The 55,052-nt window shown below is 61.8% G+C and carries 55 protein-coding genes (1 of these 55 running past the window's edge); 28 read left to right on the forward strand and 27 right to left on the reverse strand.

Translation table 11 applies throughout. The features are described 5' to 3' along the window. The 3 genes in view from J2X43_RS03715 to J2X43_RS03725 are tightly spaced (at most 13 nt apart) and all read left to right on the forward strand, a layout consistent with a single transcriptional unit that may run on beyond the window. Positions 1–268, forward strand: the end of a protein-coding gene (locus J2X43_RS03715) for an ABC transporter permease (protein WP_112388552.1). 599 nt of this gene lie to the left of the window's left edge; the window shows 268 of its 867 coding nt (coding positions 600–867); its start codon lies beyond the left edge, outside the window; it ends in the stop codon at positions 266–268. Continuing rightward, complete coding sequence (locus tag J2X43_RS03720; RefSeq protein ID WP_112388551.1) at positions 268–1,080, forward strand: ABC transporter permease; 813 nt, start codon at positions 268–270, stop codon at positions 1,078–1,080. Before J2X43_RS03715 ends, J2X43_RS03720 begins: the two co-directional genes overlap by 1 nt. A 13-nt stretch (positions 1,081–1,093) precedes the next feature. Then, positions 1,094–1,855 (forward strand): SDR family NAD(P)-dependent oxidoreductase, encoded by a 762-nt coding sequence (locus J2X43_RS03725; RefSeq protein WP_112388550.1) that lies wholly within the window; start codon positions 1,094–1,096, stop codon positions 1,853–1,855. Positions 1,856–1,857: 2 nt separating this feature from the next. On the opposite strand, the gene J2X43_RS03730 is transcribed toward J2X43_RS03725, so the two are convergent. Then, positions 1,858–3,288 carry a family 16 glycosylhydrolase gene (locus J2X43_RS03730; RefSeq protein WP_112389013.1) on the reverse strand — a complete coding sequence of 477 codons (1,431 nt, stop codon included), beginning with the start codon at positions 3,286–3,288 and terminating at the stop codon, positions 1,858–1,860. 376 nt (positions 3,289–3,664) lie between these two features. Between J2X43_RS03730 and J2X43_RS03735 the strand changes: the two genes are divergently transcribed. The 3 genes from J2X43_RS03735 to J2X43_RS03745 all read left to right on the forward strand — a co-directional run bounded on the left by J2X43_RS03735 (position 3,665) and on the right by J2X43_RS03745 (position 5,684). After that, on the forward strand, positions 3,665–3,901 hold the full coding sequence (locus J2X43_RS03735) for a hypothetical protein (protein ID WP_112388549.1): 237 nt from the start codon (positions 3,665–3,667) through the stop codon (positions 3,899–3,901). Positions 3,902–4,127: 226 nt separating this feature from the next. After that, entirely contained in the window at positions 4,128–4,898 is a 771-nt protein-coding gene (locus J2X43_RS03740; protein ID WP_112388548.1) for a 2-keto-4-pentenoate hydratase, read from the forward strand. Positions 4,899–4,949: 51 nt separating this feature from the next. After that, positions 4,950–5,684: an SDR family oxidoreductase gene (locus J2X43_RS03745; RefSeq protein WP_112388547.1), complete on the forward strand. Its 735-nt coding sequence runs from the start codon at positions 4,950–4,952 to the stop codon at positions 5,682–5,684. A gap of 46 nt (positions 5,685–5,730) precedes the next feature. On the opposite strand, the gene J2X43_RS03750 is transcribed toward J2X43_RS03745, so the two are convergent. From J2X43_RS03750 to J2X43_RS03765, 4 genes are read right to left on the reverse strand one after another with little or no spacing between them, the layout of a single operon-like run. Next, a complete protein-coding gene (locus J2X43_RS03750) occupies positions 5,731–8,760 on the reverse strand; it encodes an FAD-binding and (Fe-S)-binding domain-containing protein (RefSeq protein ID WP_112388546.1) in 3,030 nt (1,009 codons plus the stop codon). 33 nt (positions 8,761–8,793) lie between these two features. Beyond that, a complete protein-coding gene (locus J2X43_RS03755; protein ID WP_112388545.1) occupies positions 8,794–10,029 on the reverse strand; it encodes a pyridoxal phosphate-dependent aminotransferase in 1,236 nt (411 codons plus the stop codon). A 12-nt stretch (positions 10,030–10,041) separates the two neighbouring features. After that, on the reverse strand, positions 10,042–11,574 hold the full coding sequence (locus J2X43_RS03760; RefSeq protein WP_112388544.1) for an aldehyde dehydrogenase family protein: 1,533 nt from the start codon (positions 11,572–11,574) through the stop codon (positions 10,042–10,044). Between the two features lie 46 nt (positions 11,575–11,620). Then, positions 11,621–13,015, reverse strand: a complete 1,395-nt coding sequence (locus tag J2X43_RS03765) for a VOC family protein (RefSeq protein ID WP_112388543.1) — start codon at positions 13,013–13,015, stop codon at positions 11,621–11,623. A 112-nt stretch (positions 13,016–13,127) separates the two neighbouring features. Here J2X43_RS03765 and J2X43_RS03770 point away from each other — a divergent pair, with 112 nt between their 5' ends. Beyond that, positions 13,128–14,027, forward strand: coding sequence for a LysR family transcriptional regulator (locus tag J2X43_RS03770; RefSeq protein WP_112388542.1), 900 nt, complete (start codon positions 13,128–13,130; stop codon positions 14,025–14,027). A gap of 9 nt (positions 14,028–14,036) precedes the next feature. Here the strand turns inward: J2X43_RS03770 and ssuD are convergent, their stop codons facing one another. From ssuD to J2X43_RS03795, 5 genes are all read right to left on the reverse strand, one after another. Then, entirely contained in the window at positions 14,037–15,188 is a 1,152-nt protein-coding gene (ssuD, locus tag J2X43_RS03775; protein WP_112388541.1) for an FMNH2-dependent alkanesulfonate monooxygenase, read from the reverse strand. A gap of 16 nt (positions 15,189–15,204) precedes the next feature. Beyond that, positions 15,205–16,047, reverse strand: coding sequence for an ABC transporter permease subunit (locus J2X43_RS03780; RefSeq protein ID WP_112388540.1), 843 nt, complete (start codon positions 16,045–16,047; stop codon positions 15,205–15,207). Between the two features lie 44 nt (positions 16,048–16,091). Continuing rightward, the gene (locus tag J2X43_RS03785) at positions 16,092–16,880 is read right to left on the reverse strand and encodes a taurine ABC transporter ATP-binding protein (protein WP_112388539.1); all 789 of its coding nucleotides are present in this window, start codon (positions 16,878–16,880) and stop codon (positions 16,092–16,094) included. Between the two features lie 64 nt (positions 16,881–16,944). Further along, a complete protein-coding gene (gene tauA, locus J2X43_RS03790) occupies positions 16,945–17,952 on the reverse strand; it encodes a taurine ABC transporter substrate-binding protein (protein ID WP_112388538.1) in 1,008 nt (335 codons plus the stop codon). Positions 17,953–18,214: 262 nt separating this feature from the next. Further along, the gene (locus J2X43_RS03795; RefSeq protein WP_112388537.1) at positions 18,215–19,231 is read right to left on the reverse strand and encodes a substrate-binding domain-containing protein; all 1,017 of its coding nucleotides are present in this window, start codon (positions 19,229–19,231) and stop codon (positions 18,215–18,217) included. 272 nt (positions 19,232–19,503) lie between these two features. Between J2X43_RS03795 and J2X43_RS03800 the strand changes: the two genes are divergently transcribed. The 6 genes from J2X43_RS03800 (at position 19,504) to J2X43_RS03825 (ending at position 25,704) form a co-directional block, all read left to right on the forward strand. Continuing rightward, entirely contained in the window at positions 19,504–20,550 is a 1,047-nt protein-coding gene (locus J2X43_RS03800) for a sugar ABC transporter substrate-binding protein (RefSeq protein WP_112388536.1), read from the forward strand. Positions 20,551–20,617: 67 nt separating this feature from the next. Beyond that, positions 20,618–21,436: an ATP-binding cassette domain-containing protein gene (locus J2X43_RS03805; protein ID WP_310290944.1), complete on the forward strand. Its 819-nt coding sequence runs from the start codon at positions 20,618–20,620 to the stop codon at positions 21,434–21,436. Then, positions 21,433–22,692: a sugar ABC transporter permease gene (locus J2X43_RS03810; RefSeq protein ID WP_112388535.1), complete on the forward strand. Its 1,260-nt coding sequence runs from the start codon at positions 21,433–21,435 to the stop codon at positions 22,690–22,692. The genes J2X43_RS03805 and J2X43_RS03810 overlap by 4 nt, the downstream gene beginning before the upstream one ends. A gap of 26 nt (positions 22,693–22,718) precedes the next feature. Beyond that, positions 22,719–23,447 (forward strand): SDR family oxidoreductase, encoded by a 729-nt coding sequence (locus tag J2X43_RS03815; protein WP_112388534.1) that lies wholly within the window; start codon positions 22,719–22,721, stop codon positions 23,445–23,447. A gap of 55 nt (positions 23,448–23,502) precedes the next feature. After that, complete coding sequence (locus J2X43_RS03820) at positions 23,503–25,137, forward strand: FGGY-family carbohydrate kinase (protein WP_112388533.1); 1,635 nt, start codon at positions 23,503–23,505, stop codon at positions 25,135–25,137. A 123-nt stretch (positions 25,138–25,260) separates the two neighbouring features. Beyond that, entirely contained in the window at positions 25,261–25,704 is a 444-nt protein-coding gene (locus J2X43_RS03825) for an SRPBCC family protein (protein ID WP_112388532.1), read from the forward strand. An 18-nt stretch (positions 25,705–25,722) separates the two neighbouring features. On the opposite strand, the gene J2X43_RS03830 is transcribed toward J2X43_RS03825, so the two are convergent. The 3 genes from J2X43_RS03830 to J2X43_RS03840 are packed head-to-tail and all read right to left on the reverse strand — an operon-like array spanning position 25,723 to position 28,676. Next, positions 25,723–26,484 (reverse strand): ABC transporter ATP-binding protein, encoded by a 762-nt coding sequence (locus J2X43_RS03830; RefSeq protein WP_112388531.1) that lies wholly within the window; start codon positions 26,482–26,484, stop codon positions 25,723–25,725. Then, on the reverse strand, positions 26,478–27,542 hold the full coding sequence (locus J2X43_RS03835) for an iron ABC transporter permease (protein WP_112388530.1): 1,065 nt from the start codon (positions 27,540–27,542) through the stop codon (positions 26,478–26,480). The genes J2X43_RS03830 and J2X43_RS03835 overlap by 7 nt, the downstream gene beginning before the upstream one ends. 3 nt (positions 27,543–27,545) lie before the next feature. Continuing rightward, positions 27,546–28,676 (reverse strand): ABC transporter substrate-binding protein, encoded by a 1,131-nt coding sequence (locus J2X43_RS03840; protein ID WP_112388529.1) that lies wholly within the window; start codon positions 28,674–28,676, stop codon positions 27,546–27,548. Positions 28,677–28,788: 112 nt separating this feature from the next. On the opposite strand from J2X43_RS03840, the gene J2X43_RS03845 reads away from it, so the two are divergent. Further along, on the forward strand, positions 28,789–29,592 hold the full coding sequence (locus J2X43_RS03845) for a class I SAM-dependent methyltransferase (protein WP_112389011.1): 804 nt from the start codon (positions 28,789–28,791) through the stop codon (positions 29,590–29,592). Positions 29,593–29,604: 12 nt separating this feature from the next. On the opposite strand, the gene J2X43_RS03850 is transcribed toward J2X43_RS03845, so the two are convergent. Both J2X43_RS03850 and J2X43_RS03855 read right to left on the reverse strand, forming a co-directional pair. After that, positions 29,605–30,384: a pyrroline-5-carboxylate reductase gene (locus J2X43_RS03850; RefSeq protein WP_112388528.1), complete on the reverse strand. Its 780-nt coding sequence runs from the start codon at positions 30,382–30,384 to the stop codon at positions 29,605–29,607. A 129-nt stretch (positions 30,385–30,513) separates the two neighbouring features. Then, positions 30,514–30,795: a response regulator transcription factor gene (locus J2X43_RS03855; protein WP_405049559.1), complete on the reverse strand. Its 282-nt coding sequence runs from the start codon at positions 30,793–30,795 to the stop codon at positions 30,514–30,516. Between the two features lie 63 nt (positions 30,796–30,858). Here J2X43_RS03855 and J2X43_RS03860 point away from each other — a divergent pair, with 63 nt between their 5' ends. Beyond that, positions 30,859–31,236: a response regulator gene (locus J2X43_RS03860; RefSeq protein WP_112388527.1), complete on the forward strand. Its 378-nt coding sequence runs from the start codon at positions 30,859–30,861 to the stop codon at positions 31,234–31,236. Positions 31,237–31,283: 47 nt separating this feature from the next. Here the strand turns inward: J2X43_RS03860 and J2X43_RS03865 are convergent, their stop codons facing one another. Then, a complete protein-coding gene (locus tag J2X43_RS03865) occupies positions 31,284–32,168 on the reverse strand; it encodes an SDR family oxidoreductase (RefSeq protein ID WP_310290954.1) in 885 nt (294 codons plus the stop codon). Between the two features lie 102 nt (positions 32,169–32,270). On the opposite strand from J2X43_RS03865, the gene J2X43_RS03870 reads away from it, so the two are divergent. The 8 genes from J2X43_RS03870 (at position 32,271) to J2X43_RS03905 (ending at position 40,895) form a co-directional block, all read left to right on the forward strand. Further along, positions 32,271–33,095, forward strand: a complete 825-nt coding sequence (locus J2X43_RS03870) for a helix-turn-helix transcriptional regulator (protein ID WP_162698696.1) — start codon at positions 32,271–32,273, stop codon at positions 33,093–33,095. Between the two features lie 250 nt (positions 33,096–33,345). Continuing rightward, on the forward strand, positions 33,346–34,986 hold the full coding sequence (locus J2X43_RS03875) for a TIGR04028 family ABC transporter substrate-binding protein (RefSeq protein ID WP_112388524.1): 1,641 nt from the start codon (positions 33,346–33,348) through the stop codon (positions 34,984–34,986). A gap of 50 nt (positions 34,987–35,036) precedes the next feature. Next, positions 35,037–35,981: an ABC transporter permease gene (locus J2X43_RS03880; protein WP_112388523.1), complete on the forward strand. Its 945-nt coding sequence runs from the start codon at positions 35,037–35,039 to the stop codon at positions 35,979–35,981. Then, the gene (locus tag J2X43_RS03885; RefSeq protein ID WP_112388522.1) at positions 35,978–36,880 is read left to right on the forward strand and encodes an ABC transporter permease; all 903 of its coding nucleotides are present in this window, start codon (positions 35,978–35,980) and stop codon (positions 36,878–36,880) included. Before J2X43_RS03880 ends, J2X43_RS03885 begins: the two co-directional genes overlap by 4 nt. Then, positions 36,877–38,574: an ABC transporter ATP-binding protein gene (locus J2X43_RS03890; RefSeq protein WP_112388521.1), complete on the forward strand. Its 1,698-nt coding sequence runs from the start codon at positions 36,877–36,879 to the stop codon at positions 38,572–38,574. Before J2X43_RS03885 ends, J2X43_RS03890 begins: the two co-directional genes overlap by 4 nt. Next, positions 38,571–39,617, forward strand: a complete 1,047-nt coding sequence (locus J2X43_RS03895; protein WP_112388520.1) for a putative FMN-dependent luciferase-like monooxygenase — start codon at positions 38,571–38,573, stop codon at positions 39,615–39,617. The genes J2X43_RS03890 and J2X43_RS03895 overlap by 4 nt, the downstream gene beginning before the upstream one ends. Positions 39,618–39,642: 25 nt before the next feature. Beyond that, on the forward strand, positions 39,643–40,275 hold the full coding sequence (locus tag J2X43_RS03900) for a CMD domain protein (protein ID WP_112388519.1): 633 nt from the start codon (positions 39,643–39,645) through the stop codon (positions 40,273–40,275). Between the two features lie 11 nt (positions 40,276–40,286). Beyond that, positions 40,287–40,895, forward strand: coding sequence for an alkylhydroperoxidase domain protein (locus J2X43_RS03905; RefSeq protein ID WP_112388518.1), 609 nt, complete (start codon positions 40,287–40,289; stop codon positions 40,893–40,895). A gap of 37 nt (positions 40,896–40,932) precedes the next feature. Here J2X43_RS03905 and J2X43_RS03910 read toward each other — a convergent pair whose 3' ends face one another. The 8 genes from J2X43_RS03910 to J2X43_RS03945 form a co-directional block, all read right to left on the reverse strand. After that, positions 40,933–41,607: a dimethylsulfonioproprionate lyase family protein gene (locus tag J2X43_RS03910; RefSeq protein ID WP_112388517.1), complete on the reverse strand. Its 675-nt coding sequence runs from the start codon at positions 41,605–41,607 to the stop codon at positions 40,933–40,935. A gap of 175 nt (positions 41,608–41,782) precedes the next feature. After that, positions 41,783–42,115 (reverse strand): cupredoxin domain-containing protein, encoded by a 333-nt coding sequence (locus J2X43_RS03915; RefSeq protein WP_310290963.1) that lies wholly within the window; start codon positions 42,113–42,115, stop codon positions 41,783–41,785. Continuing rightward, positions 42,112–42,633, reverse strand: a complete 522-nt coding sequence (locus J2X43_RS03920) for a DUF4142 domain-containing protein (protein WP_112388516.1) — start codon at positions 42,631–42,633, stop codon at positions 42,112–42,114. The genes J2X43_RS03915 and J2X43_RS03920 overlap by 4 nt, the downstream gene beginning before the upstream one ends. A gap of 84 nt (positions 42,634–42,717) precedes the next feature. After that, entirely contained in the window at positions 42,718–43,407 is a 690-nt protein-coding gene (locus tag J2X43_RS03925) for an RNA polymerase sigma factor (protein WP_310290966.1), read from the reverse strand. Positions 43,408–43,522: 115 nt separating this feature from the next. Next, a complete protein-coding gene (locus J2X43_RS03930) occupies positions 43,523–44,419 on the reverse strand; it encodes a BadF/BadG/BcrA/BcrD ATPase family protein (RefSeq protein WP_112388514.1) in 897 nt (298 codons plus the stop codon). Between the two features lie 2 nt (positions 44,420–44,421). Next, positions 44,422–45,420, reverse strand: coding sequence for an SIS domain-containing protein (locus J2X43_RS03935; protein WP_112388513.1), 999 nt, complete (start codon positions 45,418–45,420; stop codon positions 44,422–44,424). Between the two features lie 75 nt (positions 45,421–45,495). Continuing rightward, positions 45,496–46,263, reverse strand: a complete 768-nt coding sequence (locus J2X43_RS03940; protein WP_112388512.1) for a GntR family transcriptional regulator — start codon at positions 46,261–46,263, stop codon at positions 45,496–45,498. After that, positions 46,263–47,294 carry a Gfo/Idh/MocA family protein gene (locus J2X43_RS03945; RefSeq protein ID WP_112388511.1) on the reverse strand — a complete coding sequence of 344 codons (1,032 nt, stop codon included), beginning with the start codon at positions 47,292–47,294 and terminating at the stop codon, positions 46,263–46,265. The genes J2X43_RS03940 and J2X43_RS03945 overlap by 1 nt, the downstream gene beginning before the upstream one ends. A gap of 196 nt (positions 47,295–47,490) precedes the next feature. Between J2X43_RS03945 and J2X43_RS03950 the strand changes: the two genes are divergently transcribed. From J2X43_RS03950 to J2X43_RS03960, 3 genes are all read left to right on the forward strand, one after another. Further along, positions 47,491–48,756: an ABC transporter substrate-binding protein gene (locus tag J2X43_RS03950; protein ID WP_162698695.1), complete on the forward strand. Its 1,266-nt coding sequence runs from the start codon at positions 47,491–47,493 to the stop codon at positions 48,754–48,756. Positions 48,757–48,841: 85 nt separating this feature from the next. Next, positions 48,842–49,729, forward strand: coding sequence for a carbohydrate ABC transporter permease (locus J2X43_RS03955; RefSeq protein ID WP_112388509.1), 888 nt, complete (start codon positions 48,842–48,844; stop codon positions 49,727–49,729). A gap of 12 nt (positions 49,730–49,741) precedes the next feature. Continuing rightward, a complete protein-coding gene (locus tag J2X43_RS03960) occupies positions 49,742–50,614 on the forward strand; it encodes a carbohydrate ABC transporter permease (protein ID WP_310290981.1) in 873 nt (290 codons plus the stop codon). 59 nt (positions 50,615–50,673) lie between these two features. On the opposite strand, the gene J2X43_RS03965 is transcribed toward J2X43_RS03960, so the two are convergent. From J2X43_RS03965 to J2X43_RS03975, 3 genes are all read right to left on the reverse strand, one after another. Continuing rightward, positions 50,674–51,423, reverse strand: coding sequence for an SDR family NAD(P)-dependent oxidoreductase (locus tag J2X43_RS03965; RefSeq protein ID WP_112388508.1), 750 nt, complete (start codon positions 51,421–51,423; stop codon positions 50,674–50,676). A 118-nt stretch (positions 51,424–51,541) separates the two neighbouring features. Further along, on the reverse strand, positions 51,542–52,177 hold the full coding sequence (locus J2X43_RS03970) for a TetR family transcriptional regulator C-terminal domain-containing protein (RefSeq protein ID WP_310290984.1): 636 nt from the start codon (positions 52,175–52,177) through the stop codon (positions 51,542–51,544). Between the two features lie 90 nt (positions 52,178–52,267). Next, positions 52,268–53,167: a LysR family transcriptional regulator gene (locus J2X43_RS03975; RefSeq protein WP_310290988.1), complete on the reverse strand. Its 900-nt coding sequence runs from the start codon at positions 53,165–53,167 to the stop codon at positions 52,268–52,270. A 146-nt stretch (positions 53,168–53,313) separates the two neighbouring features. On the opposite strand from J2X43_RS03975, the gene J2X43_RS03980 reads away from it, so the two are divergent. Together J2X43_RS03980 and J2X43_RS03985 are read left to right on the forward strand one after the other, a co-directional pair. Then, positions 53,314–53,952, forward strand: a complete 639-nt coding sequence (locus tag J2X43_RS03980) for a glutathione S-transferase family protein (protein WP_112388507.1) — start codon at positions 53,314–53,316, stop codon at positions 53,950–53,952. A gap of 302 nt (positions 53,953–54,254) precedes the next feature. Further along, a complete protein-coding gene (locus tag J2X43_RS03985) occupies positions 54,255–54,992 on the forward strand; it encodes an SDR family oxidoreductase (protein ID WP_112388506.1) in 738 nt (245 codons plus the stop codon). The last annotated feature ends 60 nt before the right edge of the window (positions 54,993–55,052 follow it).

The following is a 55,052-nucleotide window of genomic DNA, read 5'->3' on the forward strand; positions in this document are numbered from 1 at the left end:
CCTGCCGCTGTCTCTTCCGGGTGTGATGACCGGTGTCGCGCTGGTAACGATCCTGCTGCTTGGCGAATACCTGATCCCCCAGCTTCTCGGCGGCGGCAAGGTGTTCTTCATCGGCAATGCGCTTGTCGATCTCTTCCTGCAATCGCGCAACTGGCCGTTCGGCTCGGCGATCGCCGTGACGCTGGTCGCCGTCGTCGTCGTCATTCTGCTGGTCGCCATGCGCATCGCCTGGCGTGTCGCCGGCACCCGTCAGGTGGATCTCGTCTGATGCGCGCGCTCGTCACTTTCGTTTACCTGTTTCTCTACACGCCGATCGCGCTGGTCGTGCTGTTCTCCTTCAACTCCGGCCGCAATGCCAGCGAGTTCGTCGGCTTCTCGACCGAGTGGTATGGCCGGGCGCTCTCCAACACCTTCCTGATGGAAGCGTTGCAAAACAGCCTGATCATCGCCTTCACCAGCGCTGCGCTGGCGGCGATTTTCGGGACGATGGCGGCAATGGGCATGGAGCGGCTCGGGCCGCGGGCGCGCGCTGTCTTCGACGGCCTGTTCGCCGCGGCGATCGTCGTTCCCGGCGTCGTCATCGGCATTGCCACGCTGGTCGCACTGGTCGAGGTCTTCGGCTTCATCAATCCGGTGATCGCGGCAATCTGGCCGGGCGCTCAGCCGCCGAAGCTGGCACTCGGCTACGGCTCGATCATCGCCGCACATGGGCTTTTCACCATGGCGCTGGTGACGATGATCGTGAAGGCGCGCATCGCCAGCCTTGGCCGCGACATTGTCGAGGCATCGAGCGATCTCTACGCAACGCCGCTGACGACCTTCCGGCAGATCGTGCTGCCACAGATCATGCCGTCGGTGCTGGCAGGTTTCCTGCTCGCCTTCACCTTCTCCTTCGACGATTTCATCATCGCCTTCTTCGTCGCCGGCTCGAACACGACGCTGCCGATCTATGTCTTCGCCTCGATCCGCCGTGGCGTGACGCCTGAAATCAATGCGATCGCGACGATTGTATTGATCGCCTCGCTCATTCTCATCCTGATCGCGCGCTTCCTGATGCGCGAAAAGGCAACAACAAACTGACCGGGGAAATGTCATGATACTCAAGGATCGCGTTGCAATCGTCACCGGCGCGGGCTCCGGCATCGGCCGGGCGGGAGCGCTGATCATGGCGCGCGAGGGCGCCCATGTCGTCGTCGCCGACATCGATTTCATCAATGCCGAAGAGACCGTCACCCAGATCGCTGACGCCGGTGGAAGCGCGGAAAGCCTGGTTGTCGACGTTACCGACGACCGGGCGCTGGAAACCGGCATCTCGGCGATCGCCGCCCGTCACGGGCGGATCGACATTCTCCACAATCATGCCGGCGCGCAGGTGGCGGGCGATCTGGAAGAGGTTGCTGTCGAGGGCTTCGACAAATCCTGGAGCCTCAATGTCCGGGCGCATTTCATGGCAGCGCGTTTTGTGATGCCCGTCATGAAACAGGCGGGTAAAGGCGTGATCCTCAACACCTCGTCCTCATCGGGCGTGCTCTACGACCGCGAAATGATCGCCTACACAACCACGAAACACGCCGTCATCGCCATGACCCGGCAGATGGCGGGCGACTACGCCAGATCGGGCGTTCGTGTCAACGCGCTCTGCCCGGGCTGGGTCGATACGCCCTTCAACGAGCCCTTCATCGCCCAGATGGGCGGCCGCGGCGCGATCGAAAGCTACATCGCCGACAAGGTGCCGCTCGGCCGCTGGGCGGATGTCTCCGAAATCGCCGAACCGATCCTCTTTCTGGTCTCCGACCGGTCATCCTACATGACCGGCCAGATCCTCGTCGTCGATGGCGGCGAGACGGTCGTCTAGAGCTACAGCGTCCAGTCGATCGTCCGTTCCTGATCGCTGTCCGGCTGAGCCGAGGCGTCGGCCAGCTGATAGGCTCTGATATAGTCGATCGACATCTGCGATCCGTTCTTGAGGCCGTCCTTGGGCGAACCGGCGGCGCCGCCGATGGCAAGATTGGTCAGCATGTACATCGGGCTGTGCATATCGGCGGGCGTTGCCTTCTGGGCAACGGCAACGTCGTCGAAATACCAGGTGATATGATCCTCGTCCCACTTCATGCCGTAGGTGTGGAAACCTTCCGTGCTGGCGACCTTCACCGGTGTCGTGTCGATCAGGTGGGAGCCGCCGTGATCGCTGTGGACGGTGACATTGACGGTGTTGGGATCCTGTCCGCGCATCTCGACGACATCGAGTTCGGGCGGCCACGAGCCGTCTTCGGGCAGAAGCCAGAATGCCGGCCACGCCCCTTGCTCCGACGGCATGTCGGCGCGGATCTCGAAGTAGCCGTAGGTCTGGGAGAAGGACGAATGCGTGTTGAGCAGGCCCGACGTATAGTCGTAACCGTCGATCTGCTGCTGAAGCGCTGCCGGGGCCGGCTTGGCCGTTATCGTCAGAACCCCATTCTTGACCGAAAACGGATTGGCTGACGCCGTCGGCCCGTAGGACGGGTTGACATACCATTGCTGCTCGCCGTTGCCGGTCAGCGGACTGCCGCGATCAGCCGCCCACCAGAATTTCGCATCCCAGGTTCCCTTATCGCCATTGCGCAGCGACAGCGTGTCGAAATTGTCCTCGAAGGTGAGGGCGAGTTGTGATCGATCGAGGGTCAGCTGGAACTGGTTCGCCTTCAGTGCCGACATCTGGGTATTGGCGAACACCAGGCTCTCACCGCCGCCGATGTCGAGCCGGACATTGCTGCCGTCCTGTGTGGCGTGCGACAGCAGCTGGGCAAACGACGAGAAACTGTCCAGGCGGACGACATCGTCGGAACCGAAGTCGGTGATCAGATCGCTGCCATTGCCGCGATCGATGACGAACGTGTCGGCGCCGCCGCCGCCGATCAGCACATCGTTGCCGGCATCCCCGTTGATCGTCTGGCTGCCGGACGCGCCTGAAATGATGTTGTCCTGATTGTTGCCGAAGGCGTAGCGGCCGTTGCCGGTGACCGTCAGGTTCTCGAAATTATCCGGCAGTGTGTAGTCCATCCAGGTGTTGATGGTGTCGGTGCCGGCATTTGCCCCCTCGGCGGCGCGATTGATGTTCGAATAGAGATAGTAGACATCGTCGCCGGTTCCGCCCTTCATCGTGACGTTGACGGCGCTGTCGCCCCACATCGAGTCGTTTCCGGCAGTCCCCGTCTGCACCGGACCGGACTTGGTGGCGGAAAACCATGCGGTGGAGGTACCACTGTAAGCAAGCGGCCTGCCGACGGCGTTGTTGATCGCGTTTATCATGTCGGTTCCCTTCGACTGGAGGAGGAATGGTTCAATCAGCGCGAGCACAATCTCGGTATCGAAGATGCGGCAATTTCGCGGATGACGCGACCGGAAGATCGCCGGGCAAGATCAGGGCCGCTTTGACTGACCAGCAAGGCGTTAAGCCGCGAGGCGCCGCATGATTGCGCCGGGAACCGACTGTAAGGATCTCAGACAGGCTATGTCTGGTTCTCAATATCGCTGCGGAAAAGGAAGTCTTGCTCTGGAACGTCTGCAGCATTCCGAGACGGGCAGCCGGGTGCAGATGAATTATTCGGTCTGAATCCGATATTATGAGTTGATGCTCAATTAGAGTAGAGTGGAAATATAGCGATATCGGCTTTGGGGAGAGTAGATGTTCAATATTGGTGAAAAGTATTCCTTCGTCCTGATCGAGGGGACGTCTGACGGGTGGGGCGAACTCAGCTTCACGGATAATGTCGTTGATATTGACGGACCGCTCCTGAAGCTTGAAAGCGGGCGGATCATCAATTCGCACTCATCGCTGTTTGTCCGTGCGGCCCCTGCCGTGATGCTGGCTTCGGCCAGCGCCCTGTCTGCTGACGAGGCTGCTGAACCGCTTATCGCATAGAGGCGGCATCGCTTGGCCCATCGGCCTCCGGCAGCGATGCGAATGCATAGGAATGTTCAGAATTCACTCGGCACCATCAGAGCCGGCACGCTAAGCTTGCGGGCCATGGCGAATCGGCGCAGCGAAACGGACAGCTGGGCCGGTCTCCTTCCGGTGTGCCGCGGAAGGCGCGCGCACTGCCTTGGAAATTGTGATTGCCAGTCCGTTCATAACGGGAGGATGACTATTGACAGAGACGATCGCCGATATTGCCGGCCAGCTTGTTGCCGAACATCGCAGCAGCACGAAGTTTCACAGGATCGACGGGATAAACGACCTCGAAGATGCCTATCGGGTGCAGGACGCCTATATCGCGGCGATCCGTGGTGGCGAAGAGACTGCGGGCTACAAGATCGGCCTGACATCGAAGCGCATGCAGGCGATGTGCGGTATCGATCAGCCGATCCAGGGCACCATCTTCTCCAGCCGCGTCAGATCGACGGGAGCGCAGCTGAAGCTTTCCGACTATCACCATCTCGGCCTTGAGTTCGAAATCTGCGTACGGCTCGGCCAGGACTTGCTGCCGGGCGCCACGCCGTTCACGCCCGAGAGCGCCGGCGCTGCTGTCGATGCGGTTGCGGCTGCGATCGAGCTGGTGGAAGACCGCCATGCCGATTATAGCGTGCTGCATTGCGGAACGCTGATCGCTGACAATTCCTGGAACGCCGGGATCGTGGTTGGTACATTCACCCCGCCGCCTGAAGGTCTCGATGGCGCAGAAGGCATCGCCTATCATAACGGCGAAGAGATTGCCCGCGGCATGGGTGCCGATGTTCTCGGACATCCCTATGTGCCCTTGGCGTGGCTCGCCAATCATCTTGCCGCCAGCGGCAGGATCTTGCGCAAGGGTGATCTGGTAATGACCGGCAGCATCGTCACGACGCGGTTCCCGTCGGGACCATTCAGCTACCGGTTCGACGTTTCCGGTATCGGTAGCGTCGAAGTCAGCGGCAGGTGACCCCCGGCAACCGTGCTTCGATTTTGAATGACGTAATAGGAAGGCTGTAAAATGGATTTTGGTTTGAGCGGCAAGTCTGCCCTCGTCATGGGCGCTTCCAAAGGGCTCGGATTTGCGATTGCCAGGGAACTCGTTGCCGAAGGTGCAAAGGTTGCCATCTGCGCCCGCGATGCAGCCCGGCTGGATGACGCAGCAGAGCGTCTCGGGGTCGTCGCCCTGCCCGCCGATCTGCGGCAGCCCGCGGCCGGACGGCAGGTGGTCGAGCAGGCTGCGGCCAAGCTCGGAAAGGTCGATATTCTCGTGGTCAATACCGGCGGTCCGCCGACCATGCCCTTCGAAAACATCGGTTCGGACGACTGGCGCAACGCCTTCGAGGGCTTGTTCGTCAGCGCAACCGACGCCATCGCTGCGGCGATGCCGGGCATGCGCGAGCGCCAATGGGGCCGCATCCTTCTGGTGACATCGATCGCCGCCAAGGAGCCGATCAACAACTTCACGATCTCGAACGCGCTGCGCGCCGGGTTGCATGGTCTGACGAAGACGCTGAGCCGTGAATTCGCCGCAAGCGGCATCACCGTCAATGCGCTGATGCCGGGTTACACGATGACGGAGCGGCTGGCCGAGGCGAAGCTCGACCTTGAAAAGGTCAGCAAGATGATCCCGATGGGCCGCATCGGCCGCCCGGAAGAATTCGCCGCCCTCGCGACCTTCCTCGCCTCCGATCGTGCAAGCTACATCACCGGCCAGGCGGTTGCCTGCGACGGTGGCGCTCTCTGGTCGATCTGAATGAAATGCAGAAGGCCGCAATCCTGCGATTGCGGCCTTCTGCCGTTCAGCCGGTGAGAGCGTCGATAATCGCCAGCGGATGGGGGATCGACTTGGTGTCGATGGCTTTGACCTGGGAGCGGCAGGAATATCCGGTCGCCATCGTCACCGTTTCGGAAGACGTGCCGGCAATGTGGCTGCTCCAGCTCATGGCATAGAGCGCTTCGGACGTGGCACGGTTGCGGACCTCGTGGCCGAATGTGCCGGCCATGCCGCAGCAGCCGGTACTGGCAATTTCAAGGGGGATGCCAAGCGCCTTGAAGACAGTCTTCCACTGAGCCGTCGCCGACGGTGCATTGCTGCGCTCGGTGCAGTGGGGGAGCAGGCTGTAGACGGGTGAGGCCGATTTTTGGGGTTGGGCTGAGAGCCTGTCGAGATTGGCAGCTAACCATTCCTGCGGCAGCAGTACCGTTGCCTCCACGCCGTTGCCCCATAATCCCTTGTATTCGCTGCGATAGACAAGCGTCATCGACGGGTCGAGGCCCACCAGTGTGGCGCCGGCGGCAGCGAGGTCTTGCAGATATCGGGCTGTCTTTGTTGCATTCGCCTCGAAGCGGCCGAGATATCCGTGGACATGCATCGCCTTGCCGTTCTGCTTGCCTTCGGCGAGATAGGGGATCAGCCCCATTTTTCGCGCCAGACTGATTGCCGAAAGCGCAACGCCCGGATCGAAATGGGCTGTGAATGCGTCGGCGACGAAGACCACGGCGCGCTTCTTCTCCTGCTCCGGCAGGCCTTCGATCAGCTCTTGCGTGGCAACGGCTACGCCGAGCCTTCGGGCTTCGGCTTTGAGCGGCCGAGGCGGCAGCAGCGGCAGCGCCGTCAAACCGGAAAGCCGCATCACGTGTCTGCCTGCTTCGGTGCCTGCCATCAGATTGTAGAGCGGCCGCGCCTGCGCCATCCAGGGCAGTGACGTCTCGATCGCGGCCACAAGCAGGTCCTTCAGCGGGCGCGCATACCTGCTGTAGTAGAGTTCGAGGAATTTCGAGCGGAAGGCCGGCACGCTGACCTTGACCGGACACTGCCCGGTGCAGGCCTTGCAGGCGAGGCAGGTATCCATGGCTTCGCGGACTTCGTGCGAAAAGTCGTCGCGGTTGCGCGGATCGAGCGAGTTGAAGATCCGCTTCGGCAGGGTTGCGAGCGAACTGCCGCGGCGCAGACGTTTTGCCTCGGCGCGCGGGTCGATGCTCTTGTCCGCCAGCAGCCTCAGCCACTCGCGCATCAGCGCCGCCCGGCCCTTCGGCGAAAAACGCCGGTCACGCGTCGCCTTGTAGGAGGGGCACATGGGGCTCGTTTCGTCGAAATCGAAACAGGCGCCGTTCCCGTTGCAATAGGCGGCATTGTCGAAGGCGGCTCTGATCTCGTTGCCAATGGCACGATCGACGCCGCCGCGCAGGGGCACGCCGTCGATCTTCAGGAGGGGCTCGACTGACGGCGCGGCGATCTTGCCGGGATTCAGCTTGTTCTGAGGATCGAAGGCCCGCTTGATTTGCTGCAGGCAAGGATAGAGATCGCCGAAGAATTCGGGAACATATTCCGACCGCACGCCCTTGCCGTGCTCGCCCCAGAGAACGCCGCCATATTTCTTCGTCAGGGCGACGACGGCATCGCTGATCTCCCGGACGAGCGGGGTGTGATCATCGCGTGTGAGGTCGAGCGCCGGGCGTACATGCAGAACGCCTGCATCGACATGGCCGAACATCCCGTAGGACAGCCCGGCGCTATCAAGCAGCGCGCGAAATTCGCGGATATAGGCGGCCAGATTCTCCGGCGGAACGGCGGTGTCTTCGACGAACGGAACCGGGCGCACCGGCCCGTCAACATTGCCGAGCAGGCCGACGGCGCGTTTACGCATCGTCCAGATTGCCTCGATGTCGCGATGCTGGCGTGCGATCGTGTGGCCGAGGCGATCCGGGTTGGCGTTGCCGAACGCGGCGGTCACCTCGCCAAGCTTCCGCTCCAGTTCGGTTTCGTCATCCGCCAGGATCTCGACGATGTTGATACCGTTGGCAGGGGAGGCCGCGTCATCGGGAAAGAACTGGCCGATGTCGTTCCAGACGATATCCGTCTTCGCGAGCCCGAGCACCTTCTCGTCGACGGTTTCGACGGACGCGACCTTCAGCGCCGTCAGCGTCCGGGCATCTTCCAGCGCCGCATTGAAATCGTTGTAGCGGATATTGATCAATGCGGCATGGGCGGGGAGCGGCAGCAGATTGAGCTCTGCCTCTGCGATCATCGCCAGCGTGCCTTCGGACCCGCAGAGGATGGCATTCAGATCGAAGCGGCCGTCCGGCTGGCGGATATGGGCCAGATCGTAGCCGGTCATGTAGCGGTTGAGCTTCGGAAAGACAGTCTCGATCCGCTCACGCTTTTCTCGCGCGATGCCATCGACGGTCCGGTGGATCTCGCCGATCCTGTCCTGGCGTTGAAGAATCTCGGCAAGCGCCGTTTCGCTGAGCGCGCGCGACCACCATTCGGAACCGTCGGCCAGCACGATGCGCAGGCCGACAACGTGGTTGGAGGTCTTGCCATAAAGGCAGGAGCCTTGTCCGCAGGCATCGGTAGAGACCATGCCGCCGATCGTTGCCCGGTTGGAGGTTGAGAGTTCCGGAGCGAAGAACAGGCCGTAAGGCTTCAGGGCGCGGTTCAGCTGGTCCTTGACGACACCGGACTGGACACGTGCGATGCGCCTGACCGGGTCGATCTCCAGGATCTTGTTCATGTGCCGTGAGCAATCGACCACGAGGCCCGAGGTAAGCGACTGACCATTGGTGCCGGTGCCGCCGCCGCGCGGGGTGATGGTCATGCCGCTGAAAGCCGGCTCGCTAAGCACCTTCGCGAGGATCTTCAGATCATCGGCACCCCTCGGAAACAGGATGCCCGCCGGTTCCAGCTGGTAGATCGAATTGTCGGTCGCATAGACCGTGCGGGCGCCCGCACGGCTCTCGGCGTCGCCACTGAAACCGGCTTCGACGAGACGCTCGAAGAAGCCGGCTGGAGATGCGGGAGCAAGGTGCGATGTGAGGCGCGGGATCATGCGTGCCGGTCCAAGGTCGCTAGACCGCTTCCATCAGGGCTTCAAAGCCGCGCATGCCCGTTCGATGCGGTCGAGTGCCTCGGCAAGCTCGGCTTCCGATGTCGCATAGGATATCCGGAAGAACGGCGACAGACCGAAGGCCGAACCCGGAACGACTGCGACATGCGCATCCTCGAGGAGGTAGTCGGTGAAGTCGTGATCGGCTTCGATCCGCTTGCCTTTCGGCGTCGTCCTGCCGAGGATGCCTGCACATCCCGAGAAGGTGTAGAAGGCGCCTTCCGGTGTGCGGCATTCCAGGCCATCGATCGTGTTCAGCCGGCCGACGACCAGATCGCGGCGGCGCTGGAAGCTTTCCTGACGTTCTTTCAGAAATGTCTGCGGGCCGTTCAGGGCTTCGACGGCGGCTGCCTGGCTGACGGAGCTTGGGCAGGAGGTTGCTTGGCTCTGGATCACGGCCATGGCCTTGATCAGCGGCTTCGGCCCGCCGGCATAGCCGATGCGCCAGCCAGTCATGGCATAGGCTTTCGACACGCCGTTGATCGTCAGCGTACGTTCCTTGAGGCGCGGCTCAAGGGCAACGGGGGTGACGAAGTCGAAACCGTCATAGACGATGTGTTCGTACATGTCGTCGACCATCAGCCAGACATGCGGATGGCGCAACAGAACGTCGATCAGCGGCCGATAGTCGGCTGCGGCATAGGCCGCGCCCGATGGGTTCGAGGGTGAGTTCAGCAGCACCCAGCGGGTCTTCGGCGTGATCGCCGCTTCCAGCTGCGCCGCCTGAAGGCGGAATCCGGCCGCCGCATCGCAGGGAACCAGAACCGGCACGCCGCCGCAGACTTCGACGATATCCGAATACGAGGTCCAGTAGGGCGTCGGGATGATGACCTCGTCGCCGGGATCGAGTGTCGCCATGAAGGCATTGAAGAGAATCTGCTTGGCGCCGGTGGCCACCGTCACTTCGTCGACGGCGTAATCGACGCCGTTTTCGCGGCGGAATTTTTCGGCGACGGCCTTTTTCAAGGCGGGTGTGCCGTCAAGCGCGGTGTATTTCGTGTCGCCTGCATCGATCGCGGCCTTGGCCGCCTGCTTGACGTTATCTGGCGTGTCGAAATCCGGCTCGCCGGCGCCGAGAATGATGACCGGCAGGCCGTCGCGCTTCATCGCCGCCGCCTTGGCGCCGATCTGCAGGATCTTCGAAACGCCAACGGTGGCGATGCGCGAGGCCGGGCGGAACCCAGCCTCCTTGATCTCGGTGGTGACGGTCATTTTCTCAGAGCCCTATTCGATGTCGAAGGAGACGCCCTGTGCCAGCGGCAGGGCCTTCGAGTAGTTCACCGTGTTGGTGGCGCGGCGCATATAGGCTCTCCAGGCATCCGACCCGGACTCGCGCCCGCCGCCGGTTTCCTTCTCACCGCCGAACGCGCCGCCGATTTCCGCACCGGATGTGCCGATGTTGACATTGGCGATACCACAATCGGAGCCTTCGACAGAAAGGAAACGCTCTGCCTCGCGCATGTCAAGCGTGAAGATCGATGAGGAAAGACCAGCGCCGACAGCGTTGTGATCGGCGATGACGGCGTCGAGATCGCTGTATTTCATCACGTAGAGGATCGGCGCGAAGGTTTCCTCGAGGACCGGTCCCTCATGCTTCGGCATTTCGACCAGCGCCGGCTTCACGTAGTAGGCGTTCTCGCTGCCGGTATCGACCCGCTGGCCGCCATGAACCGCCCCGCCATGCTTGGCAGCTTCGCCGAGCGCCTTCTGCATGCCGTCGAAGGCTGCCTTATCCACCAGCGGGCCGACAAGGGCTGCGCCATCCAGCGGATTGCCGACCGAGACGCTCGCATAGGCCTTCTTGAGGCGCGGCACGAGCTGATCGTAGACGCTGTCGTGGACGAAGAGGCGGCGCAGTGTGGTACAGCGCTGACCGGCCGTGCCCATGGAGCCGAAGGCGATGGCGCGCAGCGCCATGTCGAGATCGGCCGACGGGCAGACAATGCCGCCATTGTTGCCGCCGAGTTCGAGGATGGAGCGCGCGAAGCGCTTGGCAAGGCGCGGTCCGACTTCGCGACCCATGCGGGTCGAGCCGGTTGCGGAGACGAGAGCGACCTTCGAATGGTCGACCAGCGCTTCGCCGATCGTGCGGTCGCCAATGAGCACCTGCGACAGGTCCTCAGGCGCATCGCCGAAGCGCTTCAGGGCCCGTTCCAGGATTGCCTGCGATGCCAGCGCCGTCAGCGGCGTCTTTTCGGACGGCTTCCAGACGATGCTGTTGCCGCAGACGAGCGCCAACGCAGCATTCCAGGCCCAGACGGCGACCGGGAAATTGAAGGCGGAGATGATGCCGATAACGCCGAGCGGATGCCAGGTTTCCATCATCCGGTGGCCGGGACGCTCGGTAGCGATGGTGAGACCATAGAGCTGGCGGGAAAGACCGACGGCGAAATCGCAGATGTCGATCATTTCCTGCACTTCGCCGAGGCCTTCGGACGGGATCTTGCCGGCTTCGATTGAAACCAGACGGCCGAGATCGGCCTTGGCTGCGCGCAGTTCCTCACCGAGCAGACGAACGAGTTCCCCACGCTTCGGCGCCGGAACGAGGCGCCACTTCTGGAATGCCACATGGGCGCGGTCGATGGCCTCGACGGCCTTCGCCGGTGAGACTGTTTTCAGCTGGCCGGTGCGCTCGCCGGTGACGGGCGAGAAGGCGTCCATGTCGCCGCCTGTGTAGGCGGACTTGGCGACACCCAGGCGATCGAGGATGGTCACGGCTTCTTCGGCGACGGACACGGATTTGACGGCAATATTCATCTGATGGAACTCCAGTTCGGAAACGTCTCGGATCGGTGGCCGGAATTTACTCGGCGGCCGGGCGTCTGGTCAGTGCATTGAGGCAGGCGTCGAGGGACGACTGTTCGATGCCTGCATAATGGTCGAATTCGTTGAGCACCTTGGCGCCGAGATTGCTTTCGAAGCGCTGCTGGTTCGGGCTCGCCACGAAGTCCTGCTGTGCACCATCGCCGAGGTTCGACTGGAAGATGCCGGCGGCGCTGACGGGCAGGAAGTCCTCATAGACGATCGGATCGAACTGGATCAGGCCGTCGGCGATAAGCGCATCGACATCGGAACCAGCAGGGATGGACGTCTTGCTTCCCTTTTCGGTCAGCGAATAGCTGAAATAGCCGAGACCTTCGGCGCGGATCGTCTTCCAGTCATCCGGGAACGCCTGGAAGGTTTCGATCAGTGCTGTCTCGTAGGCCTTGGCGTTGGATCCGTCGGCGGCCGGGCGAACCACCTTGCGGGAAGCGTCGAGAAGCGTGTCGTAGAGGCCGCGGCCCTTCGGCGTCAGCGCGATGCCGCGCTGTTCGATCTCGCCGAAGCGGGCCGTATGCGATCCGGTCTGCCAGCCGCCCTTGCCGTCTTCGAAGGCGACTGCTTCCTCCAATGCCTTGAACGACGTCTGGCGCAGCAGGATCGCGCATCTACGGGCCGGGGGGCCCTCGACGATTGCCTTGGGCGCGATGTCGTAGTCAGGCATCAGGGCCTGGACACGGTCGATATCGAGCGTGCGCGGCGTCAGGTGGTTGATATGCGGGCCCTTGAAGGAGACGACATCGGCAATGAGCCGGTGGGCGTCGTGCAGGCGGTGATACATCTCGCCATCGACGATCGCCTTGTCGTGCCAGCGGAAGGTTTCCAACACTTCGGCGACGAAGCGATCGGCATCGTCTTTCGACAGGCCGCCGTCTTTTTCGGCCTTCTCTGTCAGTTCGACCGCGCCCGCCGTGAAAATCCGGCGCGTTTCGAGAATGCGGGCGGCGTCTTTGCGCAGTTCCTGATCGGCGATCAGATCGAGGCGCAGCAGCGAGGTGAAAACGCGGAACGGATTGCGCTTCAGCGCTTCATCGCCGACCGGGCGGAAGGCGGTGGAGTGAACCGGAACGCCCGCGGTCGACAGATCGTAATAGCCGACCGGATACATGCCCATGACGGCGAAGACGCGCCGCATCATCGCCAGTTCGCCGGCAGTGCCGAGACGGATGGCGCCGTGGCGCTCTTCGGAAATGCGATCGAGATTGTCGGTTGCTTCCAGGCGTGCCTTGAGATCGGGCTCGTTTGCGAGCGCCTCTGCGTTGACGCGGGCAACGAGGTCCATCAGCGTGCCATAGGCCGGCACTTCGTTGCGATACATGGCTGACATGGCGGCGGAAAAGGCTGACCGGATGTCGCTCGATGTGACGTGTTTTGTCATGTGCGTGGCCCTAAATGGATTTGTCACTTGATGCTGAAAGTGGGATATACTCCTCCCATCGATGTCAATGTTGTGACTTATGCGTTTAACTTGATGCGGAAACGGAATAGCCATGCGCCGAAGCCTCGTTCCTGACATCGTCACGCTGCAGGCCTTCGAATGCGCCGCGCGTCACGAGAATTTCTCGCGCGCGGCCGAAGAGCTCAGTCTGACGCAAAGCGCCATCAGCCGGCAGATCGCCGATCTGGAGCTGCAGACTGGTCTTAAGCTTTTCGAGCGCGTCCGCCAGCGGGTCATCCTCTCGGAGGCCGGGCAGCGGTTACTTCCAGAGGTGAGAGACCTGCTGTTGCGCTCCGAACGGCTGATGATCGAAGCGGCGGCGGCCGGGCGGATGCGCGCGTCATTGAAGATCGCGACGCTTCCGACCTTCGGCGCCAGATGGCTGGTGCCACGCCTTGGGCGATTTCTCGCCGATCATCAGGATGTGGCGCTGACCATCGAATCGCGCTCGAAGCCCTTTAGTTTCAGCGAGGACAGTTTCGATCTCGCGATTCACTTCGGCCAGCCGGTCTGGGCAGGCGGCGTTCCCACCTTCCTGTGCCATGAAACGGTGTTGCCGGTGGCGAGCCGAAGCCTTGCCGGACAATTGAAGATCAGTGCGGCGAAAGACCTGTCGCAAGCGCCATTGCTGCATCTGACCACCAGGCCGAAGCTCTGGGCAGACTGGTTTCAGATGCAGCAGGCGTCGGTCGAGAATGCCTATCTCGGCCTTCGTCTCGACCAGTTCTCGATGATCGTTACGGCTGTGGCGGCAGGCCTCGGCGTCGCGCTTCTGCCAACCTACCTGATCGAAGACGAGCTCAAGTCGGGAGCGCTCGTCACGCTGCTGGATATCACGATGCCGACGGAGAACGCCTATTACGTCGTTCGCCCCGAAAACAAGCAAAGCCACCCGGCCGCCGACCAGTTTCAGACATGGCTGCTATCGGAGGTGTCGCCAACACTGTCGTGACGCCCGGTCCTATGCCGGGCGCTTGGAGCGCAGTCCGCTTTCGAAAGTCTGGTTGTCTTCGCCGACGCCATAGGACCGTTCGCCCTTGACGCCGATGAGCGGAAACAGCAGCTCGGCAACATTGAAGGCTTCCTCGAGATGCGGATAGCCGGAGCCGATGATCGTCTCGATACCGATCTCCTGATATTCACGCAGCCGCACTGCGATGTTTTCCGGGCTGCCGACGAGAGCCGTGCCGGCGCCGCCACGCACCAGCCCGTGGCCGGCCCAGAGGTTTGGTCCAACGACAAGCTTGTCGCGGCGCCCCTGATGCAGCGCGGACATACGCTTCTGGCCGACGGACTGCGAGACGTTGAGGAATTCATTCTGCGCGGCGGCGACCTGTTCGTCGGTCACCCTGCTGATCAGATCGTCGGCTGCCGCCCAGGCCTTCTCCTCGGTCTCGCGAACGATGAAATGGATGCGCAGACCGAAGCGGATTTTGCGCCCTTCGGCCAGTGCCCGCTCCTTGACCCTGATGATTTTCTCGGTGAGCAGATCGGCGGGCTCTCCCCAGCTCAGATAGACGTCCGCATGTTTGGCGGCGACGGCGATACCTGAGTCTGATGATCCGCCGAACCAGATCGGCGGATGCGGCGTCTGGACCGGCGGGAATGACAGGCCGCGGCCGTGGGAGGACAGGTACTTGCCTTCGAAATCGGCGTCCTCACCGGATAGGATCCGTCGCCAGATCGTCAGGAACTCGTCGGTCTGTTCATAGCGTTCGCCATGGCCGAGCTTGTTGCCGTCGCCCGCCAGATCGGCGGGGTCGGCGCCCGTCACGACGTTGAACAACGCTCTGCCGCCCGAGACGCGGTCGAGCGCTGCGGCATGGCGGGCAAACATCGCCGGCGTCCCGCTACCCGGGCGAAGCGCGACCAGAAAGCGCAGGCGCTCGGTCAGGGGTACCAGCGCGGCGGCGGTGATCCAGGCATCCTCGCAATAGGTGCCGGTCGGCAGCAGCACGCCCTCGAAGCCGAGCCGGTCTGCGGCTTGGGCGATATCGCGCATGTAGCCAAATGTCGGCGGACGGTGGCGTTCCTCGCTTCCGAGATAGGGGCCGTCGCCATGCGTCGGCAGGTACCAGAACATCTTCAGAGGCGGGTTTGCATTCTTGCTCATATCGATCGGTCCGGTGTCAGAGTTTGCCCTTCCAGGGCACAAGCTGCTTTTCGAGAAAGCGCATTGCGGCCGTGAAGGCGAAGGCGAAGATGGCGATGACGATCAGGCCCACGAAGACGACGTCCGTCGCCAGGAAGTTGGCAGCCGACATGATCATGTAACCGACGCCCGACTGCGCAGCGATCAGTTCGGCCGCCACCAGTGTCGACAGCGTGGCGCCGATTGCGATGCGCAGGCCGGTCAGGATTTCCGGAAGGGCCGAAGGAAGCACGATCGTCGTGAACAGCTGGAAGGTGTTGGCGCCGAGCGACTGCGCGGCATTGATGCGCTCCTGCGGGACCGAGCGGACACCGGCCTGTGCGGCGTAACAGATCGGGGCGAAGGCTGAGAGGCTGAGGAGCAGGATCTTCGAGGACTCGCCGATGCCGAGCCAGATGATCAACAGCGGCAGATAGGCAAGCGGCGGCAGGCCCCAGTAGATGTCGATCGGAACGCTGAGCACGCCCTTGGCCCAGCGGTTAAGCCCCATGATCAGACCGATCGGGACGCCAAGGACAATGCCGAAGGCGAGCGATACGCTGATGCGTCCAAGGCTTGCCAGAATGTGTTCCGTCAGCGTGCCGTTCGCATAGCCGTCAGAGGCGATTGCCTGAAACTGCACGAGGACTTCGCTTGGCGACGGTAGGAAGAGCGGCGAGGCGAGATGATAGCGGGTGGCGATCACCCAGCCGAGGACGAGCGCCAGCAGGGTGCCGGCGCTGATGGCGAATGTGCCGGTCGCGGGAGTGCGGCTGCGCGGTTTGCGCGGCGAGGCGACTTCACCCTCTATTGCCGTCGAGTGCTCTGCCAATACGCTCATGGGGTAATTCCTTGGTGCCTGTCTTCGCTGTCATGCGCCAGCCGTCAGGCGGCGCGGCGGTCATGTGCGGGTTTGTGAATGATCGAGCGGATCTCTTCGCGGAGCGTCACGAACCGGGGATCGGCGAGGATCGGGCCGATGTCACCGGTGCTGGCAAACTGGCGAACGAAGCCGGCTTCATAACGTGCCACGACGCGGCCGGGGCGCGGCGACATGACGAGGATATGGGTTCCGAGCGTCAGGGCCTCTTCGATCGAATGGGTGATGAAGAACACCTGCTTCCTGGTTTCCGACCAGACCGAAGCCAGCAATTGCTGCATGGTTTCGCGGGTCAGGCTGTCGAGCGCGCCAAACGGTTCGTCCATCAGAAGCACCTTCGGATCAGTCGCCAGTGCCCGGGCGATGCCGACGCGCTGGCGCATGCCGCCGGAGAGCTCGTAGGGAGGCTTGGATTCGAAGTCAGAGAGACCGACCAGCTTGAGAAGTTCACGCGCGCGTTGATATCGCTCTCTCTTTCCCACGCCCTGATAGCGCAGCCCGAGAGCCACATTGTCGAGAACGCTCGACCAGGGAAGCAGGGTGTCCTTCTGGAACACCACGCCGCGGTCGCCGCCTGGGCGCGACACGGGCGCGCCGTCGATCAGGATCTCGCCTTCCGTCAGCGGCTGGAAGCCGGCAATGGCGTTTAGCAGGGTGGATTTTCCGCAGCCGGATGCGCCGAGCGCGACAACGATGGAGTCCTGCGGGATATTGAAGGAGACGTTGTCGAGCGCATGGACGGAGGTTCCGTCGGCTGCGTCGAACTTCACGGTCGCGTTTCTGACTTCGAGCATGGGGAGAGTCCTGACAAGGAGATATGGCGGCCCATCGGGCCGCCATTTGTGTCTGAGAATGATCTCAGTTCGAAGCGAGAGCCGCTGCCGCGAACTGCGGATCCACGAAGCCGGCGTAGCTGTCCTTCACCGCCGTGATCTTCTTCTGCTCCTTGAGGAACTGCGCGGTGTCCTTCAGCGTCTTGGCGACGCTGCCCTTGTCGCCTTCGCCGAGCCAGGCCGCTGTGACCTGTTCCTGGAGGGGGACGACCACGGTCGTGTTCAGCCAGCCGGCATTTTCTTCAGGCGTGCCACCCTGAAGCTTGGCAATCGCCTTGATGTTCTCGGAGGACGGACCCCAGTTTTTCGGGTTCTTTGCGAAGTCGACATAGTACTTGTCGAGCTGGCCGACATACTTCGTCAGAAACTCGGGGTTCTTCTTGGCGAACTCGCCGGTGACAACGAGGGCGCTGAACACAGGCGCGCCGCGCTTGGAAACTTCACCCGAGGTCACCAGAACCTTGCCGTCCTTCTTCAGTTCGCTCAGAGCCGGGTCCCAGACGAAGGCGCCGTCAATATCGCCGCGCTTCCAGGCGGCAACGATCTGCGGCTGCGGCATTGCGATAACCTGCGAATCCTTCTCGGTGAGGCCTTCCTGCTTCAGGTAGGCGAGCAGCTGGTAGTGATCGGTCGAAACCGGGGCTGCGGAGAACTTCTTGCCCTTGAGATCGGCAGAGGACTTGATGTCGTTGCGCACGACCAGGGCTTCGCTGTCGCCAGCGCCAGCGGTGATGTAGATGCCCTTGACGTCGAGATCCTTGCTGACCGAGGCAGCATAGGGGCTCGAGCCGACGTCGCCGAGCTGGACGTCGCCGGATGCGATCGCCGCGAAGATGTCGGCGCCGGAGTTGAAGCGACGGAATTCTATATCCCAGCCGGTCTGCTTGGCGAGTTCGCCATTGGCGATGCCGACCAGATACGGCACAGCGCCGGTCTGATAGGCGATAACAACCTTCTTGGCTTCATCCGCATGTGCGGCGGTCATAAAGGACGCGACCAGACCGATCGTTCCAAGCAATGTTTTGATGCGCATGTGCCACCCTCAATGTTCATCGTCGGCCACAGCGGCGACGTCCAAATCAGATTTCCACAATGTATATTTATTTTATAGATTATATTTTCTAAGTTTTCGGAGGAAGGGAGAAGACTAGTCCGCGCAGGGCACAGGCAGGCAGCAGAGACTTACCTTGAGAGCGGCGGGTGTCTGTCCGGTGCAGCTGGAAGCCGGTGCTAGCGCTGACAAGCTCGCCTGCGGCAGAAGGCGCGGGACGGCCACCCCGCACAGGATTGCGCCGTTACATTTGCGGAATGAGCGGCGGCACCTGAATGACGACAGGCTTGCTGACGCCCGATTCGATGACTTCGAACACCTTTTTCAGCATCTCAGGCACATCCTGCCGCACCATCTCTATCTCGTTTCCGAGCAGCGAGACGAAGGGATCCCAGTCGAAACAGCCGAGAACGAGACTGTCGTCGTTGAGGTGCCCGGACCGCCGCACCCAGCGCATGACGCCTTCGAGCGAAATGGTCGAGTTGACGAACATGCCGCCGACATTGGCATCGCCCTTGAGCGCTAGATCGTCCAGCGCCTTCTCGGCTTTCTCCGGTGCGTAGCCGCAGGCAAGGATATGTTCCTCGGCAACGGCGAGGCCGAGATCGGAGTGGGCAGCACGAAAGCCCCGGATGCGTTCTGCCGTATTGTGATCGCTGCCGCGGCCGCCGATGAAGAGCAGCGGGCCCTTCTTTCCGAGCCGCCGTTCGCAGTTCACCAGAATGCGCCGGGTCAGTTCGCGGGCGCCGGCAAAATTGTCAGAAATAATCGAGGGGGCGAGCGCCCCGGGCAGGTCGAGGTTGAGGCTGCGGACGCCGGCTGCGGCGCACATCTCCGTGATCCTGTCCGGGTCGGTGGCGCCCGTCGCGATCAGGCATTCGACCTGGTAGGAAAGCATCGTGCGGGCGGCCTCGATCTCAAGTTCGGGGTCGCGGCGGGTACAGGTGATGATCGGAAAAAGCCCGCGCGCGCGGGCCATGTCCTCGAAAAGCTCGACGATCGAGCCGAAGTAGCGGTTGTCATATTTCGGAACGATCATGCCGATGATGTGGGACTTTTCGCGCCTCAGCAGGCTCGCCTGCATATTGAGCGCATAGCCCTGTTCCTCGGCTATCTTCATGATCTTTTCGGCGAGCTGGCTGCTGATCCTGCGCTTCTTCCAATTGCCGTTGAGGACGGCGCTGACGGCGCTGGCGGATGTGCCGGCAAGCTCCGCCAGATCGTAAATCGTTGTCCTCTTGGCCTGCTTTACGTGATTCAAAATTGGTTTCTCCATTTTCGCTAACTTGACATCAAACTGAAGAAGTGGCAATTCTTGCTTCATCGATTGAGCAAGCTTGCGTAATCGATGTTACAAGCTGGCTTCGTGCCGGTGCAGGGAGGTATTTTCTAAGAATCTGCGGATAGCCCGGTCTTTGCGGGGCGCGTCGCATGCCGTCTTGATGGCATCGATGGGCAGTGGCGAGGAGAGGGCGGCTGCGGTGACCGGCGGTAATGCCTGGGCCTGTCTTTGAACACACCAAGGAGGAGAGAATGAAATATCGCAATTTGCTTATGGCGTCGGCGACCATCGCGATGGGATTTGCCGGTACGGCCTTTGCCCAGGAAGCCTCGACCGTCGCTTTCCTGATGCCTGACCAGGCGTCGACGCGCTACGAGCAGCACGACTTCCCAGGCTTCAAGGCCGAGATGGAAAAGCTTTGCGCCAAGTGCACGGTCGTCTATCAGAACGCCAATGCCGATGCCTCGCTGCAGCAGCAGCAGTTCAATTCGGTGATCGCCCAGGGCGCCAAGGTAATCGTGCTCGATCCGGTTGATTCCGCCGCCGCTGCTGGTCTCGTCGAGATCGCCCAGTCGCAGGGCGTCAAGGTTATCGCCTATGACCGTCCGATCCCCGACAAGCCGGCCGATTTCTACGTCTCCTTCGACAACGAGGGTATCGGCTACGCGATCGCCAAGTCGCTGGTCGAACACCTGAAGAAGGAAGGTGTGGCCGATGGCGCCGGCGTTCTGCAGATCAACGGTTCGCCGACAGACGCCGCAGCAGGCCTCATTCGTGATGGCGTCCATCGTGGCCTGAAGGAATCTGCCTACAAGACGCTTGCCGAATACGATACGCCGGAATGGGCGCCGCCGAAGGCTCAGGAATGGGCTGCAGGCCAGATCACCCGCTTCGGCGCTGACATCAAGGGCGTCGTTGCCGCCAACGACGGCACCGGCGGCGGCGCGATTGCCGCCTTCAAGGCCGCTGGCGTGAAGCCCGTTCCGCCGGTGACGGGCAACGATGCGACGATCGCAGCGCTACAGCTCGTCATCTCCGGTGACCAGTACAACACGATCTCGAAGCCATCGGAAGTGGTTGCCGCGGCTGCTGCCAAGGTTGCCGTGCAGATGCTGAAGGGTGAAACGCCTGAAGCCAAGACGACGCTCTACAAGACGCCGTCCGAATTGTTTGTTCCGGCTGTCGTCACAGCCGAGAACATCAAGGCTGAAATCTTCGACAAGAAGATCCAGACGGCTGAGCAGATCTGCACCGGCGAATATGCCGACGGCTGCAAGAAGCTCGGCATCACCAACTAAATCTGCCTATATTCTCCGGCCGCGTTGATGGCGGCCGGAGGTTTCCCGGGCAAGAAGGGCTTCAGCCATGGTTACCGATAAGGGCATGCCGGAGAAGGGACAAACGATCCTCCGGTTGAGCAATGTTTCCAAGAATTTCGGCGCGGTCTCGGCGCTGACCGACATCGAACTTGAGGTCAAGGCCGGTGAGGTCGTGGCGCTGGTCGGCGATAACGGCGCGGGCAAGTCGACACTGGTGAAGGTTCTGGCCGGCGTGCATCAGCCGTCATCCGGAACGATAGAATTCTGCGGCCAGACCGTGACGCTGGACAGCCCGGGCCGAGCCCTTGAGCTCGGTATCGCAACTGTCTTCCAGGACCTGGCGCTCTGCGAAAACCTCGACGTCGTCGCCAATCTTTTCCTCGGCCACGAGCTGTCGCCCTGGAGCCTCGACGAGGTGGCGATGGAAGTGCGTGCCTGGACGCTGCTGCGCGAACTTGCAGCCCGCATTCCCTCGGTCCGGGAGCCCATCGCTTCATTGTCGGGCGGCCAGCGCCAGACGGTGGCGATTGCCCGCTCGCTGCTGCTCGATCCGAAGATCATCATGCTCGACGAGCCGACCGCCGCACTCGGCGTCGCACAGACGGCCGAGGTTCTCAACCTGATCGAGCGCGTCCGCGAGCGTGGCCTCGGCGTCATCATCATCAGCCACAATATGGAAGACGTGCGTGCGGTTGCCGACCGGATCGTCGTGCTTCGCCTCGGGCGCAACAACGGCGTCTTCACGCCTGATGCTTCCAACCAGGAACTCGTCGCCTCGATCACGGGTGCGACCGAAAATTCCGTATCCCGGCGGCTCGAACGAAAGAGCAGCACAGCCCAGGAAAACAGCGGGAGCCCGGCATGAGCCAGAAACCATCCAATACACTTGCGCCGGCTGCCACACTTGATCGCAGCGACGAGCGTGTGCGGCACGACGACAGCATCGGCGCGATGATCAAGGCATTCTTCGACCGCGTGCGCTCCGGCGATCTCGGCATGCTGCCGGTCGCCGTCGGCCTGATCGTCATCTCGACGGTGTTCTCGATCCTCAACCCGATCTTCCTGGCGCCGAACAATCTTGTCAATCTGCTGTTCGACTGTGCGACGGTCGGCGTCATTTCGCTCGGCATCGTCTGCGTGCTGATGCTCGGCGAAATCGATCTCTCCGTGGGATCGATGAGCGGCCTTTCGTCGGCAATCCTCGGCGTCCTCTGGGTCAATACCGGCTGGCCGCTGCCTTTGGCGATCATCGTTGCCATTATCGCCGGCATGGTCGTCGGTGCGCTCTATGCGGTTCTCTATAACAGGCTCGGCATGCCGAGCTTCGTTGCGACGCTGGCCGGGTTGCTCGCGCTTCTCGGTATGCAGCTCTATATCCTCGGGCCGACAGGCAGTATCAATCTGCCCTTCGCCTCGCCGCTGGTCCGCTTCGGCCAGATCCTCGTCATGCCCTTCTGGCTCTCGCATCTGCTGGCGCTTCTGCCCGGTCTGGTGCTGATCGTGAACGGTATGCGCAAACGCCAGCAGCGTCAGTCGGTCAATCTCTCCCAGCAGCCGCTCGGCGCGCTGGTGATCAAGGCCGCCGTGCTGACCGCCGCTCTCGAATTTGCCGCCTACTATCTCAATCTCGGCCGCGGCGTGCCGTGGATGTTCGGCCTCTTCGTCCTGATTGCCGTCGTGCTGAACTACGCGCTGACGCGGACGCAGTGGGGACGCTCGATGTTCGCCGTCGGCGGCAACCGGGAAGCGGCGCGCCGCGCCGGCATCAATGTCCGCCGTATCTATCTCAGCGCCTTCATGCTCTGCTCGACGCTGGCGACGATCGGCGGCATCCTTTCGGCCTCGCGGCTGGCCTCTTCCAGCCAGCAGGCCGGCACTGGCGACGTCAACCTCAACGCCATCGCTGCAGCCGTCATCGGCGGTACCAGCCTCTTCGGCGGACGCGGCAGCGCCTATTCCGCTCTGCTCGGCATCATCGTGATCCAGGCGATTTCCAACGGATTGACGCTTCTCAATCTCAGCTCGTCGCTGCGCTACATGATAACAGGGGCCGTTCTTGCGATCGCCGTCATCGTCGATTCGCTCGCCCGCCGCTCCCGTGTCAGCCATGGACGCGCCTGATCCGCATTTTATGAAGGAGTATTTCCATGACTGAACTCATGAAGGGCAAGGTTGCTGCCATCACCGGCGCTGCGTCGGGCATCGGGCTCGAATGTGCCCGTACGCTTCATGCAGAAGGCGCAACCGTCGTGCTCGTCGATCGCGCCGCGGACAAGCTTGAGGCGCTGTGCAAGGAGATCGGTGAGGGCGCCCTGCCGCTCGTCGTCGATCTTCTCGACGGCAAGCAGGTTTCCGGCATGCTGCCGCGGATCCTGGAGATCGCCGGAGGTCTCGATATCTTCCACGCCAATGCCGGCGCCTATATCGGCGGCCCGGTGGCGGAAGGCGATCCCGATGCGTGGGACCGGATGCTGAACCTCAACATCAACGCGGCTTTCCGCTCGGTTCATGCCGTGCTGCCGCACATGATTGCCCAAAAGTCCGGCGACATCCTGTTCACCAGTTCCATCGCCGGCGTCGTGCCTGTGGTCTGGGAGCCGATCTACACCGCTTCGAAATTCGCCGTTCAGGCCTTCGTCCATTCCACCCGCCGCCAGGTGGCGCCGCACGGCGTTCGCGTCGGCGCCGTTTTGCCGGGGCCGGTGGTCACCGCTCTGCTCGACGACTGGCCGAAGGCGAAGCTCGACGATGCGCTGGCCAATGGCAGCTTGATGCAGCCGAAGGAAGTGGCCGATGCCGTGCTCTTCATGCTGTCGCGTCCGCGCAACGTAACGATCCGTGATCTGGTGATCTTGCCGAACAGCGTCGATCTCTGAGATTGACGACGCCGTCCCGATTGCCCCTGTTCCTGCCAGATTGAAACGAGAGACCATGAGCGACACATCTCACACGCCGCAAGCGGGTGGCAAACATGTCATTGGCGTCGATGTCGGCACCGGCAGCGCCCGCGCCGGCATTTTCGACCTCACCGGCCGGATGCTGGCATCGGCCAAGCGGGACATCACGCTGTTCCATGCGCCGGGTTCGATCGTCGAGCAGTCGAGCACGGAAATATGGGCCGCAGTCTGCGCGGCCGTGCGCGAAGCCGTTTCCATTGCAGGTATCGATGCCGCGACCGTCGCCGGTCTCGGCTTCGATGCGACCTGTTCGCTGGTGGTGCTTGGTGAGGGCGGAAGGCCGCTGCCGGTCGGGCCGTCGGAAGATCCGGATCGCAACATCATCGTCTGGATGGATCACCGGGCCGTTCCTCAGGCGGAGCGCATCAACGCGCTCGGCCACGATGTGCTCCGCTATGTCGGCGGGCGCATTTCGCCCGAGATGGAAACGCCGAAGCTGCTCTGGCTCAAGGAAAACCGCCCGCAGGTCTTCGACGCGGCATGGCAGTTTTTCGACCTCGCCGATTTCCTCACCTGGCGGTCGACAGGCGATATCGCGCGCTCGACCTGCACGGTCACCTGCAAATGGACCTATCTGGCCCATGAGCAGCGCTGGGACGCCGGATATTTCGAGCAGGTCGGTCTTGGCGAGCTGGCCGCGGAAGGCTTTGCCCGTATCGGCCAGACGATCGTCGAGCCCGGCTCGGCGCTGGGTCAAGGCTTGACGGCTGCAGCTGCAGAGGAGCTTGGGCTACTCGCCGGGACGCCGGTTGCGGCCGGTCTTATCGATGCGCATGCCGGCGGGATCGGCACTGTCGGGATCGGTGGCGGGCCGCAGACCAATCTCGCCTATGTCTTCGGCACATCCTCTTGCACGATGACATCGACATCGGAGCCTGCCTTCGTGCCGGGCGTCTGGGGTCCCTACTATTCCGCGATGGTTCCCGGGCTCTGGTTGAACGAGGGCGGCCAGAGTGCTGCGGGCGCGGCAATCGACCAGCTGCTCGCCTTTCATCCGGCCGCCGGCGAGGCAAAGGATATTGCTAAGCGCGCCGGTATTCCGCTGCCGGTGCTGCTGGCCGATATGGCAGCCGAAAGGGCGGGCAGTGCTTCCGGTGCCGTCACGCTTGCCACTGGTCTGCATGTCGTTCCGGAATTTCTCGGAAATCGCGCGCCCTTCGCCGATCCGCATGCCCGTGCCGTCATTGCCGGTCTCGGCATGGAGCGGGATATCGATAGTCTCGTTGCTCTCTACGTCGCAGGCCTCTGCGGCATCGGCTACGGGCTGCGGCAGATCGTCGACACACAGGCCGATGCGGGCGTCACCGTCGACAACATCGTCGTCAGCGGCGGCGCCGGCCAGCACGATTTCGTTCGCCAGTTGCTGGCCGATGCGAGCGGCAAACCGGTCGTGGCCACGAAAGCCGGGGAGCCGGTGCTGCTTGGCGCTGCCATTCTCGCTGCCGTGGCCGGTGGTCAGTTTGCCGATGTGGCGGAGGCAATGACCAGCCTCTCCTCCGTCGAGCAGACATTCGCACCGGCGGGTGGCGACATCGCCGGGCTGCATCTGAAACGCTATGACGGCTTCAAAGAGTTGCAGACGCTCTCGCGCAAACTGCGGGATTCCTGACGTCCCGGCCCGTGGGCAGCACGATTACGCCGAATTTTTCGGAAAAATGCCGGTGACGTGTCGGATCGTTGAAGGCATGTTCGTCCTTGGGATGTCCATTCCATCAGCAAGGAGGAGAACACCATGCCGAGCACCATCCGTCTGCACCGTGTCCTGGCGACCAGTCCCGACAAGATCTACCGCGCCTTCATCGAGGCCGACGCGCTTGCCAAGTGGCTGCCGCCGAACGGCTTCGCCTGCACGGTCGATCATCTGGAAGCGTCTGTCGGCGGTACGTTCAGAATGTCATTCCGCAACTTCACGACAGGCGACAGCCATGCCTTCGGCGGCGAATATCGCGAGCTCGTGCCCGGCGAACGTGTTCGCTACACCGATGTTTTCGACGATCCCAACCTGCCCGGTGAAATGGAAGTCACCGTCATCCTGAAAAAGGTTTCTGTTGGTACCGAGGTCGATATCACTCAGGCGGGCGTTCCCGATCTCATCCCGGCCGAAGCCTGCTATCTCGGCTGGCAGGAATCGCTGAAGAACCTCGCCCGGCTGGTCGAGCCCGATATCCGGAACTGACGGATCCGGCCCAAAGCATCAGCCTGCGGCAACCGTTCCATCGACGAGGATGAAGGGGTGGCCGCGGGAGCATGTCTCGATCCGCGCTTCGACCTTGTAGACGTCCTTCAGCATGTTTGAGGTTATGACGTCGCGGGTCGGACCGCTCGTCGCCATCGCGCCATTGGCGATCACGATCGTGTTGTGGCAATAGCGCAGCGCATGATTGAGATCGTGCAGGGCGATCAGCACGATCATCCCCGTCCGGCTTGCCAGACCTTCGACGAAAGCCAGAACCTCGATCTGGCGATGCAGATCGAGTGCCGAGGTCGGCTCGTCCATCAAGAGAACTTCGGGTTTGCGGACCAGCGCCTGCGCCAGCGATACCAGCTGGCGCTGGCCGCCGGAAAGTTCGCCAAGTCCCCGGAAGGCAAGGTCATCGATCCTCAGGGCCTTCAGGATCGCGTCGATCTCATCGAGTTCTCCGTCCTGGACGCGCCATCCGCCGCCCTGCTTTGCCGAAAGCAGCACTGACTCGTAGACGGTCAGCACGGCGTTCGCGCCGGTATCCTGCGGCATGTAGCAGACAGCCCGGTCTCCGCGTTCGGTGCCAGACAGCTCGACCACGCCGGGCCCCGATATCAATCCGGCAATGCGCTTGAAGAGCGTTGACTTGCCCGCCGCATTCGGGCCGATGACGGCCGTCAGGCTGCCGCTTTCGAGCGTACCAATGCCGATTTTCGACAGAACGGTGACGCGGCCATAATTGGCGCCGACGTCTCTGAGTGCCAGCTCTACCAAGACCGTCTCCTGTTGCTGAAGATGAGCGCGAAGAAGAAGGGAACGCCGACCACCGCCGTGATCACGCCGATCGGCAGGATCGCTCCCGGAATGAGCATCTTGCTGACGACCGATGTCGCCGACAGCAGCAGCGCGCCGCAGATCACCGAGCCAGGCAGGAAGAAGCGTTGGTCCTCGCCGACGACCATGCGGGCGATATGTGGACCGACGAGACCGATGAAGCCGATCGTGCCGACGAAGGAGACCGGAATGGCGGCAAGCAGGCTGACGGTCAGCATCGTTCGCAGACGCAGGCGGCGGACATTGACGCCCATGCTGGCCGCCTTGTCGTCGCCGAGCCGCAATGCGGTCAGCGCCCAGGCATCGCGCATGAAGAGCGGCACTGTCACGACGAGCACGGCAGCCGTGACGTAGACCTTTGCCCATGTCGCCTTCGTCAGGCTGCCCATCGTCCAGAAGACCACCGCTGCCAGAGCCTGTTCCGAGGCGAGATATTCCAGCAGTGACAAGGCGGCGTTGAAGGAGAATACCAGCGCGATGCCGAGCAGCACGATGGTTTCGACGCTGACGCCGCGCATTGTTGATGCGAAATAGATGAAGAGCGATGCCAGCATCGCCATCAGGAAGGCGTTGATCGGAACCATATACTGGACGGCCGCCGGAAAGACGGCGACACCTGTTACCAGCGCCAGTGCTGCGCCGAAGCTTGCCGCCGCGGAAATCCCGAGCGTGAAGGGGCTGGCCAGCGGGTTCGACAGGATGGTCTGCATCTGCGCGCCGGCAACGGAAAGGGCCGCACCCACGGTGACCGCCATCAAGGCGATCGGCATGCGGATATCCCAGATGACGACCCTTAGCTGGTTGCCGGCGACTTCCGGGTTGAACAGGGCCAGAAGAACCTGGCGGATTTCGTAATTCGCCGGACCGAGTGCCATGTCGGCGGCGACGCTGACGCAGAGTGCTGCCGTCAATAGAACGAGGATGACGATCCGGCGGAAGGCGAGAGCGCGATAGCGCTCCCGCCCTGCGATGTCAGCGGTAAGAGCCGTCCCGGCCATCGGTTACTCGCCCTTCAGGGAGACGAAGTAGCCGGGCTTGTAGTCGAGCGGCAGGAAGCGCGCATGCAACTCCTTGAAGGTCGCTTCGGGATCGAGGTCCTTGAAGAGATCCGGATGCAGCCACTTGGCGATCTCCTGGATGGCGACGAACTGGTAGGGGTTGTTGTAGAACTGGTGCCAGATCGCATGGACATTTCCGTCTTCGACGGCCTTGACGCCGGTAAAGGCCGGGCGCTTGGTCAGGGCCTCGAGCTTGCGCTTGGCTTCTGTCAGATCGGCGCCGTAACCGACGCCAACCCAGGCGCCGCCAGGAACGAAGGCTTCCCACATGCCGCCGGTGACGATGATCTGATCCGGGTTCGAAGCGACGATCTGCTCCGGGTTTACCGTGCCGAAGGTTCCGGGAATGATATCCTTCGCCATGTTGGTGCCGCCGGCGATCTCGACCATCATGCCGAAATTCTCGTTTCCGAACGACATGCAGCAATCGTCGGAGTAGCCGCCTGCACGCTCGACGAAGACAACGGGGCGGGCGGGCTTGGCCGCTTCCAGCTTGTCGGTCACGACCTTGATGGAGTCAGCGCGGAACTTGATGAAGTCCTCTGCCAGCTGCTCCTTGCCCATCAGCTTGCCCATGACGCGCATGCTCGGCTCGGTGTTTTCCATCGGCTTTTCGCGGAAGTCGACATAGACGAGCGGAATGCCGACCTTGGCGAGCTTTTCGATATAGCCCGCTTCCTCGGTCGCCGTCTTGGCGTCGACATTCATCAGGATGACATCGGGCTTCAGGGTGACGGCTTGTTCGATGTCGAAGGTGCCGTCCTTCATGCCGCCGAAGGTCGGCAGCTTGGCGATATCAGGGTACTTGGCAAGATAGGCCCTGTAGGTCTCGGGATCGGCCTTGGGCAGATCGTCGCGCCAGCCGACGACGTGTTCGAATGGATTGGTCTTGTCGAGCGCCGCCAGGAAGTAGATCTGCCGTCCTTCGCCGAGAATGACGTGCTTGACGGGAACCTCGACCTCGACGTCGCGGCCGGTTACGTCCTTCAACGAAATCTTTTCGGCAAGTGCCGGCCAGACGGTGGCAAGCAGCAGTGCTGCAGAGAGGCCTGCGGCTTTGAATTGAATGTGCATTGAGTGGTCCCCCGTGAAAATCTAGGGGGCTCTATTATTTTATGATTGCAATAGTCAAGTTTTATCTTTTAGAGCAATTCAAGACTGAGAACGGATGAGCGGCAGAACCGGAATGAGCGCAGTGAACGGCACCAACTATCACCTGAAGGAGGAGATCAAGGCCTACTGGTCGGCGCGGGCCGCCACCTTCGATGCCTCTCCAGGGCATGAGATTTTTTCCGAGGACGAGCGCCGCGCCTGGCGCGATCTGATCGCCAAGCATCTCGGTCCCGGCGATGGCCGCGGCGCGCTCGACCTTGCCAGCGGTACCGCGGTGATCTCGCATCTGATGGACGACGCCGGTTACAAGGTAACGGGTCTCGACTGGTCGGAAGCCATGCTGGAGCGGGCGCGCGCCAAGGCCCGGCAGCGCGGCCGCGACATCCGTTTTCGCATCGCCGATGCCGAGCACACGATGGAGCCGGATGCCGCCTATGATGTGGTCATCACGCGCCATCTCGTCTGGACGCTGATCGATCCGGAGAGCTGTTTTCGCGAGTGGCTGCGGGTGCTGAAGCCCGGCGGCCGCCTGCTGATCGTCGATGGCGATTTCGTCAATACGGGACGGGCCGAACGCCTGCTCAAGAAGCTAGCAGGCATATTGGAGAAGGTGGGGCTCTTGCGGACCGACCCGAAGCACGCGCCGCCGGAGCTGACCGGAAAGCACGAAGAGATTCTCCGGCAGGTCTATTTCTCAGGCGGTGCGAGAGCCGATGAGGTCGCGGCCTTGCTCGCGGCCGCCGGCTTTCAGCGTATCGAGATCGACCGGGATCTGCGGCAGGTACACAAGGCGCAGGCCGCCAACTGGAATATCCTGAAAGCGGCCGCACGCGGGCTGCAGCATCGCTATGCCATCTGCTGCGAAAAGCCTTTCTGAGCAGACGTCCGGTTACCGGCCCTCGATACGGGCAAAGACCCGGTCGAGTGCTGCAGTCAAAGCGGTCTTGCCGCCATCGGCGTCGAAGTCGCGGAGAACCTGTTCATTCAATCCACCTCTGGTGGCAAATTCTTCGCTCAAGGCGTTGAAATCGCCGGCATGCGGGCCGTTGGCGCGCCGCGCCAGGCTCTCGAACAGCGGCGCGAGGTAGGCGCGGGCCTTCGTCCGCTCCAGTCCGTTGGTTTCCAGCCATCCGGTGGTGAATTCCATGATGCCGAAATAGGTCGACATCAACGCGCTTGCCGCAGCGAGGAGATCATATTCCTTGCGGGATTCGCACTGGACGGCCTTGCCAAGCGCGTCGAACATGGCAGCGACGGCGGGGTCCGGAGGATAGATGGCGGTCACGCCCTGGCGCTCGGCAACGAAGGGCAGGGGAATGGCCTGCACCAGATGGATATCGGTGCCGATCCATTTCAGCAGGACTTCGCGCTCGGTGGCGGCGATGATGCTGACCACCGACTGCCCCGGCTTGAACGTCAGTTCGCCGATGACGGCTTCGGCAACCTGCGGGCGGATCGCGAGGACCACGAGGTCGCTGCGATCGACGGCGGTCTGATTATCGGGCGCAACGCTGACGGCCGCGAACTCGCTGAACAGCCTTGCGGCAATCTCTGCATTCCGGGGCGAGAGATGGACTTCGGTGGGATAGGCGGGTTCGCTGAGCAGACCTCTGACCATCGCCTCCGTGATCGCGCCGGTACCGACGAAGCCTATGCTTTTCGCTTTCATGTCACACTCCGCAGCCTTTGATAGCGAGATCATAGGGGCAGCGCTTTGATCGCAAAAGGGCCGATGGCGGCCCTGTCCGAGAATAGTCCTCATTTTTCAGATATTTGTGTGAGTGACGTCGAGGCCTCGTCAGTCGATGACGCCCTGCCGCAAAGCGGCGGCCACCAGCGCAGTGTCCTTGTAGACCGCGAAATTCGTCTTCAGCGCCTCGATATGGGTGCGGACGGTGTGCACCGAACATCCGAGGATGAGGGCGATTTCCTGCGCCGTCTTTCCCGCGCACATCAGCGTGAGAATTTCCTTTTCCCGTTTGGTAACCTGAGCCGTCATCCCCTTTACATGGGATTTCGTCTCCCGGATTGCAGCCTTCTGCATCGAAATCCTGATGCATTCGCGATCGGTGAAAAACATCGTGATCCCGCTTGAAAACGTCTTTGGCAGAGCAATTTCTTCGTGACGCGAGGAGATAGATTCATGAACGTCTTGATTGTCGAAGATGAAGGGTTCATCGCCCTGGAACTGGAAAGAATTGCCGTCGAGGCTGGTCATCGCGCGCTTGGCCCGGCCTCGACGATCGAGCAGGCATTGGCTTTCGCGCCTCGGGCTGATGCCGCACTTGTCGATGTCGGGCTGTCGGACGGGACAAGCGGAACGCAACTCGCCCGGCGGCTGATCGACCGTTTCGGGATCAGCGTGATCTTCGTGACCGGCTCTCCGCAGGCGGTCTCGCAGGGTTTCGATGGCGCCTTCGCGGTGGTCGGCAAGCCGTTTACCGACGAGCGGATCCAGTCGGCGTTGCAAGCAGCGGACGATTGGCGGCGCGGGCATGTGATCCGCGCGGCGGCATTGTGATAGAACTGCGGGCGGGCGCCATCAATAGCGTCCGCCCGCTTGTAACATTAGTACTGCATCGCGTTGAGATCGGAGATTAGCGACGGTCCGGTCGGACGCCATCCGAGCACGGCCTGCGTCTTGGCGCTCGATGCCGGGAAGTCGATCGTGGTGAAGATCGACAGCCATCCGAAATGCGCTGCGGCTTCCTCACGGGAGATCGATCTGACCGGCAGCTTGAGGCCCCGGCCGATCGCCTCGGCGATCTCGCGTGCCTCTACGCCCTCTTCGGCGACGGCGTTGTAGCGCGCGCCACTTTCGGCTCGCTCGATCGCCAGACGGTAGAGACGGGCGACATCCGACAGATGCCCGGCCGGCCAGCGATTGCGTCCTTCGCCGACATAGGCCGCGAGGCCCTTCTGGCGGGTGATTTCGATCAGCGGCGTGATGAGCCCCTGCTTGAACGTGTCGTGCACCTGTGGAAGCCGGACGACGGAAAGATTGATGCCTTCATCCAGCAGCGTCTGCCCTGCAAGCTCGGACGCGACACGCGGGTTGGGGTGGCTGGTGTTGAACACGTCCTCGCTTCCCAATTCACCGAACTCGGTATTGCCCATGCCGGTGCCCGAGGTGATGATCAGCGGCCTGTCCGACCCGGCAAGTGCCGCACCCAACGCGGCGATCGCCCGGGCATCCTTCTGGCAATTTTCGGCGAACCGCGAGAAATCGTGGTCGAAGGCGGTGTGGATCACGCCATCTGCTTCCAGCGCGCCCTTGCGAAGGCTTTCGGGATCCTCGAGCGTCCCGCGATAGACCTTAGCGCCTGCGGCTTCGAGCGCGCGCGCGCCTTCGTCCGATCGAGTCATGCCGATGACCTCGTGGCCCGCGCCAATGAGTTCCGGCACCAGCGCCGAGCCGATAAAGCCGGTTGCTCCAGTCAAAAAAATGCGCACAGCAATGTCTCCTTGCGTGTTTTACTCCGAAGAGAATATCGGCTAGAGTTCATCCTGTTAAAGTAGTGACTTTATCCTATTATAATAGCTAACAGGATCACCATGCCGATCAACACGCCGGGCACGCTTGCAGCCTTCCTGAAAGACCGCCGTGTGAAACTCGATCCGTCCGCTTTCGGCCTGTCGGGCCGGCGGCGGACGCCCGGCTTGCGCCGTGAAGAAGTGGCGCAGCGGGCCAATATCAGCCCGACCTGGTACACCTGGCTGGAGCAGGGCCGCGGCGGGGCGCCGTCTGCGGATGTTCTCAACCGGATCGCCAACGGGCTGATGCTGACAGAGCCGGAGCGCGAGCACCTCTTCATGCTCGGGCTGGGGCGGCCTCCCGAAGTGCGCTACAGGCCGGCGGAAGGCGTGACCCCGCGGCTGCAACGTCTGCTGGATTCGCTTGAGGCAAGTCCTGCGCTGATCAAGACCGCGATGTGGGATGTGGTCGCATGGAACCGCGCTGCCGCCGTCGTGCTGACCGACTACGGCACGATTGCGCCGGAGAAACGCAATATCCTCAGACTGATATTCTCCAACCCGGCGATCCGCGCCAAGCAGCATGATTGGGAAACGCTTGCCCGCTTCGTGGTTGCCGCTTTCCGGGCGGATGTCGCGCGGGCCGGCGCCGGGTCTGAAGTCAGCAAGCTGGTCGAGGAACTGAGTGCCGTCAGCCCGGATTTCGAACGGCTCTGGCAGGAAAACGACGTCCGCGTGCATGGCGATGGCGTCAAGCGCCTAAAACATCCGAAATTGGGAACGATCGATCTCGAATATTCCGCCTTTGCCGTCGATGGCAGGCCGGATCTGGGGCTGGTGATTTACAATCCGGTCGATCCTGCGACCGCGGCCGAGATCCGCAAGCTTGCAAGTGAGAAGGAATAGCCGATCCGCTTTCGCCGGTTTTTGAAGCCAACGCCTCGAACAAATCCACGGGCGAGCAGCTTGGCGTCCCGTAATGCCGGGCAGACAGCGCCTTTGCGGTCGAGCCAAAGCTGCTAGAGCAATTTGTAAGTGCTGCCCGCGGCGGGCGCCATAGAATTTCCGGTGTGCGTCCCGAAAATAGAATACTAATTCTATATACTAAATTTATATGCCGCTACCGTTGTCACCATTAGTTATTGAGGGACAACAGATGAGCTTTACGGCAACGATTAAGACCCTGCTTCTTGCGAGCACCCTGTCCGTGTCGTTTACGGCACTGGCGGCTGCGGCAGACGAGGCTGCCAAACCGGTTCAGGGCGGCACGCTGATCTATCTTGAGCAGCAGCCGCATACCAATCTCTATCCGCCGGCCGGCGGCTTCTATCCGAACGGTGGCGTGCTCAATCAGATTACCGACAAGCTCACCTATCAGAATCCGAAGACACTTGAGATCGAGCCATGGATTGCCGAATCCTGGACCGTCAACGCCGAGGCCACCGAATATACGTTCAAGCTTCGCAAGGGCGTAACCTTCTCTGACGGCACGCCGCTCGACGCGGCCGCAGTTGCCAAGAACTACGATACGTTCGGTCTCGGCAACAAGGAGCTGAAGCAGCCGGTCTCGGAAGTCATCAACAATTACGACCGTTCCGAGGTCGTCGATCCTCTGACCGTCAAGTTCTATTTCAAGAAGCCGTCCCCAGGCTTCCTGCAGGGTACGTCGGTGATCGGCTCCGGCCTGGTATCGCTGAAGACGCTGGCGCTGCCTTTCGACCAGCTGGGTGACGCGACGAAGATCGTCGGTTCCGGCCCGTTCGTCGTTGACAGCGAGACACTCGGCAAGGAGCTGAACCTCAAGGTCCGCGGCGACTACGATTGGGGTCCGGCAAAGCAGGAGCATCAGGGCCGCGCCTATCTCGACGGCATCAAGTATATCATCACCGGCGAAGACAGCGTGCGTATCGGTGCGCTGCTCTCTGGCCAGGCGGATTTCATTCGCCAGGTACAGGCCTATGATGAAGAACAGGTCGAGAGCCAAGGCTACAAGATTTATGCAGCACCGACGCGCGGCGTGAACAACAGCGTCGTCTTCCGCCCTGACAATCCACTGGTGTCCGATGTCCGCGTCCGTCAGGCGCTGCTTCACGGTACCAACAGCGCGGAAATCATATCGACGCTGTTCTCGGCCAACTATCCGCAAGCCAAGTCGATCATCGCATCGACGGCGCAGGGCTATCTCGATCTGTCGCCGAAGCTGACCTACGATGCAGCCAAGGCCACCGAGCTGCTGGATCAAGCTGGCTGGAAGGTCGGCGCCAATGGCGTCCGCGAGAAGGATGGAAAGCAGCTGGTGCTGACCGCCTATGAATCTCCGCCGCAGCCGCAGAACAAGGCAACGCTGCAGCTTGTCGCGCAGCAATGGGCAAAGCTCGGCGTTACGCTGAATGTGCTGGCGGGTGATGCCGGCAGCAAGACCGTCGACGATCTCGATCCGGCCAAGACGCCGGTGTCGCCGGCAATGGTTGGCCGGGCCGATCCTGACGTCATCAAGAGCCAGTATTATCCGAAGAACCGCGACGTGCTGCGCCAGAAGGGCGGTCCGAGCGACAAGGTGAAATCCTTCGTCGATGACAAGCTGAACGGTCTTCTCGAGCAGCTTTCCTCGCAGCCCGATCGCGAAAAGCGTCTCGCCATCGCCGGCGAGGTCCAGAACTACGTGATCGATCAGGCCTATGCGATCCCGATCTTCGAGGAGCCGCAGGCCTTTGCCGGTGCGCCTTATGTGCAGGGCGTCGGTTTCGAAGCTGTCGGTCGCCCGAGCTTCTACAACACCTGGCTTGCTGAACACTGAAGGCCATGGCCCGGCGCAAGCCGGGCCACCCGTCACCTGAAAGGATCGGCATGACCCGCTACATCATATCCCGCATAGGACAGGCGCTGCTCGTTCTCTGGGCCGCCTTCACGATCTCCTTCGTGCTGCTGCAGGCGATGCCCGGTGATGCCGTTCTTATCAAATTCCAGAATCCGGAATACGGCCTCAGTCCCGAACAGATCGCTGATATCCGCGCCGCCTATGCGGCCGACGGGAGCGTGGTCAGCCAATATCTGCACACAGCCGGAAAATTCCTGATCGGTGACTTCGGTTATTCGCTGCAGGCAGGCGTTGCCGTCAGTGCGCAGCTCTCTGCCAGCCTGCCGCCGACGATCCGGCTGGCCGGCTTCGGCTTCATCGTCGCGGCGCTGATCGCGGTGCTGCTGGCGATCCTGTCCAACATCCATGGCTTCGGAAGATTGCGTAATGTCGTCCAATCCGTGCCTTCGCTCTTCGTTTCGGTGCCGACCTTCTGGCTCGGCATCATGCTGATCCAGATATTCTCGTTCCGGCTGCGTCTGGTGCCCGTCATCAATCCCGGCCCCTGGGAGGGCCTGATTCTGCCGGTTCTGACTGTAGCCATTCCGATCTCGGCGCCGCTGGCGCAGATCCTGCTGCGCAACATCGATCACGTTCAGACGCGGCCCTTCGTTGCCGTCGCCCGAGCAAAGGGTGCCTCGCATGCATGGGTGCTGTGGCGGCATGTGGCGAAGAACGCATTCCTGCCGGTTCTGACGGTTGCCGGTGTTCTGTTCGGCGAGCTTCTGGCGGGCGCCGTGATCACCGAGACGGTCTTCGGCTTGAACGGGCTCGGCAGTCTTACCGAACAGGCGGTCAATTTTCAGGACGTCGCCGTCCTGCAGGCCATCGTCGTTCTCTCGGCGGCGGCGTTCGTCACCATCAATCTCGCGATCGATCTTCTTTATCCGATCATCGATCCGCGGCTCAAAACAAGGCCGGAGACCGCTCGATGACCAGCCTCGATGTCGCTGAACGCCATCTCGACCTGGAGACGGCAGAGACCAACGATTGGCTGCCGAGCCAAACCGCCGAAGATGCCACGCCGCGCCGAAGCAGCCGGAAGATCGATATCAGCCTTCTGCTGGCAGGCGCGGTGCTGGTCATCGTGCTTCTCTTCGCGGTCGCACCCCAGCTGTTCACCGCCTACGATCCGATCAAGGGTCTGCCAGGGCAGCAGCTGAAACCGCCGAGCGCCGCGCATCTGCTGGGAACCGATTCACTTGGCCGCGATCTTTATGCGCGCCTGGTGTACGGCGCGGTCCACTCTCTGTCGGGCGCGCTTGCAGCCGTCGGTATCGGGCTTTTCGCCGGTACAGCGCTCGGTGTTCTCGCAGGCTCGATCGGCGGGCGCACGGACACGGCCATCATGCGTCTTGCCGACGTTCTGCTGTCGATACCGGCGCTGCTGCTCTCCCTGAGCATCATTATTCTCTTGGGTTTCGGGACGATCAACGCGGCGATCGCCGTTGGTATCACTTCGGTCGCGAGCTTTGCCCGTATCGTGCGTTCCGAAGTCATCACTGTTCGCCGCAGCGAATATGTCGAAGCGGCCTTCGGCAGCGGCGGTACCTTCCTCAGCGTGCTGATCCGCCACGTGCTTCCCAACTCCCTGACCTCGGTCATCGCCTTTGCAGCACTGCAGGTCGGCTGGGCAATCCTGCAGCTCTCGACCCTTGGCTTCCTCGGTTACGGCGCACCGCCGCCGACGCCGGAATGGGGGCTGCTGATCGCCGAGGGCCGCAATTATATCGCAACCGCCTGGTGGCTGACGGCTGCCCCTGGCATCGCCGTGGTTCTGGTGGTGCTCTCCGTCAATCGCATCAGCCAGGCATTTGGAAGGATAGAGAGATGACGATACAGCCTGTCGACCTGCCGAAAGCAGCTGTCCCACCGTCTCCTGTTCTCGCCGTCTCCGGCCTGACTGTCAGCTACAGCGACAGGAACGGCGCGCGCACCGCTGTCCATGGCATCGATTTCCACGTCAACCCGGGAGAAGTCGTCGCGCTGGTGGGCGAATCCGGTTCGGGCAAAAGCTCGACGGCGCAGGCGATCATCGGGCTGCTGCCGGAAAACGGGAAACTTGAGAGCGGCAGCATCCGCCTGAACGATCAGGAGATCGCAGGCTGGCCGCAGCGGCGGCTGGACGGTATTCGCGGTTCGGTGATCAGCCTGATCCCTCAAGACCCCGGCAATTCGCTCAATCCGGTCAAGACGATCGGCAAGCAGGTGGCGGAAATTCTCGCCATTCATGGCGAAGCCTCCGGCCCTGTTGCCTATACGCAGGCGATCGCGCTTCTCGAACGCGTCGGGCTTAGCGAGCCGAAGCTGAGGGCGCAGCAATATCCACACGAACTTTCCGGTGGCATGAAGCAGCGGGTGCTGATCGCCATCGCCATCGCGTTGAAGCCGTCGCTCATCATCGCGGACGAGCCGACAAGCGCGCTTGATGTCACGGTACAGAAGCACATCCTCGACCTGATCGACGAGCTTCGCCGCGAGTATGGCACGGCAGTGCTTCTCGTTACCCACGATCTCGGTGTCGCCACCGATCGTTCCGACCGGCTGATCGTCCTCAAGCATGGCCGCATCCAGGAACAGGGCCGCACCCAGGATGTCATCGGCAATCCTCAGAATGCCTATACGCGCCAGCTGTTGTCGGATGCGCCGTCGCTGAATATCCGGCCGCGTCCGGCCACCGTGGCAAAGGAAACTCCCGCGACGGAAAGCGACGACATCATCGTCGTCGAAAACCTCGTCAAGGACTTCGGCCTTGGCGGCTATTCGCGCTTTTGCGCCGTCGACGATGTTTCCTTTCGCGTCCGGCGCGGGACGACGCATGCGCTGGTCGGCGAATCCGGTTCCGGCAAGACGACGAGCATCCGCATCGTCTCGGCATTCGAAAAGCCGAGCTCGGGCAGGGTCATCGTCGATGGGCTCGACCTTTCTACCTTGCGCGGGGAAACGCTGCGGCTGTTTCGCAGGAAGATTCAGCTCGTCTACCAGAACCCGTTCGGTTCGCTCGATCCGCGCCAGTCGATTGCCAGGATCGTCGAAGAGCCATTGCTGAATTTCGAGCCGGTTCCGCGCGCCGAGCGGACGGAGCGTGTCGCGGCGATCATCGAGAAAGTCGGCCTTCCGCCGGATGTCCTCGGCCGCCGCCCGCATGCCCTGTCGGGCGGGCAAAGACAGCGTGTCGCCATTGCCCGCGCGCTCATTCTGAACCCGCAGATCCTGGTGCTCGATGAGGCCGTGTCGGCGCTCGATGTCACCGTGCAGGCGCAGATTCTGGCGCTTCTCAGCAAACTGCAGCGCGAGCTCGGCCTGACCTATCTCTTCGTATCGCATGATCTGGCTGTCGTGCGGCAGATCGCCGATACCGTCTCGGTCTTGAGCGGCGGCAAGCTCGTGGACAGCGGCGCGGTCGGCGATGTCTTCGGCAACCCGGCGAGCGCCTATACCCGCGAACTCATCGAGGCGATCCCCGGAAAGAAGCACCGGCTGCCAGCAAAGCCATTTCCCCTGATCAGCACAGGAACACAGCAATGACGCCATCAACCGCACCGAAACGCCTGGGTTTCTTCAGCCGTATCCTCGATCAGGCCGATGCTGCGACCCGCTACCGGCTGGCCGCCGAGCAGGTCATTCATGCCGAGAAATTCGGGTTCGATACGGCATGGGTGGCACAGCACCATTTCAATGGAGATGAGGGCGGTCTTCCTGCGCCATTGATCTTTCTGGCGGAACTCTCCGCCCGAACCTCGCGCATCCGGCTTGGAACCGGTGTGATCACATTGCCGATGGAAAGTGCCGTCCGCGTCGCGGAGGACACGGCAGTGCTTGATATACTCTCGAACGGCCGCCTCGAAGTCGGCTTCGGTACTGGCGGAACTCCAGCTGCCTTCCTCCCCTTCGGGCTGGAAACGGGCGATCGCGCCGCCGTCTATGCGAAAAGCCTCGCAACGGTGCGAGATGCTTGGGCCGGGCGGGAGCTGACGGGCGGCAATCATCTTTATCCGGCAGCCCCGCATCTTCTCGAGCGCGTGTGGCAGGCAACGTTCTCGGTTGGCGGCGGAATCCGGGCCGGCCAGGATGGTGACGGATTGATGCTGTCGCGCACCCAGCCCCGGCCGGCAGAGGCGCCGGATGCAACGCTCTGGGAGCTGCAGAATCCGATCATCGACGCCTATCTTAAGGCGCTGCCGAAGGAACGGCAGCCGCGCATTCTCGGTTCGCGCAGCCTGTTCGTTGCCGACGATCGCAAGGAGGCTTTGCATCTGGCGGAAATCGGCCTGCAGCGCAGCGTCGAGCGCTTCATTGCCAGCGGTCATAAGATCGCAAGCACCAGGACAGAGGATCTCATCAGGGCCTTCGACGTGCATGTCGGTACGCCCGACGATGTGATCGCGTCGTTGAAGGCTGACACCGCGTTGGAACGCGTCACTGACCTCGTCTTCCAGGTCCATTCGGTCGATCCGCCACACGCCTACATCCTGCGCTCGCTGGAATTGATAGCCAGCGAGGTCGCTCCCGCGCTCGGCTGGGTTCGACGCGGACCCGCCGCCCACGAGCGGCGCCTCGCTACAGCATAATCACCGCCAGAAAAGGTATGAATCCATGAGTTCTTCCACACCCGATATCATTGATCTGCTAGCCGGTATCAAGCCGGGGTCTTTTCTCGACCGTCTCCGTGCCGAACGTCCGGAGACGCGGCTGAATGCGCAGAAAAGCTATCTCGCGCTCTTCGAGCCGGTGTCCGACGATCACGTAACGCGTGCCGAGCGGCTCGCGATCGCCGCATTCGTCAGCGGCCTGCACCGCTCCGGGACGGCGTCGGCCTTCTACGCCGGCGGTTTGTCCGAGCTGCAGGGCGGCGCGTCGCTCGCAGCTGCGATCCAGACGGAGATTGAAAAAGGCGCGGCAGATGGCCCTTACGGCCGCTATCCGGCCGGTCCGCTGTCGGCGGAAGATGCTCCAGGCCTGACCTATGCCGTCTCGGATTTCAGCCGCGCCGTGATCGGCGCCAAGCTGTCGGCGGCTCTCGAACACACGCATCTGCTGGTCTTCCGTCCGCGCGAAGCAAGCCCGGATGCGCTGCAGAAGCTGATTGATGCAGGCTGGACCACGACCGGTATCGTCACCCTGTCGCAGATCGTCGCGTTCCTGTCGTTTCAGATTCGCGTTGCTGCCGGCCTTTCCGCGCTCGGCGCGGCGGGCGAGGGCAGCGTCACGCGTGCGGCAGCGGAATAAGGAGAAACGTCATGACCGATACCGTCAATCATCCTGAGATCGACAATCGCCCCAACGCATTTACCCAATCCGAGATTGGCTGGACACCGTGGCTGACGCCGCTGGAAGAAAGCGAACTCACCGAGCGGCACTGGGCGGGTCTCGTCGATGCCTCGCGCTCCAAGTCTCCCTATTTCATGCTGCTGGCCCGCGATCCGGAAATTCTCGAAGCGAGGACGAAGACCGATAAGGATATCTTCTACAATACGCGCGCCGGCTTGCCGCGGGCCGATCGGGAGCTTTCGGCCGCCGCCGCATCCCGCAGCAACGGCTGCATCTTCTGCGCCTCGGTGCATTCGCGGTTCGCGTCCCATCATTCGAAACGCACGGCCGACGTTCAGCGACTGCTCGACGAAGGCGTCGAGGCCGAGCTCGGCAGCCGCCGCTGGAACGCCGTCGCCGAGGTTTCGGCGGCCTTGACGGCCACGCCTTCGCGCTTTGGCCCGGCGGAGATTGCCCGCCTGCGTGAAGAGGGCTTCGATGATCTGGAGATTGCCGACGCCATTCACGGCACCGCCTTTTTCAACTGGGCGAACCGCCTGATGCTGTCGCTCGGCGAGCCGACCCCGGCGGCTGCATAAACTGCGCCGGACCCGGCCGGGTAAGCCTGGCCGGGCTCTACCGCTCCATCTGGCACCAGGCGGCCAGCAGGGGCCGCGAGGTGCAGCGCATCGCCACGGTGTGTCCGGCCTCGTTGTAGAAGGCCGACCCCGGCGAAGCCTGCTGCCAGCCTTTTTCGTCGCAGAGGAATTCGCAGTCCGACAGCGCCAGGAAAACCCGGGCACGGTATTGGACATGATCGGGGAAGCGGCTGTAGGGCTCCATGATCGTCAGCCCGAGCGTGACATCGTCGCGCTCTTCGAGGCCCGCCGCTCCGGCGATGACGGCATGGGCGTGTGCCTTTTCGATATTCATGCTGGCGAAGGGACCGGTCGAGCTCGACGACCAATCGAGGCTCTTGGCCAGATCGTTGATCGCGGCGGCAACTTCCGCGAAAGCCCGGCCTTTCTGCGTCAGCTGGCGCAGGGCGAACTGCAGCTGCGGCCCAAGCCGCAGATGTGAGGCGGGCCGGCTGGAAACGGCGCCGGGATACTGCAGCTGATGAAAGATCTTGCCGGCAACGAATTTCTCCATCATCGGCGTATCGCCCGAAAGCATCAGATTGCCGATCGCACCGATGAGACGCTGAACCTCGACCGGCCTGCGGGAGCGGCTGACCGGGTAGGCGCCTTCGACCCGCGAACCACGATGCAGCAGGAGGTCGGCGTCCCGCCTCAGATTGGATTTCGACATGCGAGAAGTGTCCCCACGCGGCGCGGCTCTTTTCGGCCCGGTCCGTTCGCTCGGCTCAGATATTCGAACCCTTGCATCAACACGAATGCCGGCTATCGGTCAAGCGCGCGCTACGGCGATGGTCACTCGCCGAAGGCTACGCCGCCAGAGGCGTCCCTGGCGGCGTGTTTTTTCTCTAGGACACGACCTTGATGTGCCCCTTCATGTTGGGATGGAAGCGGCAGAAATATTCCACCGTGTCACCGGCGGTGACCAGGTGCGTCGCTTTCTGGCCGGCGGGGATGGTCACCTCCCAGCCGCCGTTGACGGTGGCGGTATGATCGAACGGATCCTTATTCTTCCATTCGATGGTCTCGCCGACTTTCGCCTCGGTGTCTGCAGGCGAGAAGCCGAGATTTTCGACCGTCACATGTATCTTGCCGTTATGGGCGCGCGCCAGCGATGCGCCGGCCGCAACGACTACTCCCGTCAGCAGGAAGCTTCTGCACTTCATCGGCACTGAGATCATTTCAGCTCCATGGCAACATGCTCGGCATGCTGCTCATGCCCCTGGAACAGCTTCAGCCCGGTTTCGAGCAGGCTTTTGAGGTCCTTGTTCTCTGCCGATGGGATAAGGACGGTTTCCAGCGCGCCGTTGACCTGCTTGTGATAGGCAACCTCGTTGTCGATGTAGGCCTTGTCGAAGGCGGCGCCGTCCAGCTTGCTGAGTTCGGTCTGCTTTTCCTTGGCGGCCTTTGCAAGCGCCTGGCTCGTCGGGTTGTCTTCAGGCGTGACCTTCAGCTTTTTGACGAGCGCGAGCGCCTTTTCGTTGACCGCTTCATGGTCCTTTTTCATCGATTGCGCGAATGCCTCGACGTCCTTGTTCTTGGTCTTCGAAAGGGCAAGCTTGGCGGCGTCCACGTCGATCGCGCCTGCCGTATAGGCGATATGGGCGATCTGCGGATCGGTCGGCTTGTCGGCTGCGAGCGATTGGCCGGCGGCGAGGAGAAGGCAGCTCGTAGCGATGGCGGAAATGAAGGTTTTAATCGGGATCTCCTTGGCGCGGCGGGATCGCCGGCGCCTGTTTCAACGTACGCAGCATTGGATGCCGCGCCGCCGGAGAGGTTCCCGTCAGTTCTTCAGCCCGAGTTTGGCGATCACGGCTTCGGTCAACCGCTCGCAGCGCCTGCCGGCGAAGGGGAAGGCGTCCATCAGGATCGGCCCGATCTGCTCTTCCAGCTGCTTGCGAATGAGTTTGCGGGCGCGGTGAAGCCGCGTCTTGACCGTTGCCGCGGGAATATCGAGCAGCGTGGCCGTCTCTCCGATATCCAGCCCCTCGATGACGCGGGCAACGAACACGATGCGAAAGTCCTCCGGAAGGGCATCGGTTGCCTGCTCTACGAGCTGAAGAAGCTGTCGCTGCGCCATGCCGCGCTCCGGGTCGATGGTGGATGATGAAGGGTGGAGCGCGATGATCTCGGCTTGCGGCTGGCCAGACGGAGGGATCGAGCGTTTGAGCCGCTTTTCGGCGCGCAACCGCATGAAGGCAGTATTCAGTGCGATACGCGAAAGCCAGGTCGAGAGCGACGCCGCGCCGTCGAAATCGGAAAGCTTTGAAAAGGCCTGGAGATAGGTGTCCTGCAGCGCTTCCTCTGCTTCCGCATTGCTGTGAAGAACCGCCCGGACAAGCCGGTAGAGCCGCTGATTGTGAAACCGGATGATCTTGCGGATCGCCTGCGCGTCGCCTGTGGACGCCCGGCGGACAAGTATTGCTTCGTCGGTGGCGAAGGATAGTCGCGGTGAATTCTCGAACGCCTGCATCTGGCTTCTCGTTGTGGAAGCTTATTTGATGCTGGGCCGCGTGCAAGGTTTCCGCGAGTGCCGATTTTACAAGGCGACGCCTCTGTCGCCTCATGGACCGGCTCCCAATCTCCGATTATCCAATCGCCGCGCGGGCCAGAAAGACTGCACCCTCGACCGGTGAGACGTCGAGCACATGCACAGCAAGCCGCGGATGCTGCTTGCCGAGTGCGCGCTTGAACGCGTCGAGCAGACGCGCCTGTTTAACGATCACGCTGCCCGCCACGACGACGTCATCGCCTGTCGCCCCCCGATTTTTGAGCTGGGCGACAAGCGCCGCAAGATAGCCGGCGCCCTCCGAGATGACGTTCACCGCCAGTTGCGATCCGCCGTCTGCGGCATCGAAAATGGCAGTGCAATGCGGTGCCCAGTTCTCGGCCGTCGGGTCGTCGTTGACCTTGCGGGTCAGCCGCTCGGCATCCTCGACGCCGAAATCGGCAATCAATGCCGAGAGCAATCCGTCATCTGGCTTGCCTTCGTCATTTGCTCTCAGCGCAGCCCGGGCTGCCTCGCGCACCAATGCGGCCGCACCACCTTCGTCGCCAATCACGCATCCCCATCCGCCCGCCGAAATCGGTTGCCCCGAGCCATCCGTTCCAACGGCGATGGCGCCGGTACCCGCTATGACGCCGATACCCTGACGGAGCCCGGCAGCAGGCACGATGAGTGCCGCATCGTTGACTGCTCGAACGCGATATCCCCGATCGAGCAACGCCGCTTCAAGATCCCGCCCGATCGAGGGATTGTTGATTCCCTGCGCACCGAAGGCAATGGAGGCGATCGAAAGACCAGCGGGCAGGGTGGCGCGCAGGCGCGAAGCCAGCCAATCGGCGCCGTGAGACGCGGGCTCCGCGTCCCAATCCTGACTGGAGATGACCGTGTCCAGAATACGCGCACCGGCCAGCGTTTCCACGACCAGATGCGTCTTCGTCCCACCGACATCAAGCGCCACAAGACATTCACTGCTATCCATCGTCAGGCTACCTTGGTGTCGTTGTGGTGGAAGACGAAGGCATCGGGATCGAGCCCGCGGGCAAGCGCGGTTTCAACCGCAATGGTCTGCATGATGACGGCCTCGAGGATTGGCCGCTGGGTGATGCTGACGCGCGGTAGCGGTATATAGGTCAGCCAATCGCTGGCTGCGGCTTGCACGGGGCCGGCAAGGATCGTGTGATGACCGGCTTTTGCCAGGGTCGATGCCAATTCCGCCTCCCGCTCGTCGCCAAAGAGAATATGCACGCCCTTGCCGGCCGATTCCATCGCGCCATGCAGATATTGCCTGGTCGACATGCCGGTCGAAGGGATGCGGGCGATCTCGCGTAGCAGCAGCGCGCCGACTTCAGCCGAACCGGCTGAAGGGGCAATCCCGGCGCAATCGACATATACCGCGTCCGTCATGCGTGCGAGAATCTCGCCGGTCTGCGTCTTGAGCTTCTGCTCGACGGTGCGGAAGGCAGTGGGGAGATCAGACCAGGACGTATCGATTGCGCCGCCATCCCAGGCCTCGGCGATCATGCCAAGAGCTGCGATCGTTGCCGTATAGCCAATCGTCGATGCGTAGCTGTCTGGGATTGCGCCGAGCGAAATATTGGCCGACGAGGCGGCCGCGACGGGGGAATCCTTGGCGTTGACCACCGATATGCGCAGGCTGCGCTCGATCGAGTTCAGCACGGCAAGCGTCTCGGTGCTCTTGCCGCTTTGCGAGACGGCGATCACCGGATGGCTGGATGCGGGGAAGGGGATCGGATATTCGCCGCCATTGAGGCGCCACGAATGCACACCGCGGGACCGCAAGGCCCAGACGGCAGCCGAACTCGCTGCAAAGCTTGCGCCGATACCCATGAAGATCGGGCCCGCGCCTTTCAGCGCGCTGGAAGCATTGCGAACTTCGCTGCCAATTGCAGCAATCGCGGTTTCCAGCGCATTGGCCTGGGAGGCGCGCGCGTCAGCCAGCGAAATATAACCTTTGACCATTGCGGTCTTCTCCTTGGTCCTGAAATGATGTGCGGCCGCGGCTTTGGCCAGCGCGTGCCGGATGGACGGACGGCGTCACCCGCCGGTCTTCGCAGTGCGTGAAAAAGATGTCCGCAGGCGGTAGCGGTCGCCTGCGTAGCGGATCGTCGATGCCATGACCGGCCGCCCGCTGCTGTCTTCGACAAGCTGGCGCATGGCGAGGATCGGCATGCCCTGCTCGATGCCGAGATGGCGGGCAAGCGTCTTGTCTGCGGCGTGCGCCTCGATCGTCGATTCGGCGCGCGCCAGGTCAAAGCCGGCACCGGTCAGCAGCTTGAAAAGCGAAGCCGTCTTGAAATCGACACCCGACATATCGAGCCCGCGGATCATCGGGAAGAACGACGTATCGACGGCAACCGGCACGCCATCCAGCCGACGTATGCGGTCGAGATGAAAGACCGGCGCGCCGGGCGCAATGCCGAGCTCTTCTGCCTCATCGAGGCTTGCGGGCGCCCCTTCGGCACGCAGCACGTCCGAGGATGGCGCGAGGCCGAGGCGGGCAGCGGTTTCGCTGAAGGATTCAAGCGTCTGGGGAAATTCCTGATGCGCTTCCGTTGCCACGTACCAGCCACGGCCGTGCGAAGACACCAGCACGCCGTCAGTCACCAGGCTCTGCAGCGCGCGGCGCAGCGTTACGCGACTGATCGATAGCCGGGTCAGCAAATCGCGTTCCGGCGGCAGACGGTTTCCCGACGCCAGCTTGCCGGCTGCAATCTCTTTCATGATCGCCTTTGCGGCCTGCTGCCACAGGGGCTCGGGAGAATCCGACTGCAAAGGTCCCGGCTGGCCTTCATTTCCGATCATCAGTTCACCGCTACCTTTTCCCACTGCCTGGTTTTCATGGACCGGTAGCATGCATCGATGATCCTGTTGACGATAACCCCGTCTTCGTAGGTTTCGGACGGAGCCTTGCCGGCTGCGAAGCAATCGACGAAATGGCGCATCTGCTGCGAGAAGCCATAGGCGCGCGTCTCTTCCGGTACGGGATACACCCAGCCGGTCTCGGCATCCGCCTTCTCGACAGTATAGCCGACAGGCTTGCCGACGAAGCCCCAGACGGGACCGACAGAACTGTCGGTGACGATGCGCCCCTCGGAGCCGACGAGCTCATGACGCAGCTGCATGCCGCCCTTTTCGATCCAGGAAGATTCGATGGTCGCCAGCTCGCCACCGGCAAATTTCAGAAGTGCGATCGCGGCATCCTCACCGGTCGTCTTGTCGCCATGCACCATCGTCGAACCCCAGGCCATCACCTCGGTCACGGGATTGTCCTTTCCGAAGAAATGCCGTGCTGATTCTACGGTGTGGCAGCCCATGTCAAGCAAAGCGCCCCCGCCCGCCGTCTCCGCATCCCAGAAGTGCGGCGCATGCGGACCCGAATGGGCCTCGCGAGCACGCATCGTCAGCAGCTTGCCGATGCCGCCGGCCTTCAGCATTTCGTAAGCCTTGGCTGTGTTCGGGGAGAAGACCGAACTCTCTGCATATCCGTGCCAGACGCCTGCCTCGGTTACCAGCTTGAGCATCTCTGCGGCCTCGGCTTCGGTGCGGGCAAGCGGCTTGGTGCAGACCACGGCCTTCTTGTGTTTTGCGGCAATTCTTGTCGCCTCGAGATGCACCTCGTTCGGGAGGGCGATGATGACAAGATCAACGGAAGGGTCGGCGCAAAGGGCATCCATCGTGGCATGGGTCTTGATCCGCCACTTGGCCGCAAATTCCTCGGCCCGCTTGCCGCTGCGAGAATAGCAGCTGCGCAACTCCGCATTGCGGACGTCAAGCAGTGCATCGGCATAGCATTCGCCAATGAAACCCGATCCCAGCAACCCGACGCCGATCATTTCCACCCCTCCAAGCTCTGTGGCAACAGTCCTTATTCCTTTCAATCGAATACCACATAAGACAAAAATGGGAAACAAAAAATATAACTTGTCACAACTGGTATTGAGAGGTATCGTCGCCTCAACAATCGCCGGACTGAGATTAAAAGAACCGGCATGGGAGCAGTTTTGAGTCACAAGAATGGGAGATTATGAAATGCTTTCAAAGCACGCATTGCTGAACGGTGCCGTTGTCTCACTGGTTGCGATGGTCGCTGCCGGCAGCGCTTTCGCCGAAGATGTCACCATCAAGCTCGGAAGCTGGCGGACCGAAGATATCGCAGTGTGGCAGGACAAGATCATTCCGGCCTTCGAAGCCAAGAATCCCGGCATCAAGGTGGAGTTCTCTCCGGTCAATACCAATGAGTATAATGCAGCGATGCAATCCCAAATTGAAGCTGGCGCGGGACCTGATCTCCTGACCTGCCGCCCCTTCGACGTCAATCGCGAGTGGATCAGCCGCAAGTATTTTGACTCCCTGGCGGACTTTGGCGCCATCAAGAATTTCGACGACACGTCGAAGGCCGCCTGGACCGACGCCAAAGGCACGCCCTATTGCTTGCCGATCGCCGCCGTGCTCGCTGGCTTCTATTACAATGTCGATATCTTCAAGGAGCTCGGGCTCGAAGTTCCGAAGACTGCTGACGAGTTCGTCAAGGTACTGCAAAAGATCAAGGATAGCGGCAAATACGAGCCGCTTGCCTATGGGTCGGCAGAATCCTGGCAGCTCGCCTATAACGGTCTTTACAACATCGGTCCGTCCTACTGGAACGGCGAAGAGGGCCGCCAGGGCCTGATCGACGGCACCAAGAAGCTCACGGATCCGGAATTCGTCGAGGCCTTCAAAGCCTTCGCAGCCTGGAAGCCGTTCCTGCCTAATGGGCAGGCAAGCCTGCAATATGCCGACATGACCCAGCTTTTCACCATCGGCCGCGCGGCAATCCTGCCGGACGGTTCCTGGGATATCAATCAGGTGACCTCAACGGGTCTCAACGTCGGTGTCTTCGGTCCGCCGGCTGCCAAGGAGGGCGGTCAGCGCTACCTGCAGGAAATGCCTGACATGGCGATCGGCATCAATGCCGCAAGCAGGAACAAGGATGCCGCAAAGACCTTCCTCACCTGGCTGGCATCTCCGGAATTCCAGGAACTTTACGTCAATGCCGCCCCAGGCTTCTTCGCCATGAGCAGCACGCCGGTAACCTATAACAACGCGCTGGCGCAGAAATTCGCCGACCTGAAGAAGGACGCCAAACTGACGCCGCGCCTGGCGCTGGACCGGCTGAGCGCCGGCAATCCGCCGCTCGACGACGAAATCTGGCGCGTGCTGCAGACGATGATGATCGGAGACGATGTCACCCCTGAAAAGGCGACTGCAGAACTCCAGGCCGGTCTTGCATCCTGGTACGCACCGCAGAAAAAGTAACAAGAGCGCCCCGCGCACCACACCGGTGCGCGAGGCTCCCGATGCCCGCCGGCATCAGCTGGCGACCAGACTACGGAGATACCGGGTGACACGTCCTGCGACGGCTCGCTGGAGCCTTTTCCTTTTTGTGCTGCCAGCGCTCGCAATCTATCTCGCTTTCGCCGTCCTGCCGCTCATCGCCTCGATCGTCATGAGCTTCTTCGATACGGATGGTCAGGCCGGGCGCGTCTTCGTCGGGCTGGAAAACTATTATTACCTCTTCACCCATCCGGTCACGAGCGCGCGTTTCTGGAACGCGCTGCTGAACAATTTCGAATATTTCATCATCCATCTGGTGGTCGAAGTGCCGATCGGCCTTTTGATGGCGGGTTTGCTCACCTCCGGTCTGCTGAACCGTTCCGAAGGCGTCTACCGCACGCTGCTCTTTATCCCCGCGACGCTCTCCGTCGTCATCGTCGGCTTCATCTGGCGCCTGATCATCAATCCGCTTTGGGGACTGGTCGGCTTTCCGCTACTCGGCAACGAACTGACGGCACTGCCGACGATCTCTCTGATGTCGGTCTGGCAATATGTCGGCATTCCGATGCTGTTCCTCTACAGCGCGCTGCTTGCTGTTCCGGAGGATGTCGTCGAGGCGGCGCGGATCGATGGTGCCGGAAACTGGCGAATCTTCTGGGCGATCAAGTTCCCGCTGATTGCGCCGCAATTCGGTCTGATCGTCATCCTCACCTATATCTGGACTTTCAACGGCTTTGATCTGGTCTTCGCGCTGAATGGCGCAGCACCAGGCCCGAACTACAGCACGGATATTCTCGGGACGCTGTTCTACCGCACCTTTTTCGGGTCCAGTGGCCAGGTGGCCGATCTGGATCTCGGAGCGACCGTCGCAACGGTGATCTTCGTCATCATTCTTCTCGTCACTGCCGCCTATTTCTGGCTGGTCCAGCGACGGCTGCAAGCGCACCAAGTCTGAGGAACAGCAGAGATGTCATCGTCAGCCAAACTCAGTGCCAGCTTCTACGGCTCCAGCCGCCAGCGCATGGTGCTCGATCGCATCGTCGTCCACGGATTGCTGATCTTCTTCGTGCTCCTGGCCCTCGGCCCGATCTTCATCGTCATCCTGAATTCCTTCAAGACGACACCGGCGATCTTTGGCGGCCCCTTCGATCTGCCGACCGTCAAGACTTTCAGCGTCGACGGCTATATCCGGGTCTTCACCCGCGGCAATTTTTTCTTGAACTACCGTAACAGCCTTGTCGTCACCGTCTCGACGATCGTACTGACGGTGGTTTTTTCGGCGCTGGCTGCCTACGGCCTGGTGGAATACCGCCTGAAGATCACGCCCGTGATCGCCGGGCTTTTCGTGGTCGGCATCATGCTGCCGATCCGCCTCGGCACCGTTCCGATCCTCGAGATCATGATCGCATGGCGGCTGGTCGATACGCTGACGGCACTGGTCCTGGTCTATACCGCAATGAGCGTGCCGATCGCGGTGACGCTGATGATGGCGTATTTCCGCACGGTGCCGACCGAGATAAAGGAAGCGGCACGCATGGACGGGGCAGGGGAATTCCGGACATTCCTGATCGTCCTGCCGGTGGTGAAGCCCGGCCTTGCAGCTGTTGCCACGCTGACGATGCTGCCCGTCTGGAACGACCTCTGGTTCCCGCTGATCCTGTCGCCCGGCCGCAGCAACCAGACAGTGACGCTTGGCGTCCAGCAGTTCGTCGGGCAATTTCTCAGCGACTATCCGGCACTGCTTGCTGCACTCACACTCGGGATTCTGCCTCTCGTCGTTCTCTACGTAGTGTTCTCACGACAATTCGTCCGTGGCCTGAGCCAAGGGGTCGGCAAGTGACGAGAAGAGCGGCGAGGATGCTGCCGCCCTTCTCCAGCTACTGAAGAGCGCGCTGAGCATCAGCCCGCAAGCTTGCCGCCATCGACGGCAAGCGAGTGGCCGGTCAGGAAAGAGGCCTGCGGCGACGCCAGGAAGACAATCGCCGCCGCCACTTCTTCCGAATGGCCGAGACGGCGCATCGGCACATATGACTTCAGGTAATCGAGACGGTCATCCGATCCGCCCGTCAAGCGGTCAAGGAAGCCGGTCTGGATAGGGCCGGGTGCCACGGCATTGACGCGAATGGCCGTGGTTGCGACCTCGAGGGCCGCCGATTTCGTCAGCCCTTCCACCGCGTGCTTGCTGGCGACATAGACGGATCCGTTCGGTGTTCCAACCTTGCCCAGCACAGAGGACACGTTGATGATGCTGCCGGTTCCCTGCTCCTTCATCACACGCAACTCATGCTTCATGCTGAGCAGGGTGCCCAGCACATTGGTGTCGAAGGTCGCCGCGTAAGTTTCGGCAGTCTGCGCCGTTACCGGCCCGAACGCACCTTCGGTGCCGGCATTGTTGACGGCGACGTCGAGACGGCCGAAGCGGGCCACTGTCTGGTCGATGAGCGACTCGACTTCTTGGTCATGGCGGACATCGGCACGAACAAATTCGGCCTCGGCGCCCATGGCGCGGAGTTGCTCGACAAGCTCGCGGCCCAGTTCGTCGCGGCGGCCGGAAACCACAAGGCGGGCGCCATCGCGGCCAAAAGCAATCGCCGTCGCGCGGCCTATACCGGTAAGCGCACCGGTGATCAAAACAACAGGAGCAGACATTGGAAAACCCTTTCAAGCCTCGGCGGAAATCGCGCAAGGTGAATAATATGTACGTACGTACATTTATGGGTGTCAACAAAAATGTACGATCGTACACTATGCTTCTGTGCGGAGATGGTCAGTGGAGCGGGCGCAGCACGATCGAGAAGAGCACCGTTTCAAGCCGTTCGATCGGCTCCGGGCTGCGCTGAGATTTGCTAAGCAGCACCGCTCCCTGATGCGAGGAGACGATGAACCCGGCGACCTGCCGGCAATCGATATCCGGGGCCACTTCTCCGGCCTTGACGGCCGCCTCGATGCAATAGGCGACTGCATCGGTGAGGCCAGCGACGATCTCGTTGACGCGCTGACGTATGGCATCGCCAGCCACGCCGGTTTCGGCAATGAAGTTGCCGAGCAGGCCCCCGAGAGGGCCGCCGCAGCTTCCCTTCGAACGGCTGCCGGCAATGTATTCCCGAAGCCGCATCAATGGCGGCTTCGCATCGTTGCGCAGCGTATCGAGCACGACATTCTGGCTGTTGGCGAAATAGAGCTCGACGATCTCGAGCCCGAACGCTTCCTTGGAAACGAAATGATTGGTGAAGGAGCCCAGGGGCACGCCAGCTGCGCTGACAATGCTGCGCACCGAGGCGGACGAGAAGCCGACCTCGTCGACGACCTTAAGGCCTTCCCTCAGAATTTTTTCGCGGTTCGACAGCTTCGCCATCGCTGCAATATGATGAGACCGGCGCAGCTCGTCAATGAGCGGCGGCAAGGGCTGCGCTGGGAGCCATTGGGTCTCGCGCCTCAATGACGGCAATGCGCCTTGGCCTAGGCTACCGCATGGAGCTCGGCGCAGGCATCGTCAATCCGCTCCGCCGTCGTCATCGGTGCTGAATTCGGAAGCGAGTTCGCTCCTGATAAAGTCGGCGAAGGTTCTCGCTTTGCTACTCGCCGTGCGTCCGCTCGGGAAGACCGCCCAGAGATCGATGGGCGGAAGATCCCAGTCCTGGAGGACGCGCCGGACCTTGCCGGAGGCCAGTTCGGGCGCGAACATCCATTCAGAGGCGACGGCCAGTCCCATTCCGGCAAAGACCGCTTCGCGAACACCCTCGGCTGCGGTCAACCGGATGCGCTCCTTGATGGTCACGGCGCTTTGAACCGGCCCCTGGCTGAAGTTCCAGACAGTGCCGCCGCTGCGCAGATCGTAGACGACGGCTTGATGTGCCCCCAGTTCCGCAGGAGAGGTGGGCTCACCGTGGCTTTCAAAATACTCCGGTGAGGCGACCACGACGCGCGGGCTCTGTCCGACCTTGCGGGCGGTCAGCGATGAATCCTGCAGATCTCCCATTCGCAGAGCGATGTCGATACCGGCTTCGACAAGATCGACGTTGCGATCGTCCATGAATACTTCGATATCGAGATCGGGGTGCATGGCCAGGAATTTTGGCAAGTGGGGAACCACGTGGAGCCGCATGAATGTCACCGCGCCGCTGATCCGCAGCCGGCCGTTGAGAGCGGCACCTGAGCCCCGCGCCTTGGCCTCGGCCTCGTCGGCCTCTTCGACAGCGCGCTTGGCGTGTTCATAAAAATTCTCGCCCGCCTCCGTGGGCATCAGGCCTTGCGTCGTCCGCAACAGCAGCCTGGTGCCGACGCGTTCTTCCAGTTGAGCGATCATTTTGGAAATTGCCGGCTGCCCGACACGCAACTGCCGCGCGGCACCGGTGAATGATCCGGTATCGACGACGCGCACAAAGGCGTCCATGGCAGCGAGCCGGTTCATGGGCCATTCCTCCTTGGAATGATGCATATGTCTCCATCGCGGCTTCCCCCGTCAAGTCCACGCGCGCAAATAATGCGCGGTGCTCGATGCGGCAGCATCCCCATCAATTCTCCAGAGTGGAAACCACGATGATCGAAGTCTATGCCTTTGCGACGCCCAACAGTGTTCGCGTGCCTATCGCCCTTGAAGAGCTCGGGCTTGCTTATGAGCTCAAGCCTATCAACGTCCGCAAGGGCGAGCAGAAACTGCCGGACTACCTGGCCATCAACCCCAATGGCAAGGTTCCTCTGTTGATCGATAGCGATGGCCCCGATGGGGAGCCCATCACCGTCAGTGAATCCGGGGCGATCCTCGTCTATCTTGCTGAAAAGACGGGAAGGCTGCTTCCGGGCGATGGCGCAGGCCGCGCCCGTGTCTTCGAACAGATTTTCTTTCATCTGACCGGAATTGGCCCAGCCTTTGGGCAACTCGGCTTCTTCAAGCGGCAAGCCGCCGAGCAGATCCCATTGGCGATCGCAAGGTTCCAGACAGAGGCTGAACGCGTCCTCGCCGTGCTCGAAGGCGTGCTTCACGAGCGCAAATTTGTTGCCGGAGACCAGTTCACGATCGCCGACATCGTGCATTTCGGATGGCTATGGCGCCGCGAATTTGCAGGCATTGACTTCGAGAGGACACCAAACATCGCGCGCTGGTACGGCGAGATTGATGCCCGTCCTGCGGTCAAACGCGCGATCGAGAAAGTCACGGCATTGGTTCCTGCGACATGATTGCTTCGAAAGCAGATCGGGCCGGTCTTTCCTAGTCAGGATCGTCCTTGACTGACGGTTTGCAATCAAAGAACACAAGGCGCGTGCCCGGCGACGGCGCGCGCCTTTTGGCGTATTGAGAGATCGTCCTGCGAAGGTGCAGAGAGTTCAGGCGCATTCCATTATGGAATAATCTATAGTCGAGTTTGGCGTCTACAACGCAGCTTTTGCTGAATTTATCTGATTGGCAGGCACCCGCCGGGTGCCATCCCGCGTGAAAGACTGAACAGTCGGCAAGCGCGGGTCCAGCAGATCATAATTCCATGAGCAAGAAGTTGGATGGCAAGGTTGCCGTTGTGACCGGCGGCAGCGCCGGCATCGGGCTGGGCATCGCAAAGCAGTTCGCTGCGGAAGGTGCACTTGTCTACATCACCGGCCGCCGTCAAAGCGAACTGGACAAGGCTGTCGCGGTGATTGGCCACGGCGCCATCGCGGTGCAAGCCGACGCGTCGAAGCTCGGCGATCTCGATAAGCTCTACGAGATCGTGAAGAAGAATAGCGGCCAGATCGACACTCTCGTCCTCAATGCCGGCTTCTACGAGTTCATGAAGTTCGGCGACATCACCGAAGAGCATTTCGACAAGACCTACAATACCAACGTGCGCGGTCTTCTCTTCGCTTTCCAGAAGGCCTTGCCGGTCTTGCGCGACGGTGCGTCCGTAATCCTGACGGGATCCATTGCGGCATCGAAGGGCATCCCGAACATGTCGGTCTATTCTTCGACCAAGGCGGCCATCCGCAGTCTCGTTCGCGGCTGGATCATCGACACGAAGGAGCGCGGTTTCCGCATCAACGTCTTGAGCCCGGGTCATACCGTGACGCCTGGTCTTTCGGGGTTGATCCCGGCCGAGGCTTACGAGGGAATCACCGCGACGATCCCGCTCGGTCGCATGGGCACGCCCGACGATATGGGCAAGACGGCCGTGTTCCTCGCATCCGACGACAGCGCGTTCATCACCGGCGTCCAACTCGACGTCGATGGCGGTGTCGCCCAGTACTAAGCATGATGCGGGCGGGCCAATGGTCCGCCCGCTTTTCTGGCGCTTCCGATCTATGAGGTC

This window comes from Rhizobium sp. BE258 (genome assembly GCF_031457345.1).
Classification (GTDB): domain Bacteria; phylum Pseudomonadota; class Alphaproteobacteria; order Rhizobiales; family Rhizobiaceae; genus Rhizobium.

What these genes read in the sequence shown, in the direction of transcription:
- J2X43_RS03855 (WP_405049559.1), bottom strand. Translation starts at nt 30,795, where the DNA reads ATGTTTTTCACCGATCGCGAATGCATCAGGATTTCGATGCAGAAGGCT.
- J2X43_RS03840 (WP_112388529.1), bottom strand. Translation starts at nt 28,676, where the DNA reads ATGCACATTCAATTCAAAGCCGCAGGCCTCTCTGCAGCACTGCTGCTT.
- J2X43_RS03850 (WP_112388528.1), bottom strand. Translation starts at nt 30,384, where the DNA reads ATGAAAGCGAAAAGCATAGGCTTCGTCGGTACCGGCGCGATCACGGAG.
- J2X43_RS03875 (WP_112388524.1), top strand. Translation starts at nt 33,346, where the DNA reads ATGAGCTTTACGGCAACGATTAAGACCCTGCTTCTTGCGAGCACCCTG.
- J2X43_RS03835 (WP_112388530.1), bottom strand. Translation starts at nt 27,542, where the DNA reads ATGGCCGGGACGGCTCTTACCGCTGACATCGCAGGGCGGGAGCGCTAT.
- J2X43_RS03745 (WP_112388547.1), top strand. Translation starts at nt 4,950, where the DNA reads ATGGATTTTGGTTTGAGCGGCAAGTCTGCCCTCGTCATGGGCGCTTCC.
- J2X43_RS03815 (WP_112388534.1), top strand. Translation starts at nt 22,719, where the DNA reads ATGACTGAACTCATGAAGGGCAAGGTTGCTGCCATCACCGGCGCTGCG.
- J2X43_RS03720 (WP_112388551.1), top strand. Translation starts at nt 268, where the DNA reads ATGCGCGCGCTCGTCACTTTCGTTTACCTGTTTCTCTACACGCCGATC.
- J2X43_RS03980 (WP_112388507.1), top strand. Translation starts at nt 53,314, where the DNA reads ATGATCGAAGTCTATGCCTTTGCGACGCCCAACAGTGTTCGCGTGCCT.
- J2X43_RS03925 (WP_310290966.1), bottom strand. Translation starts at nt 43,407, where the DNA reads ATGCAGGCGTTCGAGAATTCACCGCGACTATCCTTCGCCACCGACGAA.
- J2X43_RS03960 (WP_310290981.1), top strand. Translation starts at nt 49,742, where the DNA reads ATGTCATCGTCAGCCAAACTCAGTGCCAGCTTCTACGGCTCCAGCCGC.
- J2X43_RS03820 (WP_112388533.1), top strand. Translation starts at nt 23,503, where the DNA reads ATGAGCGACACATCTCACACGCCGCAAGCGGGTGGCAAACATGTCATT.
- J2X43_RS03725 (WP_112388550.1), top strand. Translation starts at nt 1,094, where the DNA reads ATGATACTCAAGGATCGCGTTGCAATCGTCACCGGCGCGGGCTCCGGC.
- J2X43_RS03905 (WP_112388518.1), top strand. Translation starts at nt 40,287, where the DNA reads ATGACCGATACCGTCAATCATCCTGAGATCGACAATCGCCCCAACGCA.
- J2X43_RS03910 (WP_112388517.1), bottom strand. Translation starts at nt 41,607, where the DNA reads ATGTCGAAATCCAATCTGAGGCGGGACGCCGACCTCCTGCTGCATCGT.
- J2X43_RS03930 (WP_112388514.1), bottom strand. Translation starts at nt 44,419, where the DNA reads ATGGATAGCAGTGAATGTCTTGTGGCGCTTGATGTCGGTGGGACGAAG.
- J2X43_RS03810 (WP_112388535.1), top strand. Translation starts at nt 21,433, where the DNA reads ATGAGCCAGAAACCATCCAATACACTTGCGCCGGCTGCCACACTTGAT.
- J2X43_RS03870 (WP_162698696.1), top strand. Translation starts at nt 32,271, where the DNA reads ATGCCGATCAACACGCCGGGCACGCTTGCAGCCTTCCTGAAAGACCGC.
- ssuD (WP_112388541.1), bottom strand. Translation starts at nt 15,188, where the DNA reads ATGAGCAAGAATGCAAACCCGCCTCTGAAGATGTTCTGGTACCTGCCG.
- J2X43_RS03825 (WP_112388532.1), top strand. Translation starts at nt 25,261, where the DNA reads ATGCCGAGCACCATCCGTCTGCACCGTGTCCTGGCGACCAGTCCCGAC.
- J2X43_RS03880 (WP_112388523.1), top strand. Translation starts at nt 35,037, where the DNA reads ATGACCCGCTACATCATATCCCGCATAGGACAGGCGCTGCTCGTTCTC.
- J2X43_RS03770 (WP_112388542.1), top strand. Translation starts at nt 13,128, where the DNA reads ATGCGCCGAAGCCTCGTTCCTGACATCGTCACGCTGCAGGCCTTCGAA.
- J2X43_RS03890 (WP_112388521.1), top strand. Translation starts at nt 36,877, where the DNA reads ATGACGATACAGCCTGTCGACCTGCCGAAAGCAGCTGTCCCACCGTCT.
- J2X43_RS03765 (WP_112388543.1), bottom strand. Translation starts at nt 13,015, where the DNA reads ATGACAAAACACGTCACATCGAGCGACATCCGGTCAGCCTTTTCCGCC.
- J2X43_RS03885 (WP_112388522.1), top strand. Translation starts at nt 35,978, where the DNA reads ATGACCAGCCTCGATGTCGCTGAACGCCATCTCGACCTGGAGACGGCA.
- J2X43_RS03915 (WP_310290963.1), bottom strand. Translation starts at nt 42,115, where the DNA reads ATGATCTCAGTGCCGATGAAGTGCAGAAGCTTCCTGCTGACGGGAGTA.
- J2X43_RS03860 (WP_112388527.1), top strand. Translation starts at nt 30,859, where the DNA reads ATGAACGTCTTGATTGTCGAAGATGAAGGGTTCATCGCCCTGGAACTG.
- J2X43_RS03965 (WP_112388508.1), bottom strand. Translation starts at nt 51,423, where the DNA reads ATGTCTGCTCCTGTTGTTTTGATCACCGGTGCGCTTACCGGTATAGGC.
- J2X43_RS03845 (WP_112389011.1), top strand. Translation starts at nt 28,789, where the DNA reads ATGAGCGCAGTGAACGGCACCAACTATCACCTGAAGGAGGAGATCAAG.
- J2X43_RS03900 (WP_112388519.1), top strand. Translation starts at nt 39,643, where the DNA reads ATGAGTTCTTCCACACCCGATATCATTGATCTGCTAGCCGGTATCAAG.
- J2X43_RS03975 (WP_310290988.1), bottom strand. Translation starts at nt 53,167, where the DNA reads ATGGACGCCTTTGTGCGCGTCGTCGATACCGGATCATTCACCGGTGCC.
- J2X43_RS03785 (WP_112388539.1), bottom strand. Translation starts at nt 16,880, where the DNA reads ATGCTCGAAGTCAGAAACGCGACCGTGAAGTTCGACGCAGCCGACGGA.
- J2X43_RS03760 (WP_112388544.1), bottom strand. Translation starts at nt 11,574, where the DNA reads ATGAATATTGCCGTCAAATCCGTGTCCGTCGCCGAAGAAGCCGTGACC.
- tauA (WP_112388538.1), bottom strand. Translation starts at nt 17,952, where the DNA reads ATGCGCATCAAAACATTGCTTGGAACGATCGGTCTGGTCGCGTCCTTT.
- J2X43_RS03750 (WP_112388546.1), bottom strand. Translation starts at nt 8,760, where the DNA reads ATGATCCCGCGCCTCACATCGCACCTTGCTCCCGCATCTCCAGCCGGC.
- J2X43_RS03895 (WP_112388520.1), top strand. Translation starts at nt 38,571, where the DNA reads ATGACGCCATCAACCGCACCGAAACGCCTGGGTTTCTTCAGCCGTATC.
- J2X43_RS03945 (WP_112388511.1), bottom strand. Translation starts at nt 47,294, where the DNA reads ATGATCGGCGTCGGGTTGCTGGGATCGGGTTTCATTGGCGAATGCTAT.
- J2X43_RS03730 (WP_112389013.1), bottom strand. Translation starts at nt 3,288, where the DNA reads ATGATAAACGCGATCAACAACGCCGTCGGCAGGCCGCTTGCTTACAGT.
- J2X43_RS03935 (WP_112388513.1), bottom strand. Translation starts at nt 45,420, where the DNA reads ATGGTCAAAGGTTATATTTCGCTGGCTGACGCGCGCGCCTCCCAGGCC.
- J2X43_RS03950 (WP_162698695.1), top strand. Translation starts at nt 47,491, where the DNA reads ATGCTTTCAAAGCACGCATTGCTGAACGGTGCCGTTGTCTCACTGGTT.
- J2X43_RS03735 (WP_112388549.1), top strand. Translation starts at nt 3,665, where the DNA reads ATGTTCAATATTGGTGAAAAGTATTCCTTCGTCCTGATCGAGGGGACG.
- J2X43_RS03940 (WP_112388512.1), bottom strand. Translation starts at nt 46,263, where the DNA reads ATGATCGGAAATGAAGGCCAGCCGGGACCTTTGCAGTCGGATTCTCCC.
- J2X43_RS03755 (WP_112388545.1), bottom strand. Translation starts at nt 10,029, where the DNA reads ATGACCGTCACCACCGAGATCAAGGAGGCTGGGTTCCGCCCGGCCTCG.
- J2X43_RS03805 (WP_310290944.1), top strand. Translation starts at nt 20,618, where the DNA reads ATGGTTACCGATAAGGGCATGCCGGAGAAGGGACAAACGATCCTCCGG.
- J2X43_RS03780 (WP_112388540.1), bottom strand. Translation starts at nt 16,047, where the DNA reads ATGAGCGTATTGGCAGAGCACTCGACGGCAATAGAGGGTGAAGTCGCC.
- J2X43_RS03800 (WP_112388536.1), top strand. Translation starts at nt 19,504, where the DNA reads ATGAAATATCGCAATTTGCTTATGGCGTCGGCGACCATCGCGATGGGA.
- J2X43_RS03985 (WP_112388506.1), top strand. Translation starts at nt 54,255, where the DNA reads ATGAGCAAGAAGTTGGATGGCAAGGTTGCCGTTGTGACCGGCGGCAGC.